This is a genomic window from Altericroceibacterium xinjiangense (assembly GCF_003958635.1).
GTDB classification, from domain to species: domain Bacteria; phylum Pseudomonadota; class Alphaproteobacteria; order Sphingomonadales; family Sphingomonadaceae; genus Altericroceibacterium_A; species Altericroceibacterium_A xinjiangense.
This window is the reverse complement of the sequence record NZ_RSEK01000008.1, coordinates 111,653-158,342: the sequence shown is the minus strand read 5'-3', so window position 1 is coordinate 158,342 and position 46,690 is coordinate 111,653. Positions and strand designations below refer to the sequence as shown.

General features: G+C 64.2%; 35 protein-coding genes, 1 tRNA gene and 1 pseudogene (1 of these 37 only partly in view). 25 read left to right on the top strand and 12 right to left on the bottom strand.

Translation table 11 applies throughout. From position 1 onward, the window contains the following. The first annotated feature begins 395 nt into the window (after positions 1 to 395). From ELY13_RS10985 to ELY13_RS10965, 5 genes are read left to right on the top strand one after another with little or no spacing between them, the layout of a single operon-like run. Positions 396 to 3,224 carry a Z1 domain-containing protein gene (locus tag ELY13_RS10985; protein ID WP_126173956.1) on the top strand — a complete coding sequence of 943 codons (2,829 nt, stop codon included), beginning with the start codon at positions 396 to 398 and terminating at the stop codon, positions 3,222 to 3,224. After that, positions 3,221 to 4,234 (top strand): PD-(D/E)XK motif protein, encoded by a 1,014-nt coding sequence (locus ELY13_RS10980; RefSeq protein ID WP_126173955.1) that lies wholly within the window; start codon positions 3,221 to 3,223, stop codon positions 4,232 to 4,234. The genes ELY13_RS10985 and ELY13_RS10980 overlap by 4 nt, the downstream gene beginning before the upstream one ends. Then, the gene (locus ELY13_RS10975; RefSeq protein ID WP_126173954.1) at positions 4,219 to 6,081 is read left to right on the top strand and encodes a hypothetical protein; all 1,863 of its coding nucleotides are present in this window, start codon (positions 4,219 to 4,221) and stop codon (positions 6,079 to 6,081) included. The genes ELY13_RS10980 and ELY13_RS10975 overlap by 16 nt, the downstream gene beginning before the upstream one ends. Next, positions 6,081 to 6,986: a hypothetical protein gene (locus tag ELY13_RS10970; protein WP_126173953.1), complete on the top strand. Its 906-nt coding sequence runs from the start codon at positions 6,081 to 6,083 to the stop codon at positions 6,984 to 6,986. Before ELY13_RS10975 ends, ELY13_RS10970 begins: the two co-directional genes overlap by 1 nt. A gap of 10 nt (positions 6,987 to 6,996) precedes the next feature. Continuing rightward, entirely contained in the window at positions 6,997 to 7,728 is a 732-nt protein-coding gene (locus ELY13_RS10965) for a DUF6339 family protein (RefSeq protein WP_126173952.1), read from the top strand. Between the two features lie 34 nt (positions 7,729 to 7,762). Here the strand turns inward: ELY13_RS10965 and ELY13_RS10960 are convergent, their stop codons facing one another. Then, positions 7,763 to 8,239, bottom strand: coding sequence for a very short patch repair endonuclease (locus ELY13_RS10960; RefSeq protein ID WP_126173951.1), 477 nt, complete (start codon positions 8,237 to 8,239; stop codon positions 7,763 to 7,765). A 71-nt stretch (positions 8,240 to 8,310) separates the two neighbouring features. Between ELY13_RS10960 and ELY13_RS10955 the strand changes: the two genes are divergently transcribed. After that, on the top strand, positions 8,311 to 9,822 hold the full coding sequence (locus ELY13_RS10955; RefSeq protein WP_126173950.1) for a DNA cytosine methyltransferase: 1,512 nt from the start codon (positions 8,311 to 8,313) through the stop codon (positions 9,820 to 9,822). Between the two features lie 166 nt (positions 9,823 to 9,988). Continuing rightward, positions 9,989 to 10,840, top strand: coding sequence for an HNH endonuclease (locus ELY13_RS10950; RefSeq protein WP_164549777.1), 852 nt, complete (start codon positions 9,989 to 9,991; stop codon positions 10,838 to 10,840). A gap of 3 nt (positions 10,841 to 10,843) precedes the next feature. On the opposite strand, the gene ELY13_RS15365 is transcribed toward ELY13_RS10950, so the two are convergent. Together ELY13_RS15365 and ELY13_RS15675 are read right to left on the bottom strand one after the other, a co-directional pair. Next, positions 10,844 to 11,155: a hypothetical protein gene (locus ELY13_RS15365; RefSeq protein WP_241233656.1), complete on the bottom strand. Its 312-nt coding sequence runs from the start codon at positions 11,153 to 11,155 to the stop codon at positions 10,844 to 10,846. Positions 11,156 to 11,334: 179 nt separating this feature from the next. Continuing rightward, positions 11,335 to 11,397, bottom strand: a pseudogene (locus ELY13_RS15675) (DUF2971 domain-containing protein); the annotation flags it as partial. A 674-nt stretch (positions 11,398 to 12,071) separates the two neighbouring features. Here ELY13_RS15675 and ELY13_RS10940 point away from each other — a divergent pair. Next, complete coding sequence (locus ELY13_RS10940) at positions 12,072 to 13,463, top strand: NYN domain-containing protein (RefSeq protein WP_126173947.1); 1,392 nt, start codon at positions 12,072 to 12,074, stop codon at positions 13,461 to 13,463. A gap of 280 nt (positions 13,464 to 13,743) precedes the next feature. Here the strand turns inward: ELY13_RS10940 and ELY13_RS10935 are convergent, their stop codons facing one another. The 3 genes from ELY13_RS10935 to ELY13_RS10925 all read right to left on the bottom strand — a co-directional run bounded on the left by ELY13_RS10935 (position 13,744) and on the right by ELY13_RS10925 (position 21,182). After that, positions 13,744 to 15,054 (bottom strand): site-specific DNA-methyltransferase, encoded by a 1,311-nt coding sequence (locus ELY13_RS10935; protein WP_126173946.1) that lies wholly within the window; start codon positions 15,052 to 15,054, stop codon positions 13,744 to 13,746. After that, positions 15,029 to 15,652 carry a hypothetical protein gene (locus tag ELY13_RS10930; RefSeq protein ID WP_126173945.1) on the bottom strand — a complete coding sequence of 208 codons (624 nt, stop codon included), beginning with the start codon at positions 15,650 to 15,652 and terminating at the stop codon, positions 15,029 to 15,031. The genes ELY13_RS10935 and ELY13_RS10930 overlap by 26 nt, the downstream gene beginning before the upstream one ends. Positions 15,653 to 16,736: 1,084 nt before the next feature. Then, the gene (locus ELY13_RS10925; RefSeq protein ID WP_164549776.1) at positions 16,737 to 21,182 is read right to left on the bottom strand and encodes an autotransporter domain-containing protein; all 4,446 of its coding nucleotides are present in this window, start codon (positions 21,180 to 21,182) and stop codon (positions 16,737 to 16,739) included. Between the two features lie 478 nt (positions 21,183 to 21,660). On the opposite strand from ELY13_RS10925, the gene ELY13_RS10920 reads away from it, so the two are divergent. The 7 genes from ELY13_RS10920 (at position 21,661) to ELY13_RS10890 (ending at position 27,927) form a co-directional block, all read left to right on the top strand. Then, on the top strand, positions 21,661 to 22,086 hold the full coding sequence (locus tag ELY13_RS10920) for a DUF2231 domain-containing protein (RefSeq protein WP_241233654.1): 426 nt from the start codon (positions 21,661 to 21,663) through the stop codon (positions 22,084 to 22,086). Continuing rightward, a complete protein-coding gene (locus ELY13_RS10915; protein ID WP_206436041.1) occupies positions 22,086 to 23,420 on the top strand; it encodes a PQQ-dependent sugar dehydrogenase in 1,335 nt (444 codons plus the stop codon). Before ELY13_RS10920 ends, ELY13_RS10915 begins: the two co-directional genes overlap by 1 nt. 342 nt (positions 23,421 to 23,762) lie before the next feature. Further along, complete coding sequence (locus tag ELY13_RS10910; RefSeq protein WP_126173941.1) at positions 23,763 to 24,248, top strand: sigma-70 family RNA polymerase sigma factor; 486 nt, start codon at positions 23,763 to 23,765, stop codon at positions 24,246 to 24,248. After that, a complete protein-coding gene (locus tag ELY13_RS10905; RefSeq protein WP_126173940.1) occupies positions 24,245 to 24,955 on the top strand; it encodes an anti-sigma factor family protein in 711 nt (236 codons plus the stop codon). The genes ELY13_RS10910 and ELY13_RS10905 overlap by 4 nt, the downstream gene beginning before the upstream one ends. Before the next feature lie 15 nt (positions 24,956 to 24,970). Continuing rightward, positions 24,971 to 26,305, top strand: a complete 1,335-nt coding sequence (locus tag ELY13_RS10900; protein WP_126173939.1) for a S8 family serine peptidase — start codon at positions 24,971 to 24,973, stop codon at positions 26,303 to 26,305. 78 nt (positions 26,306 to 26,383) lie between these two features. Continuing rightward, positions 26,384 to 27,073, top strand: coding sequence for a hypothetical protein (locus tag ELY13_RS10895; protein WP_126173938.1), 690 nt, complete (start codon positions 26,384 to 26,386; stop codon positions 27,071 to 27,073). A 62-nt stretch (positions 27,074 to 27,135) separates the two neighbouring features. Then, the gene (locus tag ELY13_RS10890; RefSeq protein WP_126173937.1) at positions 27,136 to 27,927 is read left to right on the top strand and encodes a transporter; all 792 of its coding nucleotides are present in this window, start codon (positions 27,136 to 27,138) and stop codon (positions 27,925 to 27,927) included. A gap of 548 nt (positions 27,928 to 28,475) precedes the next feature. Here the strand turns inward: ELY13_RS10890 and ELY13_RS10885 are convergent. Next, positions 28,476 to 29,846 carry an alginate export family protein gene (locus ELY13_RS10885; RefSeq protein ID WP_164549775.1) on the bottom strand — a complete coding sequence of 457 codons (1,371 nt, stop codon included), beginning with the start codon at positions 29,844 to 29,846 and terminating at the stop codon, positions 28,476 to 28,478. A 305-nt stretch (positions 29,847 to 30,151) separates the two neighbouring features. On the opposite strand from ELY13_RS10885, the gene ELY13_RS10880 reads away from it, so the two are divergent. Together ELY13_RS10880 and ELY13_RS10875 are read left to right on the top strand one after the other, a co-directional pair. After that, positions 30,152 to 31,987 carry a methyl-accepting chemotaxis protein gene (locus tag ELY13_RS10880; protein ID WP_241233653.1) on the top strand — a complete coding sequence of 612 codons (1,836 nt, stop codon included), beginning with the start codon at positions 30,152 to 30,154 and terminating at the stop codon, positions 31,985 to 31,987. A gap of 380 nt (positions 31,988 to 32,367) precedes the next feature. Further along, positions 32,368 to 33,909, top strand: coding sequence for a L,D-transpeptidase family protein (locus ELY13_RS10875; RefSeq protein ID WP_126173935.1), 1,542 nt, complete (start codon positions 32,368 to 32,370; stop codon positions 33,907 to 33,909). Here the strand turns inward: ELY13_RS10875 and ELY13_RS10870 are convergent, their stop codons facing one another. Beyond that, positions 33,910 to 34,638: an Nmad3 family putative nucleotide modification protein gene (locus tag ELY13_RS10870; RefSeq protein ID WP_126173934.1), complete on the bottom strand. Its 729-nt coding sequence runs from the start codon at positions 34,636 to 34,638 to the stop codon at positions 33,910 to 33,912. Positions 34,639 to 34,738: 100 nt separating this feature from the next. Between ELY13_RS10870 and ELY13_RS10865 the strand changes: the two genes are divergently transcribed. The 6 genes from ELY13_RS10865 to ELY13_RS10840 all read left to right on the top strand — a co-directional run bounded on the left by ELY13_RS10865 (position 34,739) and on the right by ELY13_RS10840 (position 41,685). Next, entirely contained in the window at positions 34,739 to 35,569 is an 831-nt protein-coding gene (locus tag ELY13_RS10865; RefSeq protein WP_126173933.1) for a CmcJ/NvfI family oxidoreductase, read from the top strand. Between the two features lie 81 nt (positions 35,570 to 35,650). Further along, entirely contained in the window at positions 35,651 to 38,764 is a 3,114-nt protein-coding gene (putA, locus tag ELY13_RS10860) for a bifunctional proline dehydrogenase/L-glutamate gamma-semialdehyde dehydrogenase PutA (RefSeq protein WP_126173970.1), read from the top strand. Between the two features lie 87 nt (positions 38,765 to 38,851). Continuing rightward, positions 38,852 to 39,406, top strand: coding sequence for a dCTP deaminase (gene dcd, locus ELY13_RS10855; RefSeq protein ID WP_126173932.1), 555 nt, complete (start codon positions 38,852 to 38,854; stop codon positions 39,404 to 39,406). A gap of 85 nt (positions 39,407 to 39,491) precedes the next feature. Next, positions 39,492 to 39,944: a DoxX family protein gene (locus ELY13_RS10850; RefSeq protein WP_126173931.1), complete on the top strand. Its 453-nt coding sequence runs from the start codon at positions 39,492 to 39,494 to the stop codon at positions 39,942 to 39,944. A 12-nt stretch (positions 39,945 to 39,956) separates the two neighbouring features. Beyond that, positions 39,957 to 40,580, top strand: coding sequence for a nuclear transport factor 2 family protein (locus ELY13_RS10845; RefSeq protein ID WP_126173930.1), 624 nt, complete (start codon positions 39,957 to 39,959; stop codon positions 40,578 to 40,580). Between the two features lie 88 nt (positions 40,581 to 40,668). Then, the gene (locus ELY13_RS10840; protein ID WP_126173929.1) at positions 40,669 to 41,685 is read left to right on the top strand and encodes an endonuclease/exonuclease/phosphatase family protein; all 1,017 of its coding nucleotides are present in this window, start codon (positions 40,669 to 40,671) and stop codon (positions 41,683 to 41,685) included. A gap of 67 nt (positions 41,686 to 41,752) precedes the next feature. Here ELY13_RS10840 and ELY13_RS10835 read toward each other — a convergent pair whose 3' ends face one another. The 3 genes from ELY13_RS10835 to ELY13_RS10825 form a co-directional block, all read right to left on the bottom strand. Further along, positions 41,753 to 43,903: a TonB-dependent receptor gene (locus tag ELY13_RS10835; RefSeq protein WP_126173928.1), complete on the bottom strand. Its 2,151-nt coding sequence runs from the start codon at positions 43,901 to 43,903 to the stop codon at positions 41,753 to 41,755. A gap of 167 nt (positions 43,904 to 44,070) precedes the next feature. Continuing rightward, entirely contained in the window at positions 44,071 to 44,415 is a 345-nt protein-coding gene (locus tag ELY13_RS10830; protein ID WP_126173927.1) for a hypothetical protein, read from the bottom strand. A 69-nt stretch (positions 44,416 to 44,484) separates the two neighbouring features. Next, positions 44,485 to 44,559, bottom strand: a tRNA-Gly gene (locus ELY13_RS10825). Between the two features lie 185 nt (positions 44,560 to 44,744). Between ELY13_RS10825 and ELY13_RS10820 the strand changes: the two genes are divergently transcribed. Both ELY13_RS10820 and ELY13_RS10815 read left to right on the top strand, forming a co-directional pair. Further along, positions 44,745 to 45,647, top strand: a complete 903-nt coding sequence (locus ELY13_RS10820) for a tetratricopeptide repeat protein (RefSeq protein ID WP_126173969.1) — start codon at positions 44,745 to 44,747, stop codon at positions 45,645 to 45,647. Next, positions 45,647 to 46,264 carry an LON peptidase substrate-binding domain-containing protein gene (locus tag ELY13_RS10815; protein WP_126173926.1) on the top strand — a complete coding sequence of 206 codons (618 nt, stop codon included), beginning with the start codon at positions 45,647 to 45,649 and terminating at the stop codon, positions 46,262 to 46,264. Before ELY13_RS10820 ends, ELY13_RS10815 begins: the two co-directional genes overlap by 1 nt. 29 nt (positions 46,265 to 46,293) lie before the next feature. Here the strand turns inward: ELY13_RS10815 and ELY13_RS10810 are convergent, their stop codons facing one another. After that, on the bottom strand, positions 46,294 to 46,690 hold the 3' portion of the coding sequence (locus ELY13_RS10810) for a MarC family protein (protein ID WP_126173925.1). 227 nt of this gene lie beyond the right edge of the window; only the last 397 of its 624 coding nucleotides appear in the window; its start codon lies beyond the right edge, outside the window; its stop codon occupies positions 46,294 to 46,296.

Sequence of the window (46,690 nt, the reverse complement as noted above, 5' to 3'; positions counted from 1 at the left end):
CCACCCTGTCCTTTGAGAGCTTCCTCAACCTCGCCGCCACGCGCCTATGGCTGAAGTCTTTTGTCAACACGGCCTAGAAGCGGTTGGTCCGCAATCGGCCCAAAAACGGACCTCTGGGTCGAGGACTGCGCACACCAGCAGAAGATATGGCGACCCTTCCTGAGAATGATGTCAAGGTAGGTCCAGACTGGATCAGATTGCTCCGCGTGCCGTATTGCCCGCAACTTGAGATGCGCCGCGGAGGCGACAGAAAACGTTTCAGCGAACACGATTGTACGTTTTGACAGACGATTGACATTCGTCTTCCAACGTGGAATGTGCATCTGCAACAGCGGACGGCGGCCCATCGCGAGCGATATAGGCAGCGGCCCAGCCAAGCAGGTCACGGAGAGAAAATGTCCCTTCCCACCCTTCTTAAGAAATTGCGCGCCGGAACGGGCGAATCGCTTCAGCAGGTCGCTGATAAAATCGGCGCATCGAAAGCCTATCTCTCGGAACTCGAGCGCGGGATCGCTTCCAATCCTGGCATCGACATCCTGAAGGCACTGGCCACGAACTACGGTGTTTCGGTAGCATCGCTCATCGGTGAAGCGGATGCGCCGCCTCTCCCGCCCCCCGCCGCCGGACAGGTCGAAGCTTGGGTGACAAACATCCGCAAGGAACAGGCTGCCGGCTTGGACCTCGAAACGGCTGCACACGAAGCGCGTGCCTCGTTCGAGCGCTTCCTCGGGCCGCTGGACGCACAGCATGAAGCGAACTGGAAGGCTGCCGTCGCGGAGCTCGAGGCCGCCTACGAGAAGAAGATCGAATTCCTCGGCAACTATTCGCTGCGCAAGCCGCGTCGTCCGCACTGGTACGACGGCCCGCGCGTGGGGGACCAGCACTGGCCCAAACTGGAGTCTTACCTCCTCACGAGGAAGAAGTGGCCGAAGGAGACCGTTGAAAGCATCGACGCCACGTCAACGGAGGTCGTCTCCCTGCTCGAGAACCCCGGGCAATCGGAGTTCCGTGGTCGCGGCCTGGTGGTAGGGTACGTGCAGAGCGGCAAGACAGCGAACATGGAGGCCGTGATCGCCAAGGCCGTGGACGCAGGCTATCGCTTTGTCATCGTCCTGACGGGCATGACCAACTCGCTGCGCAGGCAGACGCAGGACAGGCTCGAACTCGATCTGCTCGACCGAAACAAGTATGGCTGGCACCTCCACACGACGAGCGATACCGATTTTCACAAGCCGGCCAGCAAGTGGTTCTCGATCATGGATGCCGTGCAAATCGCCGCGGTAAAGAAGAACGTGGCGCCGCTCGATGCACTGCTAGCTACGATCGAGAAGACGCCCCCCACCCATCGCGCGCGCATGCCTGTACTGATCATCGACGACGAGTGCGACCAAGCCGGCGTCAACGCGACCGGCAGTCAGTACAACATGACCTCCATCAACGAACGGATTCGCAGGATCCTTGCCGCGCTGCCGAAGGCCCAGTATGTCGGCTACTCGGCGACGCCGTTTGCCAACGTGTTGATCAATCCGGAGAAGCCGACGGGCGGTCTGGACGACCTCTACCCTGAGGACTTCATCACCGACCTGCCGAAGCCCGACGGCTATTTCGGTCCGGAGAGCCTGTTCGGCAGGGACGCCATCGAGGCCGACGAGGAAACCCCCGAAGAGGCCGGACTGGACATGATCCGGGACGTGCCCGACGCAGACGTACCGTTGGTACGGCCGCCGTCGGCGAAGGATCGACTCACGTTCGAACCGGCTATCCCGGGCTCCCTAGCGGATTCCCTGTGCTACTTCCTGCTCGCGACAGCTTGCCGGTACGTGCGAGGTCAGTCCGCCGATCACAGCTCGATGCTCGTGCACACCACGGTCTACACGCACCCCCATCACGCGCTCGCCGACAAGATCAGCGACTGGAAAGCTGAAATCACGGCAAAACTAGCGAAGGACGACAAGACCGTCCTGAAACGGCTCGAGAAGCTCTGGCACGACGAAACAGCTAGGGTGGATGCGTCCCACTTCGGGCTGGCGCCTGTGTCCTTCGCAGCTGTCCGCGAGCAGCTCGGGCAGGTACTCGCTGACATCGAGATCGTCGTCGAGAACAGCGACAGTGAGACGCGCCTCGACTACACGAAAGGGCCGAAAAAATACATCGTGGTCGGCGGCTCGGTCTTGGCACGCGGCCTTACCATCGAGGGGCTGGTGGTCAGCTACTTCGTCCGGTCGTCTAACCAGTATGATACCCTTCTCCAGATGGGGCGCTGGTTCGGCTTTCGTCTCGGCTATGCGGACCTTCCCCGCATCTGGATGACAGATGACCTGCAGGTTGCCTTTCGCGACCTCGCCACTGTCGAAGCGGAAATCCGCGCCGATATCCAGCAGTACCGCAAGCGTGACATAACGCCGGCAGACTTCTCGATCCGCGTGCGGCGGATTCCGGGCATGGCGATCACTGCAGCGAAGAAGATGTACGCCGCGCAGGCATGCGATGTCAGCTTCTCCGGCGAGCATCTCCAGACCATCCGCTTTCCGCACCGGGATAAGGATACGCTCGACCACAACTGGAAGGCGGCCTCCAAGCTGATAAACGCGGCCGCCGGCCAGGGCATCACGACGGTACCGCGTGGGCGGCTCATTAAGGGAGTCACATACGAGGACGCCATGGCGTTCCTCGAGAACTACCGGAGCGATCAGCGCGATCTCGTTTCGGGCAAGCTGCTCGAGTACATCCGCCTCGAGGCCGGAAGGGCAGATCAGCCCTACAAAGCGTGGAATGTGGGCATCGTCGAGGCTGGCGGGAAGAACAAGTCCAACGTCCCGCTCGGCGCGTTCGGAAAGGTCGGTCTCGTCAATCGCGCCCGCCTCAAGGGTCTGACCCGGGATGGTCTTGCCGACATCAAGGGCCTCATGTCGCGCCAAGACCTGCTCATGGACGTGCACGGCAGCCCGGACGACCTCTCATGGGACTCAATCAAGGAGTTCCGGCAGGCGCAGGTGGGTGACCGTATCCCGCTTCTGCTGCTGTACGCGATCGACGCGAACTCGACGCCCAGGTCCGAGAAGCTCCGCGAACCGCTGGACGCGGTGAGTGACATCCTGGCAGTCGGGCTGGCGCTTCCTGATCGCGGGACGAAGACCAGCTACGTCCGCGTGCCGATCGACCACGACGATGGCGAGGAAGAGGATGTCGAGGCGGACGTCGGCGCTGACGGGCAAGCCGCATGACGGACACGCTCGCCGGTGTAGGGTGGAAGCGTCTGAGGGCGGAGACGGGTCGCAACAACGACCTAGGCGTCCCCTCCCTAGTCGTTGGCGTCGAAGACCGCGCTGGCCCGGTCAGGCTCGCGATCGGAACCGAGCGCGAAGCCCGGCTTCTCGTCCCGTTAATGCCGGGCGAGAGATTCCCCGCAATCGACGACACGAACGGCCTCGAACTTCGTGACAGCGTCCTCCTTCAGCGAGGCTTGCCGGTCCGCTTCATCGACCTCACCTGTCGCGGCGAACGACTGGAGGCAGTGTTTGAGAAGGTAGTTGCCGACATAATCCGGCGCCTCGGCGCCGGGTGCGAGCCTGCCCGCGGTATCGAGGAAGCGATCACCGACTTCCGCAGCCTGCTGGTTGGCGCCAACCGCGATCGGCCGACGCTGGAGGTCGCGCTCGGGCTGCTCGGTGAGCTCGTGATCCTGAACCGGCTGCTCGCCGTCCGGAACGACGCTTGGGAACTCTGGCTCGGGCCGACGGGAGCTCGCCATGACTTCCGGGGCGGGGGCAGGGCGATCGAGGTCAAGACATCGCTACGGGCGCAATCGAGGACGATAGAGGTATCGGCAATCGACCAGTTGATGGCACCGCAGGATGGCTCCCTTCATCTCGCGCACCTCGTCCTAGAATTTGATGCGGCTGGCGCGCTGTCGATCCCGGGTGAGGCCGAACGTGCACAGCGTATTGCGAGCGACCCGGGCGCGGTGGCCGATCGTCTGGCGATGGTCGGATATGCTCCGGAGCTTGCCAATGACTGGACCGGATTCAGATTCGGAATGCTTTCCACCGAATTCTATTCCGTGGCGGATGGTTTCCCGCGCCTCACGCCAGCCTCGTTTGCCGAGGACCCGCTCCCCGCGGGCGTCAGCCACTTCCGGTACCGCGTCGATCTGGACTTCGCCTCCGGGTTGCGCGTTCCGCCGGCTTCCGTCGACGGCCTGCTCGAGGAGATTGTCGCATGCCTGAACCCCTGACTCTTCACGCGGAATGCTTTAAGGCTGCCGGAGGCATGACGGCCGACGGAATGAAGAAGCTCCTCGGCACGCCGGCACTAAGCCTTCTGGAGACCGTGATCCGGGAGACTGTCCAGAATTCGTGGGATGCGAGACGGGAGGATTTCGGTGTCGGCTACCGGATTCACCTGCGCGAACTCCGGCAGAAGGAACTCGCCATCCTGGAAGAGGAAGTGTTCGCCGAACTGCCTCCTCACAAGTCCTCCGCCAAAGGTATCCGGGAGTTCCTCGATGCCGATCGCCAAGTGGTCATGGAGATTTCCGACTGGCAGACGGCGGGTCTCGGCGGACCGGTCCGGGCTGACCGGATTCCCGAACGGGGCGAAGCCAACGACTTCGTCAACTTCGTCCGGAACATGGGCGCGCGACGGGACCTCGCCGGAGGAGGCGGCACCTACGGATATGGCAAGAGCTCGCTATATCAGCTGAGCCGGTGCAGCACTGTGCTGATCGACACCCTCACGCTTTCTTCTAAGGAGAAGCCCATCAATCGCTTCATTGCCTGCCACCTCGGCGAGGCCCACGACATGAGGAAGCATGGTCGCCTGACTGGCCGGCACTGGTGGGGCACTGAAGTCGAAGACGAGGATGTGGTGGACCCGGTAACCGGGCAGCAGGCTGCTCGCCTTCGCCGGCTGCTGGGACTGCCCGACCGCGACGATGGCCTTACGGGAACCACGCTGGTCGTCTTGGATCCGGACTTCGACGACGATCTTTCGCTGGAGGACATTGGCGCGCAGATACAGGAGGCGCTGCTCTGGTACTTCTGGCCAAAGATGCTGCCCGGACCTGACGGTGAATTGCCGATAGAGTTCAAGGTCGAGATCGACGGCGAGGTTCTGCCGCTGCCGGCACCAGAGCAGTTTCCACCACTGGACCTGTTTGTTGAAGCCTATCGCTGCGTGAAGGATGGCGGCCCTAACCTGTACGACATCGATTCCGAGCGCCCCATACAGCACCTTGGGAAATGCTCGATCCGGCGCGGATTCCGGCAGCCCCGCCGGTATCTGGTCCCGGAGGACGAGAGCCTGCTGCCGTCGTCGAGTGCGCATATCGCCCTCATGCGGCCGGTCGAGCTTGTCGTAAAATATGTCGAGGGCACTCAGCTGCCGAGTGACACGGTCGAGTGGGCCGGGGTCTTCATCTGTAATGATGACCCCGAGGTCGAACAGGCCTTCGCGGATGCTGAACCGCCGGCGCATGACGACTGGATACCGGATCAGATGCCAAAGAGCTGGGCGAAGACGTATGTACGGGTCGCCCTGTCCCGACTGAAATACCTTGCGACGTCATATGCCTATCCTGGGCCCGGCGCGGCCTCCGGAGGTTCGGAGCAACCTCCGCTTGCCCGGGCCGCAGACCGACTGGGCAACTGCATGCCGATATTCGGCAACACGGGCGCGGGGGGCGGACGTCCCGGCGGCGGGGGCTCCGGCGGTGGCGGGTCGGGAGGCCGGGGAGCGGGTCGGCGTCAATGGCACATCGGCGAACCTCGGTTCCGGAGGATCGAGGAAGGGACTGACGGTATCGAGGCAGTATTCCAGATCGACGTCGCCAACAGCAGCGGTCATTCGCTGCGACTCGTCGCCACGCCTGCCGCAGTGATGGACGGCGCGCTCGCGGACGCCGAGGATGACGATCAGGATGTGTCCTTCATATGCTGGGAGGACGAAGCGGGAACCCCACTGACGACTTCGACAGGGATCGTAGCCGCGTCACACTCCGACACGACATTGTTCGCACGGATCGCCTTCCCCGATGATGGCGCGGCCGGAATCCGTGTAACCGCAACCGAGCAGGCTTCCTGATGGTCGAGATTGCATATCCGTACCTTCGCCCGGACGGCGATGCCGTCGTGGCGGGCCCTTGGCTCGCAACGCTCGACGGCGAGCCGTGCGTGATCGACAACCATCAGATCGAGCATTTCGACTATTCGGCGTCGCTCAGGATGGAGCGTCATGTGAGCGTGGACTTCGCCCGTGCTGCGGACGAGATTGGCATTGCTCCCGACAGCCTCCAGTTTCTCTGCATCGTCACGCAGGGCACCGGCAATCAACGTATTCCCCGCGGCCAACAGATTGTCGCGCGCCAAGTGCTGGACGCAGAACACCCTTCCGCCAGTCTCGAAATCGCGGTTCATGGTCACGACGTGTCACGATCGCTGAATCTGGCGACCGAGCTTGTTCTCTTTTCAGCCGGCTCGACAACCGGCCGCCTGTCACCGAAACATCGCGGGGCCCGGCTCTGGAAGGACAGCGTCCGCATCAGCGTCGATCCGGCGGGCATGCGCTTCCCGATGGAGACCGTGAGCTTTGCAGAGGCATTTTCGGAAGGTCACCGGGATGCCCAATGGTTCCTTGACTGGTCGCCGCAGCATCTCGACCAAGAGTTCATGAGCTCTGTCCGCCTCTATCTTAACGAGGACCGTCCGGAGTTCGTGGAGGCGGTCCAGAACGAGGAGGACATTGTCCTAAGGATGCTCATCTGCTCGGTTGCCGGGCAGATGATCCGCTCTGCGATCACGCTCGACCACTTCCCGCCCGACCACGCCATCAGCACGCCAGGTTCGACTGGTTCGGTGATCGAGGCATGGATAAACCAGGCTTTCCCGGGACAATCGGTGGGCTCAGTGCGCACGCTCGCCGAAAACGATCCGGCGCGTTTCCACCTGTCGATCGGCAGCCTTTTCCACGGAGAGCTCGATGCCGAATGATGTACGTCTCATGCCACGCCTCGACGAGATCGGAGTTCGCAGGCTGCTGGGCTCTCCGGACCTCCTGCGCGAGGGTACGATGGCCGAGCGACTGGCGGCCGCAGCGAGCTCGATCACCCATGCGGCCAGCGGCGGATCGCGGGCATCACAGGATGATCTCCAGACACTACTCGATGGCCTGACCGCGCTGGCGGTGCAGCATGGCTTTCCGAACAGGGGCGGGGCGACCGATCGGGCTGCCTTTGATGCAGCTTGCGGCGCTTGGCTGGGCGAAGGGGGCATTCTCCACGGAGCCGAGGCGATGCGGGACGACGTATGGGCCTGCGTCGCGTGCTGCATTGCGCCCGGTATTGTCCTCTGGCGCTTCGAGGATGGGCATCCGGACCGCTTTCGCGGTGGAGTGCGGAACACGTTCCAGAGGCTCTGGCTCAGGGCTCGTGCGGTAGACCGCGGTGAGGATCACGAGGACAGGTGGGGTCTGCTTCGTGCCCTGTCCGAAGATGCTTTCGTGCAGATTACCGAACGGCCCGGCATCGGCGCGGACTCGAATATTGCGCGCGCGCTGGCTGAAGCCTGGGTGGTGAGTTCGGCCCGTGTCGGCTCGAACCGCATGGAGCCGATCACGCGGCGCGCTGCGCGCATGATCCGGCGGGATAACGAGATCACCTGCCTCGGCGCGCTCGGCGAACAGGAGAGGCTGGCTCGAGTACAGGGGTTCTTCGAAAGGGCAGAGAAAGCCTGAAAGGTCCTGTCAGGGCACCAAGGCCGCGGGCCTGTCAGGAGAGCAGTGCCGGATCGGCTCCCGCGGGCGCCGTGGGGATTTCGAGCATCCCCTCGTCCGACTGCATCCACGTGAGGATCGCATCCGTCACGACGTCAATGTTGCTGGCCTTTAGCGCGCATTCCCAGACGATCGCAACCCTCCAGCCGGCATCGCGCAGCAGCATCACGTTCCGCTTGTCCCTTTCGACGTTCGCACGGAACTTCGCATCCCAGAAGTCGGGCCTGGTCGACGGCTTGGTTGCCCGGCGGCAATCCTGATGGCGATGCCAGAAGCAGCCTCGGACCTCGATGACGACGAGCCAGCGCGGAAGCACGATGTCAGGCCGGCCGGGTAGGGATTTGTCATGAAGCCTGAAGCGCAGGCCCCGGGCATGCAGCGCCCGGCGCAGTTTCAGCTCGGGTCTTGTGTTCGCCGCCCGGATGCCGGACATCATCCTCGAGCGCGTAGCGCTATCTACGACGTCGACCATGCTTTTTCCCTGGAGGAAGCCACCATACCTGGTAATGCCAGTCTCCATGGAGTCTGGTTGTGCAGGACGTGATGTTCAAGGTTGTTGATCTGTTTGCCGGACCCGGCGGGCTTGCGGAAGGGTTCGCCTCAGTGCGCGACGCGAACGGCAATCGGGTGTTCGACATCGCGCTGTCCGTGGAGAAGGAATCCTCGGCCTTTTCAACGCTCCGGATGCGTAGCTTCTTCCGCCAGTTCGAACGGGCGCCGCGCGAATATCACGAATACATCCGTGGCGAGCTTTCGCGGGAGCAGCTGGTTGGCGCCTTCCCCGATCAGTGGCGTTCGGCCTGCGAGGAAACCATGCAGCTGGAGCTGGGGACCCCGGAGGCCACGGCGCAAATCGATCCGCTGATCGACCAGATTGCCGCAGAAGCGCCCGACAGATGCATCCTTGTCGGTGGTCCGCCATGTCAGGCCTATTCGCTCGTGGGACGCGCACGGAATCGGGGTAATGCCGGTTACGTAGCAAGCGAGGACAATCGGCATTTCCTCTACCGCGAATACATCCGCATCCTCGCCCGCTTGAAGCCCGTCGCGTTCGTCATGGAGAACGTAAAGGGCTTCCTGTCCGCCAGCGTCGATGGCGAGAACATCTTCTCTAAGGTTGTCATCGATCTGATGGAGGCTGGCGGGTCCAAGGACCGCTACACCATCCTGCCACTCGTCATCGGCAATGCCCGGGGCGGCGCTGCCCATATTCTCCGGGCAGAGGAGCACGGGGTCCCGCAACGCCGTCACAGGGTTATCCTGTTCGGCATTCGGCATGACCTTGCTTGCCGCATGTCGGTCTTCCAGCTGCCCGAACAGCATCTGCGGCCGCGCGATGTTGCGCCCAGCGTAAGACAGGTTCTGGGCGGGATGCCCGTCCTACGCAGCCGGTTGAGCAAGGTAGAGGACTCGCCGTCTGCATGGCGCGAGATCGTTGTGGAAGCCTTCCGGCTGGCTGCCCGGGCGGCATTCGACGAGGAAGACGAGCAGCTCGATGCGGTCGCCTTAAGGCTGTTTGCCAACGCCGAAGCAGTGAGTGGCCGCAACGATGTCCTGCCGACGAGTTCAACGGAATCCGCGATTGTGGATGACAAGGAGCTGGCAGATTGGCTGATCGATCCCGAACTCGATCACCTGCCGAACCACGAGACGCGCGGACACATGGAAAGCGACCTCGCACGGTATGCCTTTGCTGCCACATTCGCGGAGATGTTCGACCGCTCCCCAAAGGCGTCGGAGTTTCCGACCGGCCTAGCGCCTGCCCACCAGAACTGGACCTCGGGCAAGTTCGCTGATCGCTTCCGCGTGCAGTGCTGGGACCAGCCTTCGACCACCGTCACAAGCCACATCGCCAAGGACGGACACTATTTCATCCATCCCGATCCTCTTCAGTGCCGAAGTCTGACTGTTCGCGAGGCCGCGCGCCTCCAGACCTTTCCTGACAACTATCTGTTCGAGGGAAATCGCACGCAGCAGTTCACGCAGGTGGGTAATGCGGTCCCCCCCTACTTAGCCTTCCAGATCGGGAAGGTCGTCCAGCGAGTACTTGAATAATGCTGGCGCGAAGGCTCTCATGACCGCGCGTCGGGCTTGGTCGTTTCTGACCATCGAAGGGGTCCGTCAGTATGGCGGAAACGCCGGGTATGATGACGATCCAGCCAGCGCCTATAGATATGATAGCAGCGTCCCGAACCACCTTCAGGTGCAGCCAGGTGATATAGTGATCATCCGCTCCCGGTCAGCCGCTATCGGATTGGCCGAGATCGAGACGGTCGAGAAGGAAAACGGAGAAAAGGAACGGCTGCACTGCCCGGTGTGCGGAGTGGGCAATATCAAGAAGCGCGTTACGATGTTCCCGCCGTGGATGTGCAAGAAAGGTCACGGATTTGAAGATCCGGTCGTCGAGCAGGTTCCGGTGATCAAGTATACGGCTCACTATGGGGGCACGTTTGTTCCCTGCCCGTCTCTCCCCGTTGCGCGCGTGCATGAAGCGGTTCTGCGCCCCAGCGATCAAATGTCGATCAAGGAGATTGACCTTGCAGCTCTGGAGCCTTTCTTGGACAGCGAGCTTCCAATCGACAGCCTGATCCGGCACTTCGCCGGCACGGTGCCGGTTCCCGAACTCGCCACCGAGAACGAGCCGAGTCCGGCTTCGGTCATCGAGACCCGACGGCGCATCTTGCGCGAGATTGCTCTCCGTCGCGGGCAGCGCCGTTTTCGCGATCGGCTTATCAAGCGATACGGACCGCAATGTCAGGTCAGCGGCTGCCACTTCCCCGGTCTGATCGAAGCTGCGCACATCCGGCCCTATTCCACTAGCGAGGACAACGGCGCCGGTAACGGCTTGCTGCTGCGTAGCGACCTCCACACGCTATTCGATCTTGGACTGCTGGGTATCGATCCCGGTACGCTGCAGATCGCGCTTCACCCTGCCTTGTTCGCGGCGGGCTACGCGGAATTTGGCGATCGGACCTTGCTCGTAAACGGCACAAGCGGACCCGGCCGAGCGGCATTGGAAGAGCGCTGGCAGTTCTTCAAGATGCAGCTGGAGGCTGCTGTCGCCGACGCATGACGATCAGGAACAGATGGATAGCCTGTAGACACCCTCTGCACGACTGGCAGTTCTCACGGGTGTATCTGGATAAAGTTCCCGCATTACTGCGATCAGGCGTGCCCGATAATCCTCCGGCATCCGCTCTCCTACGATGACTTCCCTGACCGCTGTGCGGTCGTAGGCTCGCAGCAAGGGACGTGTGTCGTCCATGTCGGTCTGGACCAGCAAGCGACGTTCCCGCTCGTATCTCCACTCGGCGGGCTTTGTCGCAAAGACGTGCTGCCAGATTTCGCGCATCGTGCCGAGCGCTTCCGCGCCCGACTCCTCGTACATCGCAACCTCATCCGGTCGCAGAATTCTGCCTGAGCCCGAGCAGCATGCTCCGCCTCCTCGATCGCTACATCACTGTACCAGTCCTGATCCCAAGCCACGCCATAGATGAAGCTGTCCACGCGGGGAGGCTTATCCAGATAGGCAACGTCGAGCACGTAGCCGTCCCTACTTTCCCCCTTGATGGCATCCTCATCGAATGCGATGCAGAACCCCCGCAGACCGTCGCCGTAATGCGACCACATCAGCAGATTGTCAGCCTCGGCACTGAAGCAGGAAATCCGCATCTGCTGCCGCATTTCCTCGAACGGAGGTGCGTACGACTGACACTCGTCAAAATAGTCGTCCACCGAATCCTGTATGAGCGGGTCACTTCTTGCCTCGGCGACCGTCCGACAATGAAAACCCCAAGCTCGCAGGGCAGCCAGATATCGCTCGGGTTCCCGATCGGGGTCAGGGATTCCGCTGGATATACTCGTCCAGAATTCAAAAGGGTCATTGTACGCAGCATAGTGCTGGCAGAACAGCAGTCCCTTCTCCAAGTTCTGGAGCGCATTGTCGCTGGGGCGGCTGAACTTGAGAAGCTGGCCTTCGACACGCATCCGCCATTACCTTCAATCGAATAACCGCTAGACGGTGTTGTCAGACCAAATGCACGGGCCCGGTCGGCGGCAAGATCCTCCAATTTCTTCGCCTGAGCCAGGCAAAAAGCTGCCAATCCCGCCAAACGGCAGAGCAGTGCGACTAGACTGACAGCACGACGTCGCTAGCAGGTGCATTTGGTCTGACAAGACCGACCAGACCCTTTTGGCTCGAGGCATTCGGATTCGAACCCGACTTCACATAAGACCACTGGCAACCGCGCGTCCCGAGGTGACGTGAGCGCGTCTCGGTCCTTGCGAAGTGACAAGTTGCTCGTATGCTTGATGGGCTTCGAGTCGGCTACAAATCCATAGCCTTTGCTACGGATTTACTTGGCGGACCGCAGCAGGAGATCTCGCGGATTGGCCGCGTGATACCTTTTAAATGGAGATTTTACATGGTGGCGAAGTGCGCCATTCTTGTCGATTTCGACAACGTTTTCATCAGGCTGTGGGAGCTCGACCGGGACGCCGCACGGGCGTTCGCGTCGGAGCCAGCTGACTGGCTGCAGGTCCTTGCCAACACCCACCTCTCCGGCGACCCGCGACGATGGCTCGTGGCGCGGTGTTATCTCAACCCGGCCGGGTACGCGCACGCGTCGGGCGAGCCCAATGACCGGCTTTATTTCGCTCGTTTTCGGCCGGGCCTCGTTCGCGCCGGCTTCGAAGTCATAGATTGCCCGGCGGTGGCCCGCGGAGGCAAGAACGCGGCCGATATCCGCATCGTGATCGACGCGCTCGACCTCCTCGATCACCGCACCCGTTTCGACGAGTTCGTGCTCGCCTCCGGCGACTCCGACTTCACGCCGCTGCTGCAGCGGTTGCGAGCCGAGGACCGGCGGATCACGATCGTTTCGCCCGGTTACCTGTCGTCGGCTTACACCGCGCTCGCAGACAGCATCGTCGGGTTCGATGCCATCGGCGCCCTCCTGCTAGCGGACGCGGACGCGCCGGGCGACGAGCCTACGTTTACCAGCCGGATGGCGGCCGCCGAGGCGGACCAGGCCGACGCCGACGAGCCGGCCTTCGCCGAGTTCGTGCGCCAGCGATACGAGGGGGCAAGCGGCCCGCTCAACCTCGCGGCGCTCGCGCTGGAAGCGGCCCGGGCATTTCCCGGCGCGAAGCAGTCCCACTGGTATGGCCACGGGAACTTCTCGGCGGCAATCGCCGCGCTCGGCCTCCCGCACGTCCGCTTCTCGCAACATCATCTCTGGGACGACGAGCGGCACCAGCCACCCGCTGCCGGTACCCGGGGTGAAACCTTGCAGCAGCCCGAGGCTGTCGAACAGCTCTCGCGCGTCCTCGACCTGCCGCGGGTCAAGCGCGACGACTGGCCGCGGCTGTTCGCGGTGCTGGCGAGCTACGCCTCATCCAACGCGTTCAACCTCACCGAGGCGACGCGCTGGTGCCGCGACGCGCTCGCTCTCGACGGTGTCCAAGTTGCCCGTACCGCGATCGGCTACGTCGTGCGCGGCTGCCAGTTCGGCGGGTCTCGCCTTGATTCGGAGGTGGCGCCCCCGGCAGCAGAGATCAGCGAGGCCTTTTACCGCTCGCTGCTCGACCGCGCGGGGACGATGGGCGTATCACTCGACCCCGGGGCTGAACGAGAGATCGCGGAGTGGCTCGGGGTGTCACTTTCGGAAGGCAACGGGCCGGAATCGGCTCGGTAAGGGAAGGAGAGGTCCAATGGGAATTTTTCATCGCTGTTCAGAGCCTTGGCCGGCGGTCGCGCGAGTCCTCGCATGCGCCTCTCGAAGATCGGCGCCGTCAACGCTTGGAAGATCGGCAAGAAGGCACGCGGCGACTGGCTCCCGCATGACGAGTGGCTCAGGCGCAAACGAGGCCGCTAGCCCTGGGTCATGCCGCGGCTAGCCGCTCAATCGCAGTGCCCGCGGCCTCCGTCGCCGAACTCGAACCGCTACTTTACATAACCCCAGACGCCTTTCGGGGTTACCCCAACCGCTTCGCCTCCAGCTCCTCGAAGGTCTGGCCGGTCTCGGCATGGATGGCCTGCCGGCCGGTGTATATCTGCCAGCGCCTGACGATCGTATCGCAGTAGCGGTTATCGTACTCGATCAGCCGGGCGCGCCGCCCGCACTTCTCAGCCGCAATGAGTGTCGATCCCGATCCACCGAAATTGTCGAGAACGATGGCGCCCCGAGCGGACACATCCTTGAGCGCGTCAACGATCATGGCGACGGGCTTCACGGTCGGATGCATCGCAAGCTCTTCACGTCCTGTCATCGAGATACCGGAGACACCGGCATAATCCCAGACGTTTGAGCGGTGCCTTCCCTCGCCGCCCAGACCGAACGTGTTGATGTGCGGGGCAGCCCCGCTCTTAAAGACAAAGATCATCTCGTGCTTGCTGCGATAGAAAGCTCCCATCCCGGCGTTGCGCTTGTTCCAGATGCAGACGTTCTTGAGTTCGTCGAACACCCGCAGACCCGCGGTCTGCAGTTCCACCATGTGCCTCCAGTCCATGCATACGAAGGCGATTCCGCCGTCCCGCATCCGGTCCGCAGCAGGCTGAAGCGCCTGCTCGAGGAACTCCGTGAAATTCCCGGGTGACATCTCACCAGATGCCATCGCGAAATCGCCGTGGCGCACCTTGCCGAGCCCCGAGACGTTGTTCTCGATTTTCACATTGTAAGGCGGGTCAGCAAACACGACGTCGATCGTCTCATCGCCGAGCAGGCGATCATAGCAAGCCTGATCCCTCGCGTCGCCGGACAGCAGCCGATGCTGCTCCATCAACCAGATATCACCATCCATCGTTACCGTCAGGTCGAAGGGATCGGGCAGTTCGTCATCCGGCGCATCGGAACCTTCGACCCTGCTGTTATCGAGGTCCTCGTAGAGGCTGTCGATCTCCGGAAGGCTGAACCCGAGCGCAGGCAGGTGAAAGTCCAGCGCCTCGAGCTCCCGGAGCTCCAGGGCGAGCAATTCCCGGTCCCAGCCGGACTCCAACGCCAACCGGTTGTCGGCCAGCAGATAGGCCCGACGTTCGTCAGCGGTGAGGTGATCCAGCCTGACCACCGGTACCGCTTCCAGTCCCGCCAGTCTGGCGGCCTCCACGCGGGCATGGCCGTAGACTAGCTCGTTGTCCGGCCCGATGCCGACCGGGGTGACCATCCCGAACTGCCGGATGCTGTCGGCGATGAGCGCCTTCTGCTTTTTCGAATGCGTTCTTGCGTTACGGGGCGAAGGCCTGAGTTCGTCAGGCGACAGATATTCAATCGATAGCTTCGGGCGCGACATAGCCGATCTCCTTCAGGCGGGTTACGGTTTCCTTCGCGAAGGCGAGCAGACTGTCCCTGCAGTAGATCTCCTCTTTCCAGTTCCACCCTCGCGGAACGCTCCGCATCAGCCAGCGCCTGTGCTTTTCGATCAGCCTGAGTTCCTCCTTTGCCAGGGAACAGCCGGTCCGCCGAAACTCGGTCCTCGCGATGTCATGGAGGCAGGCGGCAACACGGATTGCCGCCTTGATCATCTCCCACGCTTCCCTGCCGCGGTGGTCGGTGGGTCCGTTGAAGTGGACCTCGCCACCGCGGATCTCGACGTGATCCGGATGTGGAAGAATATCGGGAGCAGGCTGGCCGAGCTTCTGGGCAAGGTCGAACTCCTCGCCGAGCCGCGCCTTTCCCTCGATGAACAAGCAGTGGATCTCGTTTTTCTGGTGCTCGATGCGCCTGCTCACATCGTGGAGTTGGGACAGCAACCTTGCGCGGATGGTGCTGTCGCCATCCCTCAGGGCTGCAAGGAACTCTTCCTGCACCAGCCTCTTCCGGGCGTCGACGGGACCGTTGTTGTCATGACTGACGAACCGCCCTGCTTCCTCCCAGAACAGATCGTCCATTGAGGTTGGCGGGTCGATCTTCGGCTTCCCTGCGGCACCCCACGGATTCCGGACTTCGTTCGGCCGGATCTTTCCGTGCTCGGGAGGAACGTTGTTCCACCGACCATCCGAGCAGCGTAATTTTCGAGTTTTACGCAAAATGTCCTCCCACGGAATGAGGATTTAACAGTCAGTTTCCGTGGTGGATGTTCATGCTTTACCCCATCCCGACCCGACTCGCAAGCATCCCTTCGGCTTTCATCGCGTTGGGGAGAAATCCGGGCGCAACATGCTCGATTTCAGGGCGGTCCGCAGATTTACGGTGGTTTTCGCCTTTTTCCGACATTTTGTCGCGCACACAAGAATGAGGGAAAGCCTCTGCTCACCGCGACTTGCGGGATCGAACGGCAGATTTCCGTGGCGATAAAAGGGCGCCGGAATTGGGATTTAATGGGATTCTCGACAAGAGACTGGTTCGCTCAGGACTGCGTCGCGCACCATACAATCTTCTGACAACATGGATTTACGCCTTCGGGCGACCCTGCGGCCCGAGGCTGTGCCTCTGCGTCAGCAAAAAGCCCGCCTCAGCTCGCACGGGTTGAGCGGGACCTCGGCGGTCCAGAACTCTTCATCGACGACGGCCTCTTGCTGACCGGGATAGCCGGCCCCTCAAGGCGCGACCATCCCGCGGCAGACGGCTTCTAGAGCCGATGAAAGAGGCTGCCCCGGAGAAATGGACTGCCGCCACGTCGTCCGCCGCCACGTCGTCCGGCGCTGAACCGTGGTTTGGATCCTTTCCGCCTGCAGGTCGGCGAGAAGCCTGCCTGCTGAAGGCGTTTCGCTGCGCGAATGGATGCAGGGCCGCGTTTTGCACGTGAGGTCCGTCCGCCCGAGAGGGGCGACGTCTGCGCTGCAATGGACCGACATGACGAGGTGCCCGACAAAATTCGCGCGGTGCGAGACGATCTCTCGAAGTACATGCGCAACTATCAGTTTTCAGATGTTCGTATGGCCGAGAAGGGTCTGAAGTGCAGGCAAGCGGCCGGCCGCCTTACAGATGGGCAGGCAAGGCAGGGGGCGCGAAGCCTCTGCCTTGCCGACCATGTCAGAACGTAAAGCCTACCGTCACCTGCGCACCGTCGCTGTTCCACCGATCGGAGATCAGGCCGCGATAGGCCGCGCCGATACGGAAGCTTCCGCTGCGAAGGGTCAAGCCCATGTCGAGGTCCAACGCGTCCTTGGCAATGCGGGAACCGAGGATGTCGAAGCCTGTCGTGCCGCCGGAGAGGGTTGCGCGGGAGCGGCCTGCAAGATCGCCCCAGCCATGGCGCCACGCCGCCGAGACATGCGGCTCAAGCGTCACGCCCGGAGAAATCGCACCCCCAGCGGCGGCCCGCAGCCCGAGCGAGCCGAACTGCACCTTCCGCACGTCCTCATCGAGGGTGAGCGAGGCAACGCCGCCGCCGGTTTCTTCGAACCCGTCGGTCCTGACGCGAACATGCTCCAGACGGGCGAACGGTTCGAGCATCATCAAGCCGTATGCCACCCGGTAGCCCAGTTCACCGAAGAACTGGGTGGTGCTGGCGTCATAGCCCGCCTCCGTCGTTTCCGAGAAGGTCGGGAAGACAACTGAGCGATTCGCATTCACGTCATGCCAGGCATAAGCGCCGCCCACCTGGGCTGAAACGGGCCCGGCAGAATACCCGATGCGGGCACCCGCAATCGTCGTGTCGACTTCCGCGCGGCTCGCGCGCTGGCGAACGTCATAGTCGGTATTCGACGTGCCGAATGCCACGCCGGCGCTCAAGCCCTGCCGCCCGAAATCAATGCCGCCCAGGATCCCCTGATGCTCCGTATCCATCTCGGCAACGCCGGGAGCATCGTCGAAGCGTCCCCAGTCGCCCAGCGCCTGAGCCCAGACGCCGGTACCACCGCCGTTGCGACCCGCCTGCAGCAGCGCGTTGACCACGTGGCGGCTGTCCGCCACGAGGCCGCTCGAGATGCCGGCGTAGGCTTCACCCGACAAGGCATCGAAGGCCTGCCGTGCACCCGCCTGGCTCAACATCGCGATGTCGCCGTAAAGGTCGTTGCGCACGCCCAGACCCTCGAGCGCGGCCCCGGTGCTCGCCTGGTTCGCCGAGGCGGCAACAGCCGCGAAGTCGATGTCGTTGCGGACGAGCTGAAGGCTTACGGTGTTCGCACCGTATGTGAGCGTCGGATCGAGGAAAGCGAAGTTCGAGGTGACGTTGCCGAATGTGCCGCTTACGCCGCTATCGGCGCGGATGATCAGATATTCCGTGAAAGGCCGGTATGCGCCCGTGTCCGCGAGCACCGCGACTGTACCTCCCTGGAGGAGCGCGCTGCCCGTGGCGAGGATCTGATCGCTCTCGCCAGCGGCGTTGACTTCAACTTCATAGATGGAATTGGCGGCGAAGGTGATATCGCCTGCAACCCGGAGCGTACCGATCGAATTGCCCGGCGCGATCATGCCGTTGCTTCCGACGGTCGCCCCGCCGATCGTTCCATTGCCCTTCAGCGTGCCGCCTTCGTTCACCGTCACCACCGAAGTGATGGAGCCGTTCACGGCAAGCGCGCCGCCATCGACCACGGTCGGCCCGGTATAGGTGCTGTTGCCGGTGAGGTTCAGGGTGCCGCTGCCGGTTTTCACCAGCGACCCATCGCCGGTGATGCTGCCGGCAAAAGCGGTGCTCGTGCTCTGGTTGACCGTCAGCTGGCTGTTGTCGACGACGATCGTGGAGTCCTTGGTGCCGGCAAGCTGCCCGATCGTCTGCGGCGTTCCGCTGACGTCGAACATACCTTCCTGCAGATCGATTTCCGTCTCGGGATCGATCTGACCGGTGAACTGCACCTTGCCGCCATCGATCACGGTAGTTCCCGTGTAGCTGTAGAGGCCGGTGAACGTCAGCGTACCGGCGCCCATCTTCAGGAAAGATCCGGTCCCGGAGAAATCGCCGAGGAAGTCGTAGCTGTCCGAACGATTGAGAACGAAGTGACCGTCGTTGACGAGGTCGCCCTCGAACGTTCCGGTCGTTCCGCCGTCGCCCAGGATGAACGTGCCGTCGCCGGTGGTCCGTACGTCGCCCGCCAGTCGTCCGTCCCCGACCAGGGTGAGCGAACCGTTCGCGATCGTGCTGAGGCCAGTGTAGGTGAGGGTGTTCTGATCGACCAGGAAGTTCGCCTCGCCGGCGAGGGTGACGCCCCCGGTGCCCGAGATTGCGAGATGGTCGATGTCCGCGAGCGCATCGCTGTTGAAGTCGAGGATCAGGAGCCCGTTGGTGACAACGTCGTCGGTTACGATCGCGCTGGCAGGCGCGCCGCCGATGGCGGTCTCCCGCACGTGCAGGGTGGCGCCTTCGCCGATTACCACCCTGTCGAAAGCGCTGGCGGTGCCATTGCCGCTGGCGACCCAGTAGCCGGAACTTGCCAACAGCTCCTCGAACTGGGCGGAGGCCGCTACCGTTTGCAGGTTCGTGAACGTTCCGCTGGTGCCGGCGAGCTCGAACGTGTCACGGCCCTCACCGCCATGGAACACGCCTTCCACGTCGGATCCGCCGGCGAGTTGAACCAGATCGTCCCCCGTGCCCATTGACACGTTGCCGCGCACGACGCCGCTGTTGACGAAGGTATCGTCGCCGCTTGCGAGATCGACGGAGCCGATGATCGTACCGGCATTGGTGATCACGTCGATGGAGCCAAGGGTCTGGATTGCCCCCGCGACGCTGGTCTTGCCGAGCGCCAGCATTTCTTCGATCACGCTGTAGTCGCCACCGTCGAACATGGTGTCCGCGATAGCGGTACCCGTCGTGCCGGCGATGGTGCCCGCATTGTTCAGCGTGAACCGACCCGCGTCGGCAAACACCGCGATCGAAGCGGCTCCGGTCGCTTCGATGACTCCTGCCGCACCGTTGGTAAGGCTCGCTTCGGATTGCGGGGCCAGGCCGATGATACCTGCGCCGCCGCCGAAAGAGACCATGGTGTCCTTGCCCGGGATGCCCCAGTCGGTGATGTCCACCACCTCGCCGCCGTCATTGGCAACGATGGAGCCGTCATTCACCACCGAGATGGCAACCATGATCGACGGATCGTCGCTGACGGTGGGCTCCCCGCCGTCCCCGTCAGGCGCCAGGAGGCCTGCCGCAGACTGGACGATCAACCCGATACCGCCCGCGCCATTGCTGGCGATCGAGCCGCCTGCCGCGTTGGTGAAGGAGACGCTGTTGCTTGCCGTTGAGACGTTCTCGATGTCGAGCGCGGGCTCGCCGCTATCGTCTCCAGCCATGGCGACGATGCTGCCGCTGTTGGCGAAGGTGACGTTGGTGGCGAGCAGTTCAGCTTCGATGGAGCCTGAAATCTGGCCGCTGTTCTCAAAGCTGAAGCTCTCTGCGTTGCCGCTATGACTGTAGACGTTGAAGTCCAGTACGGAGTCGCCGGGAAGTCCGATGATCGTGCCGCTGTTGACGAAGGAGGCCGAGCGCGCTGCGAAATCGAGCGATATCTCACCTTCGATCAGGCCGTCGGCAGTGTTTTCGAAGTAGGCTGTCTCGGCATCAATCGTCGGCATCCCGGTTACCTGATCGTAACCGGTGGCGAGCGTCACCGCATGACCGCTTTCTTCTTCGGTGCTCGGGGCCCGGATGGTGCCGCTGTTGACGAAGGTCAGCGAAGTCCCTGCGGCTGCGGCAAACACGGCATCGCGGGCCTCGATCGTGCCGCTGTTCGACATCTCCAGCGTATCGAGCCCAAGCGCTTCCACCGCGTACACCTCGCTCGTCGCAGAGGTAACGGTGCCGCTGTTATCGATCTTAACGGTGTTGGCGAAGGCTGCGATAGCGCTGCCTCCCGCAGCCGCGACGATCGTGCCGCTGTTCGTAATAGCGGCGCTGTCGATCTCATAGCCGATGCTTACACCCCCCGTCAGCACGCCCTGGTTGATGACGCTGGCGGTCTTGGCGCTTGTTTCGTCGCCCTGGATACGGATCGCAGCCAGATCTCCCGTGATCGTACCGCTGTTGGTAACGTCACCGCCTCCCGACAGGATGATGCCGAAGCGCTGGCCGTTGATCTCGCCTCCCACGGTGTTGGTGACGGTGCCGATGCTGCTTTGGTCGGCCGTGTCCTGGCCCATGAAGGCATACATGGAGATGCCGTCAGCATACGTGCCGTTACGGCCGGCGATGAGTCCGCTGTTCGTAATCGCACCGCCGCCAATCAGGCGCACGCCGTCGTTGCTGTCGCCGATGATGGACCCGCTATTCTCAACCCTCGTGCCAATCGCCCGGCCTTCAAGGGCGCCAGTGCTGGCGTTGAGGTAGTAAGCGGTGGTTACGCCCGCGCCGGCCCCTGAAATGCTGCCGGTATTAACCACGCGCGAGCCTTCGCGAGCGATTGCTACGCCTGCACCCGGGGGAGCCTGCAAACTGTCGGAGGTTCCGTTGCCGCGAACCGTCCCCGCATTGGTGAGATCAAGTCCGCCCCCAGCGGCGAAGATGCCGATCTCGGCACCCTCTATTGTCGAACCTTCAGGGTTCACGACTACGAGAGTGTCAGCGTCCGTGTGGTGAATGCCATAGTCCTGAGCGAATGCGGGCTGGGCGAGGAGCCCCGCCGCAGCAAACAATGCCGAGGAATGAAGAAGAACGCCTCTCCGATGTCCAAGCCGATTCATGTATGCCCCCTTACCTACTCCAAGTATTCGATGCTTCCGCGTTAGCTTCACCCCTGCAGGGCAGCATCTCCCGGACGGGGTATGAAACGAAAAAAACGTGGCTGGGCCGCAGCTTGCGACGCCCGAACAGCTGCCGCAGCATTTCGGGCAGTCGGTTTGCGCACCGCTTTTCTCCTGTGTTGCGCAAGCACGCGGCAGCGCTGCTCGGCACATGCCGGAACTTCAGCGGATTTGCGGGATTGGCACTTCAGGCTACCTCAACAGCCCGGACGGATGCGCGCCAGTTCATCATTCGGGTAGGGGCGCCCGACCGACAAGCGCCAGCAGGATGAGGAGCTCCAGTTTGAGAGACGGCATCGATCGAGAGTATTGCCGGGCGATACACCCCGTGCATGCGGTACTCATCGCCTCGACCATTCCGCTCTTCCTGGGCGCTGTTCTAAGCAACTGGGCTTACGCTTCGACCTATCAGATCCAGTGGACCAACTTTGCGTCGTGGCTTGTGGCAGGGGGGCTGGTGTTCACCGGACTCGCGCTGGCCTGGGCCGTTATCGCACTGCTGCGCGGCAGGAGAAGCCGCCGCGGCTGGATCTACGCCGGACTGGTAGCCCTAACGTTCATAAGCGGCTTCATGACCTCGCTGGTCCTGGCGAAAGACGCCTGGGCGGCCATGCCGGCGGCCCTGATCCTCTCCATCGTCACCTTTGTCCTGGCCGTGGCGGCCAACTGGGCCGCGCACTCATCCCGGGTGCTTGGAGATGAGACATGATGCCCGTTCGCTTCGCCTCACTCGCTGCCGTCGCCATGCTGCTGGGCGCCTGCGGCAGCAACGACAGCAACCCTGTCGAATACGGCCCCGATCCCGAGCTTCCCGAGCCGAACCGCGGTTTGCTGCCCGCGATGAACATTGCCGACCCCGCCGAGTGGGGAGATACGCGCCCCGTGGTGCCGGCCGGGTATGCCGTTACGCCGATTGCGACCGACCTCAAGATTCCGCGCCAGACGCTGGTGCTGCCGAATGGCGACATCCTGGTGGCCGAAGGCAAAGGGGGCGGCGCGCCGGTCCTGACCCCGAAGGATCTGATCGCCGGATACATCAAGAGCCAGGGCACCAGCTCCGTCAAGGGCGGCGACCGGCTGACCTTGCTGCGGGACCGGGATGGCGACGGGGTCTACGAAGGCCGTGCCGTCTTCGCGGAAGGCCTCAACGCGCCTTATGGTCTCGCCCTCATCGACGGCCGCATTTTCGTCGCCAACCAGGATGCGATCGTCCGGTTCGATTACACTCCCGGCCAGCTCACCGCGAGCGGGCCGCCGGTTGAGGTCACCAGGCTGCCTTCCGAGATCAATCACCACTGGACCAAGGCCCTTACCGCCAGCCTGGACGGACAATACCTTTACGTCGGCATCGGTTCGAACAGCAACGTCGGCGAACGCGGCATGAGCGTGGAAGAAGACCGCGCGGTGATCTGGCAAGTCGATGCGGAAACGGGAATGCACCGCGTGTACGCGAGCGGCTTGCGCAACCCGACCGCGCTGGCGACCACTCCCGGTGCCGGGCAGCTGTGGGCCGTCGTCAACGAGCGGGACGAGCTTGGCGCAGAGCTTGTGCCGGATTACCTCACCTCGGTACGCCAGGGCGAGTTCTATGGCTGGCCATACGCCTACTGGGGGCAGCACAACGATCCCCGAGTTCGTCCGGAAAAGCCTGAAAAAGTCGCGTCAGCCATCCGCCCCGACTACAGCCTCGGTTCCCACACCGCGCCGCTCGGGCTCGCATTCTCCAACGGGGCAATGGGCGGGAACTTCGCCGAAGGCGCCTTCGTCGGAATGCACGGGAGCTGGAACCGTGAGACACCGTCCGGCTACAAGGTGGTGTTCGTTCCGTTCAGCGGCGGGCGTCCATCCGGCCAGCCGATCGACTTCGTCACCAACTTCATGGGCGAAGATGGAAAGACCCGGGGCCGCCCGGTGGGCGTGAGCGTGGACCCGCGAGGCGCGCTGATCGTCGCCGACGATCTCTCCAACACGATCTGGCGCGTGACGCCGGCAGGGCAGCGTCAGCTTCCCCAGACCGTGCGCGGCGCGGCTGTGGAGGGCTGACAAGCCGCGGGCGTTGCCCGCCTCCGCCGGGACAGCCACGGGTATGACGGGCAGGCTTGGACCTGCCTTGTCGATGCGAAAGCAGCCGCAAGTCGGCAGCGGTCCGGCTGCCGCGTTCTCCGTTCCGGTCTCAACGATCGTGCCGACGATGAAGCTGGCCAGGCCGCTGTCGCGCCAAGAACCGATCCGATTTGGTGAGGGTTGCCGGCCGGTACGACACCGCGTCGGCTATCATGAGCTGCCGTGGGGATCACGGGCGCGGCGAAGGGAAAACTTTTCTCCATTCCGGAATTAATCCGGCCAGCTGGATCGTATTATCCATGAAACGAACGGAGTGCCGAGTTGGAGCAGTTTGAGCGCGAGTTGCTGGGCCTGCTCCCGCGCCTGCGCCGCTTCGCCCGTTCCCTGACGCGGGATTTCGCCGATGCGGACGATCTTTGCCAAATCGTACTGGAAAGGGCGCTGAAGCGGCGAGTCCTGTGGCAGCAAGGCACTCGGCTGGATGTCTGGATATTCACGATCATGCGCAACTGCTGGATAGATGAGCTGCGCAGGAAACGCCGCCAGTCAGCTCACCTCGCACCCGCGGAGGCTGCCGATGACCCCTCGCTTGCCCGTGCCGTTACACCCGATCCGGTCGGCGACATGCATCTTTACCAAGCCATGAATGCTCTTCCCACCGAACAGCAGGAGGCCGCCGCATTGGTGTGGGTGGAGGGTCTCTCCTACCGGGAAGCTGCCGATCTGCTGCAGATCCCCATGGGAACACTGACTTCGCGGCTGGTGCGCGCGCGCAGAAGACTGATGCAGAGCCTGGAGGCCACATGATTACCGAAGAACAACTGATGGCCTACGTGGACGGCGAGCTTGCGCACGCGGAACGGGAACGGGTCGAACGCGCGATGGCCGAGGATGTGCGGGTGCGCGATGCCGTTGCCCGGGAAAAGCAGCTCCGGCAGGAACTCTCCGGGCTCTATGATCCCGCGCTGGAAGAGGAAGTGCCCGAGAGGCTGGCAGGGCTGCTTCGCGGAGCCGAACGCCGCGTCGTCCCGATCCGGAAGTCCGCCCCGGCCAGCCGCATCCCGCATCGGGGGCAGTTCGCGGCCCTTGCGGCTTCCCTGGTCCTTGGGCTGTTCCTGGGCATCGGGGTTGACGGACTGACCGGCGGGCGCAGCGTCACGACCGCCTTTCTGCCGCAGGACCAGCTCTCCCGCGCGCTCGATGTGCAGCTCGCATCGAACCAGGGACCGGATGCCCCCGTACAGGTTGGGATCAGCTTTGTTGGGCCAGGCGGGCAGCCGTGCCGGACTTTCGAATCTGCGGAGGTTTCCGGTCTCGCGTGCCGCTCACGCGGTGAGTGGCGCCTGGAACTGATTGCACCGGGTGAGCAGTCGCCGGGCCTCGAGTATCAGCAGGCGGGCAGCGCCTCTGCGCTGATCATGAGCAGTGCCCAGGAATTGCTGACGGGCGAGCCGATGAATGCGCGCGAAGAAAAGGCGGCCCGCGATGCCGGTTGGCCCCGCCTGAAACGATAAAGGTAGCTTTCTTCGATGAGACTTCCGGCCAGACTTGCCTTCGTTTCGACGCTCCTCGCGGCGGCTGCCGCGACAGCCGTCGCACAGCCGTCCGATCTTGCCCAGCAGAACGCGCAGCGCGCGATCGAGGCTGCCTCCCGCGTGCAGGAACGGGCCAGCCGGGCGCAAGAGACAAGCGCTGCCGCGCAGGAGCGTGCCGGAAGGGTCCTGGATCTTCCCGCTCGCGCCGCAGAGGCCGCTTCCGCGGGCCTCCGGATGGCATCCCGCGACAATGTCCCCGCGTTTGCTTCCGCCCAGTTCGCCCGGTTCAGGGATCTCGTTCGCTCCCATGAGCAGGTTCTGGAGCTGGTCGATCGCTTTCCAGCTGTCCGGGGTGAAATCGTGGCAATCGATCCTGCGCCCGGCGCTCTGGACACGGCGCGCAAGCACGGGCTTGCCATCGTGAACGATGAAACCGTCGAGGGTATAGATACGCGCTACGTGACGTTTCGCGTCCCTGCGGGGGAATCGCTGCAGAAGGCTGTCGCCGAATTGCAGCGGATTGCTCCGGAAACTCGGTTCACTGCAAACTACATCCACGTACAGAGCGGATCCTCTTCAAGTGCGCGCGCGAAGGCGCGGCTTGCGATTTCCAGCGAAGTTACCGCGCCCGCCATAGGGATCATCGATGGCGGTGTTGCCGAAAGCGTACTGCTTCCGAAGCTCAACCAGAGGGGCTTTGCCGCCGGTGCACCCCTGCCAAATGCGCACGGAACCGCAGTGGCGTCGCTGGCGGCGGGCACGGGCAGGATCAAGAGCGGTTCTCCCGGCGCTCCGCTCCTGATCGCGGATGTCTACGGCAACGACCCGAAGGGAGGCAATTCGCTGGCGCTCGCGCGGGCGCTTGGCTGGATGGCGGAGCGCAAAGTGCCGGTGGTCGTCGTCAGCCTCGTCGGTCCGGCCAATCCGATCGTGGCGAGCGCGATTGAAAAGGTCCAGGCGCAAGGCATGCTGGTAGTTGCCCCGGTCGGCAACGGAGGTCCTGCAGCGCCGCCGATGTATCCTGCGGCTTATCCGAACGTGGTTGGCGTTACGGGAGTGGACTCGCGCAACCGGGCGTTGGTCGAAGCCGGGCGGGGCGATCATGTGGACTTCGCCGCACCCGGGGCGAACATCCTGGCGGTCGGAAGGAATGGCGCGCTGGTCAGAGTGCGCGGCACCTCCTTTGCTGCGCCGCTCGTGGCGGGCAGAGCGTGGCGGGCGAGCGGAGCCGGACGAGTGGCGGCACTCGTCCGGGAATCGGAGGATCTGGGCCGGTCGGGACCGGATCCGGTGTTCGGCCGGGGGCTTGTCTGCGGCAGTTGCCGATAAAATTTGCAGCGGGGGTGAATTATTCGCCCGCCGGCGGTCGTTCTATACCTGTCCATAGTGTCACAAAGGAACTGACCGATGCGGAATCTGAACATCTTGGGAGCAGCTTTTCTGCTGGGCGCCAGCAGCATGGCATTCGCGCAGGATCAGGACGGTGGCGAGTTCGAAAGCGAAGTCGAGATCGGAACCGACGTTGAAGCCGACGTTGAAGCCGGCCGCGACGATAGTCTCGACGATAGTCTTGATGTCGACATGGATGATCTCGCGCCTGACGACGGAGCCGAAGCGCAGGGTGCGTTTGGTGCTCGTGTGAGTGCTTACGCGCAGGAAAACGCCCAGCAAGGCGGCATCGGCAATTGGGTTTCGGCGAATGCGCCGGGAGCGGCGATTGCAGCAGAGGCCCGCGCACGTGGCCGTACCGCGGCCGCACTTGCGGGCCAGAACGCCGCAATTGTGCAGGATAACGCTGCTGCTGCGCGCTCGAGCGCATCGACTGTCGTCGAAACCGCGATGGGTGCCCGGGGGAATGCCTCTGCTGTGGTCGACACGGCAATGGCTGCACGGGGGAATGCCTCTGCTGTGGTCGACACGGCAATGGCCGCACGCGGGAATGCCGCTGCTGTGGTCGATACGGCGATGGCTGCACGCGTGAACGCCTCTGCTGTGGTCGAGCAGGCCCAGGCTGCCCGGGCGAACGGGCAGGCGGCAGCCGAACAGGCGCGCGCGATCCGGGACGCAGTGACCGCGGTACCCGGCCGCGGCCGCTAGACAGCCATTACCAGCCTTGGGGAGCGGCGCGGCCGCTCCCTTTTTATCTAAGGAGTGTTAACGTGCGTCCCTTCTACCTCGCCTTCGGGATGGCTGCGCTTGCCTGCACGAGTGCCCCGGCCTTCGCACAGTCCACCGGAGGTTCCGACTTCTCGCTATCCGCGTCGACCGGTGTCGATTACTCGACCGGCGACTATGGATCGGAAGCCGGGGACACCGAAATTCTTGTCGTCCCTGTCGCGCTGCGTGCCACGACCGGCAATCTCGCGCTGACCGCTTCTGTCCCCTATATTCGTATCGACGGGCCTGGCGGGGTCGTCATCGGGCCGGGCGGCGAGCAGGTCCCCGGCGTTCCGACCGAAAGCGGCACGCGCGAGGGGGTTGGCGACCTGAGCCTTGGCGCTGCCTACACCTTCCGCGGCGAGCAGGTAGCCGGACCGCAGTTTACGCTCAGCGGCCGGATGAAACTGCCTACGTCGAAGGAGAGCGACCAGCTGACCACCGGCGAGACAGACTACACCGTGAAAGGCGAAGTCTCCTATCCGATGGGCGATATCATCCCGTTCGTCAGTGCCGGCTACAGGTTTCCCGGAGACCCGGAAGGGTTCGACCTCGAGAGCGGTCCGACCGCCTCCGCAGGCTTCAGCGCCATTCTCGGCCGCTCCGTGCTCATCGCTTCCTACGACTATGCCAGTGCCATCAGTTCTCTCGGCGAGGATTCCCACAGCCTCTTCGGCGGGCTCAGCGTCCCTGTGGGCTCGCGCCTGAACCTGACGGGGTACGGCGTCGCCGGGTTGAGCGCAGGCGCTCCGGACCTCGGCGTGGGGCTGCTCATGACGGCGCGAGTTTTCTGACCCGGTGAGGGCGGCCGCCCGGCCGTCCTCAATCCCCCGCAAGGCATGCCCGAACCGAAACGTACTACCGGCACTTCCTCTCTCCGGACACCCTTCGCCGGGTTTCCGGCTTCCCCAGCAGGTTCGGCCAGCTTCCCGAGAGCTGATCGCCCGGGCAGACGGCCGCAGAGCAGAGCGTCGAGCTTCAAGGTCGTTCTCCCTGCCCGCGCCGACCGGATGGGAACGCGTCAGTTCCTGCCCGATGTGAGCTGCTCAAGCACGGTCTTCACGTAGCTCGGCCCTACCTGAACGCTCGCTCCGTCCTTCAGTACGAGGTTGAGGCTGTCCTTCCCCGGCCGTTCCAGGCGCTCAACCTGGCTTGGCCGCACGAATGCAGACCGCGTCCGGATCTCGCAGAGCGTGCCTGCATTCGCGCTGTACCGGCAGGTTGCAAGTCGCAGCAGCCAGAGACCGTCACGGCAGACGTACGAGACCGCTGTACCGACCTTGAGCGACTTGCGCCGGTGCGGATGCCGGCCGAAGAGGAAACGGATCAGGGCTCCCGATGACTAGAAGCTGGTGGTCAGCGACAGGTAACCGTGGCGGGTGTTTCCCGTTGCGGGAGCGTTGGGAGCATCACGCAGGAAACGGCCCTTGTCGAGATACGCGCCGCTGGCTTCCAGCCGCAGGCGGCTGGGCACGACCCAGTAGCGCAGTCGCAGCTCGATCTGGTTGCCGGCCCAGGTGCCGGAATTGCCAGTCGCATCGCGCACTCCGGTCAGCGCGAACTTGTCGGTGGGCTCGTCCAGCCAAAGCGCCCGGTACATCGTCATCGCATCCAGCCGGTCGCTCAGTTTCGCTTCCAGGCGCACGCCGCCGGACACCAGATTTGACCGGGTAACCGGACCAAAAAGGCTGGTTGGCCCCAAGTCGCCACGACGGGCCCCGAAAAGGGGATCGAACCGACTGTATTCTGCCCCGGGACCATCCCCGCTGGCGAAGTCGAAATGAGCCGAGATGCGCGTTTTCCAGCCGTCTGCAAACGTGCGGCCGACATCCGCGTGGAAGAATGAGGCATCCACGTCGAGTTCGCGCAAGTCCGCGGACGCCGAGCTTGCGCGGACTTCGCCCCCTTGAAGAGCGTACTCGATGTCGTAGTCGAAAGCGTTGACCACCGGAGCCTGGTGGAACCGCACTCCGTAGGTGAGGAGATTCCGGTTGCGGGTCCGGTATCCGGGGGCGTCCTCCTCCGTCAGCCGATAGAGGTAAATCTCGCCCTGCGCCGTGTTGAGCAACGGCCGGGCGTAGTGGGCTCCGTAAAACTCGAGATCCGTCGTCGATCGGTCCAGTTCAACCTCGTTGTGCTGGAGATCTTCGATGTCCCCGGGAAGCCGGATGTTCGGCATCGTCCAGAACAGGCGAAGCCGGCTGCTGTCGCGGGCGGCAAGATCGATCTGCGCTCCGGTGAAGCTGTGGGGGTAATTGATGAAACCCGCACGCGCGACGAGGCGGGAGGCGCCCATGTGCATCGTGAACCGCCCCGCCTTGACGCTGCCGCCGAACGGGGCGTGGACAAGCTGCCCGAGATCCAACGCCGCGTAAGCCTGCAGCGGTTCCAGCGCGTTGACATTGGACGTGCTGATCGGAGTATCGAGATCCTGCCCATAGGCGCGGGCGTCCACCAGTTCGCCCACCACCTGCACGGGGCCGGTCGTATAGCTCGCGAGCAAGGACGTGCGCAGCAACAGGATCGCGTCGTCTTCGGCGCGTCCCGGGCGGAACTGCCCATCGATCGCCTCAGCGAACATCCGGAAGCTGCCGCCGATTTCCAGGCCGTCGGGCTCTGCATCCGGCCTGTTCGGCGCACCGGCCAGAACGGGAGCGGTGGAGCAGGCAAGAACGGCGGACAGCAGCAACCGGCGCAGGGATGCGCGAACCATGCATTGGCTCCATGACATTGGCGGGGTTCGCTAATTCTAGGCGAGAACCGAGGGTTCGGGCCCGGAATGGGCGGATTTGTTCTTCCGGCAGCGCGGTCATGGGCTGCGGAATGCGCGGTGCAGTGGCCCGGCAACGAGCCGCCGCAGCGAGGTGGAAAAGCACTTGGCGCCCCCCGGGCGGCTGTAAAATTGCCGTCCGCACGGCTGCGGCTTCGCAACTTGTTCTACAATAAGGGCAACGCTGTCCGATCGGCGGAGCATCGATCGGTCGGACACGCATCTGAGGCTTCATTCGGAGACTGGACTTGGGCGCCTTCAGCAGCTTGCGGATCTCGCACAAGATCATGCTTGGACTGGCGTTGCTCGCCGCGTTGTCGGTGTTCATCGCCGGCTTCGGAACCCTTGAACTGTCCAGGATGGCCGGGAATTCGCGCGCGCTCATCGACAAGCAGGCGGAGAGCATGAAACTCGCCGCCCAGGCCAACGAGAACAAGAGCCGCATGCACCAGATCTGGTATGCGACGGTGATCGAGAACGATCTTCCGGATTTCCGCAAGCATCTGGACGATATCGCGGCCGAGCGGGAAGAACTCACCTCCCGGCTGGATGCCTTGCGCCCGTTCATGGACGGCGAGGACACCCAGCGCTTTGCCCGTCTGGAACGGGGTCTTGCCGACTACTACAAGGCGACCGACACGGTGCCGGCGCTGTGGATGGCCGGCCAGAAGGAAGCCGCAGAAGACGTCATCCAGCATCCGGCACGCGAAGCCTACGAGATCATTGACGAAGTGCTCGGGGAGATTGTGCAGGCTCAGGACCAGGAACTGGAAACCGGTGCCGCTGCCATGGACGCACAGTCCGCCAGCGTCATCTGGACGCTCGCTCTCGTCTCCTTCATCGGCATTGCCGTCATCTGCGGCGTCCTGATCGTTGTCGTGCGCCGGCAAGTCACCGGCCCGATCGTGGCCATGACCGGACTGATGGACAGGCTCGCGAACGGCGACAACAGCATGGATGTTCCGTACCATGATCGGCGCGACGAAGTCGGCAACATGGCCCGGGCCGTGCTGGTGTTCCGGGACAATGCGCGCTCGCAGGCAGCGGCCCAGATCGAAAAGGCACGGGCAGACGCCGAACAGAAGCAGGTGGTCGACACCTTGTCCGACGGCCTCGGCCGCCTTGCAAAGGGCGACCTTACCTTTGAAATCGAGGCGCAGTTTTCCGGCGCCTATGAACAAGTGAAAGCGAACTTCAACGGCGCGGTCGAAAGCCTGCGGGACCTGATCAGTCGCGTCATTGTGAGCGCGCAGACGCTTCGCACCGGGTCGCAGGAGATTGCGCAGGCTGCTGAAGACCTTGCCCGCCGGACCGAAGGCAATGCCGCCAGCCTGGAAGAAACCTCAGCTTCGCTCACCGAGATCGACGGACGGATCAAGGCGACCGCAGCCGCCGCCGAACGCACGGTAGTGCGCGCCGATGAGGCGATCTCGTCCGTTTCCGGGGGGCGTTCCATTGCCGGGGAGGCCGTGCAGGCAATGGGCCGCGTACGCGAGAGCGCGAGAAGCATCGATGAAGTGATCGAAGGCGTCGACAAGATTGCGTTCCAGACCCGGGTGCTGGCCATGAATGCCGCTGTCGAGGCGGGCCGTGCGGGCGAAGCCGGACGCGGTTTTGCGGTGGTTGCCGATCTTGTCTCGGCGCTTGCAGTCCGCGCCGAGGAGGAAGCCAGGCGCGCCCGCGACCAGCTTACCGTCACGCAGACGGACATCGTAGCGGCAGTCGGCGCGGTGCAGCGGATCGACGATGCCCTGACCGACATCTCGGAAGGCGTCGGTGAAGTGCACGGGCTGCTTGGAAGCATGGCGACGGACAACCAGGCGCAGGCCTCGGCCATCACGCAGATCAGCGTTGCCGTGCACGCGATGGACCATTCGACGCAGCAGAACGCCGCAATGGTGGAGGAGACGTCCGCGGCGGCTCGCAATCTCTCAAGCGAGGTTCACGCTCTGGCGGAGCAGACGACGCGCTTCAGAATCGAGGGCCAGCCGCGCGGAAAACAGCCAAATCGCCTCCAGTCCGGCGATCGGGCTCTTCCTGGCCTTGCGGAAGAGCCGCTGCGAGCAGTCGCACTCTCCGCGTAATCGGCTGCGGTCAAGCCCGAGCCCCAGCCCGGGTCCGATCTCGCCGCGCTGCGAACAGTCGCAAATTGCGTCCACGACACGTCGGGCGAGGCTACCGAGTGCATCGTCCGCTCCCTTGTTTGCATGCTCCGATCGAGCCTGTGCCGGCGTAGTTCCATACGTTCGTGCGACCGCGCTTGGTCTCTTTCAGCCCGCGTGGCAGGGCTTCACGTCGATCCGCCCCGGCGCCGTGCCGGGAACCTTCAACTCCCCGAAAAGGTTCTATTATTCTGATGACAGAACACGGTGCGGCAAAAGCTGCGCCAGTCAGCAGGGGGAAAGGGGGGCGTGATAGGACGAGGGCGGGAGCATGGAGCTCTGGCCCATGCGGATAGGAACCAATGCGAACTTCTCTTCTTGCTTGCGCAGCTGCCGCCCTGGCGATCACTCCGGTGACATTCCCGGCGACAGCCCACGCGAAAGCTTCCTCTTCCATGGAGACGGTCAGCCGCGATCTGGCGCGCCAGATCAAGCGCGAGGCGAGCGGACGGATTGAGGATTTCTACGCCCAGCGCTCCTGGCAGCCGCTGTGGATCCAGAACGATACGCTTTCACCCGCCGCGTCGGAGTTTCTTGGCCTGATCGACACGGCGGACGCCGACGGGCTCGATGCCCGGGACTATGATCCGGACGATTTGCGGGAACTGATCGCCCGGGCGCGGAGCGGCGAGCCCAAGGCGCTTGCCCGCGCGGAAGTGCGGTTGTCGCGGGAATTCGCGCACTATGTACGCGATACGCGGCAGCCCAGGATGGGCATCCGCTACCTCGATCCGGAGCTTGAGCCCCGCTCTCTGAAAGAGGACGAAGTGCTTTCCCGGGCCGCACTGGCCGGATCGTTTCCCGACTATGTGACGCAGATGGGCTGGATGAGCCCGTTTTACGGCGCGGTGCGCCAGGAGATCCGGCGGTATCGGGCCGATTTGAGCGACGGCGCGCCGATCACCATTCCGGCCGGCCCCGTGCTGCGCCAGGGGATGAGCGGCGAACGCGTGCAATTGCTGCGCCAGCGGCTGGGCGTCGAGCCGGGTGACCAGTTCGATCTGGCGCTGTCGGCTGCGCTGGCGCGGTTTCAGCAGCAGCACGGGATCGCCGCGGATAGCGTGGTGGGCCCGCGAACGCTGGCCGTCCTGAACGGAGGGCGCAATTACCTGCCGGTGCTGCGCCTGAACCTGGAGCGCGCCCGCTTGCTGCCCGACAGCTGGACGCGCCACGTGGTGGTCAACACTGCCGGGGCGCAGCTGTTCTATTATGGCAACGGCCAGCAGGAAGGGGCCATGAAAGTGGTGGTCGGCAAAAGTGGCAGCCCCACGCCGCCGATGGCGGGGATGATCCGCTACGCCACGCTGAACCCTTACTGGAACGTGCCGGTCGAAATCGTGCAGCAAAGCCTCGCACCCAGGATCCTGAAGGGCGAATCGCTCGGATCCATGGGCTACGAAGCGCTGTCCGACTGGACGCGCGACGCCCATGTGATCGATCCCAAGACGGTGGACTGGAAGGCGGTCGCCGCCGGGAAAGTGGAGCTTCGCGTGCGGCAGCTGCCCGGTGGCAGCAACGCGATGGGCGACGTTAAATTCACTTTCCCCAACGATGACGGCATCTACCTCCACGACACGCCCAGCCGTCAATTGTTCGATGAGGACGCCCGCCAGTTCAGCCACGGCTGTATCCGGCTCGAAGATGCGCCGAGGCTGGGGGAATGGTTCTTCGGTCGTCCGCTGCAGCGCAAGTCGGGCGATCCGGAACAGTACCTGGCCCTGCCCGATCCGGTGCCGGTGTTCATCACCTACTTGACGGCGGTCCCGAACGGGGATTCGATTGCTTACCTCGACGATGTCTACAAGCAGGATTCGGTCCAGCTGGCGCAGTTCGCCGCACGGTAATTAGCGTTCGAGCGAATACAGCACCCGCTCCAGCCATTCGTGCGCCGGCGGGTGCTCCCCTAAGTCGCTGACGAATTCCTGTCCCCGGCCGACGCTTTTCAGCCGGTTTCCCGCAAGCCAGCGATCCGGCCGGTCATGGTAGGTCAGCCCGGTCTGCTGCAGCCAGGACGGCACTTGCCAGAGGCTGACCGGCCCGCCCGGCACGGTTAGCCGCAGGGCGGGATCGCAGTTCGCTGCGGTGCGTCCCCGCCCGCGGTAGATCGCGTCATTCCGGCCATAAGGCGTCAGTGCGTGGGGATGGCGGTACGCGGCAAGCGCGGCTTGTTCCCCCGGCGAGCAGGTGGCGAGGTGCGTAATGCTTTCGGTGCGCAGGAAGCCGAAGATTCGGTGGTGCGGATCGCCCCCTTCTTCGCGGAACAAGCCGAAGAACAGGAACACGTCGCCCACGCCGACACCGCGGTTGGCCAGGTGTGATTGCGCCGCGCCGCACTGGCCGAACAGGCATTCCCCGTCGTCCAGAAACATCGGATCGTGATGACACGCCGTCTGCGGCCCCAGCTTGCCGCGGCTCGCCCGGGTGACAGCTTCGCCCAGACCCAGCGCGCTGTAGGTTTCATGCGGGGCCCCGTTGGTCGGGATCGGCAGGCTGACGGGCCTTCCGTCGATGATCGGCGACGGGCCGCCGCCGCTGGCCGAATCGAACCCCTTGCGGCTGAAGACGATCTTCATAAACGCTGCCGTGCCGCGCTATCCATCTGGAAACAAGCGTAAATTATCGCCTTTCGCGGAAGCGGCAAAACCGCCATCATCCGGTAAAAAGGAGAGGATGATGGGACAGACGCTCGATAAGCCGCGCGTGGTGGAGGCGCAGGTCAATTACGCGCTCGACACCGGGCAGGTGGAAACCTTCCACGCCAACGACCAGAGCCTGGATACTGTCCACCGCGATCCGCACACGGTGGAGATCACCGACGCGCGCACGATGGCCGCGCCGCCCCGGCTCGACGTCAACGGATTCGAATTGTTCGAAATGCCGAGCGCGATAACCGATTGGCGTGAGGCGGCAGTGGTCAACACGGTGCATCCGCCGGAGATCGCGCGCTTTATCCAGCAGGTAACCGGTGCGGATGAAGTCGTCGTCACGGGTCCTGCGATCCTGCGCTGGGGCGAACGGTCGGGCGAAGCTGGTACGCGCGACAATTCCTACCCTGCGCGGCTGGTGCATTCGGATGTCTATTTTTCCGCCGCGGAGCAGCAGACGCGGGAGGTGAATCCCCATCCCGAACGGCGCGTGAAGCGCTGCGCCCATCACAATATCTGGCGCGCGTTCTCCGGTCCGCCGATCGACGTGCCGCTGGCAATCTGCGATGCACAAACCGTGCGGGACGAGGATGTGATCGAGGCATCGGCCGGGTTCGACCGGGACGGGCAGATCGTCTGGCGTCTTCCGTCGATGAACTTCCGCTTCTCCCCGCGCCATCGCTGGCACTACTATTCCGGCATGCGGCCCGAAGACGTGCTGGTGTTCAAGCGCTGGGACACGCAAGCCGACAAGGCGCGCTACGTCCCGCACACGGGCTTTTCCGATCCGACGGTGGGGGAGGATGCAGTCCCCCGCGCCAGCGTGGAAATGCGCTCCATCGCCTACTGGTATGACTAGAGTCTTGGAGAGTCTGGAACGAGGCGTGGCCGCAGGACTTGTTTGGGGGTGAAACCGAGCAGCCAGCAAGCGGCCATGACCATGGCCCCCATCGACCTTAGCGCCCCTCTTGACCGCAGCGCCCTTCGGGCTGCGTACCGCGAGGAGGAAGGCGCGTGCGCCGTCCAGCGGATGATGGAGGCTGCCCCGGCTTCCGCCCTCCATCCGCAGGCTTCGGCGCTGGCGAGCACCCTGATCGAGGGAGCGCGGCGGCACAAGGCGAGCGGGCTTGACGCCTTCCTGCACACCTACGGGCTGGGGACGGAAGAAGGCATCGCGCTGATGTGCCTGGCCGAAGCGCTGCTGCGCGTTCCCGACGCTGAAACGGCCGATGCGCTGATCCAGGACAAGATTGCCGGGATCGACTGGTCGGAACACCTGGGCGAAAGCAGTTCCACCTTCGTGACCGCCGCGACCTTTTCCCTGATGCTCACGGGCAACCTGTTGCGGTCCGAAGAGGCGAACCAGAACGCGCTGCGCCGCGCGATCGGCCGGCTGGGCGAACCGATGATCCGTCAGGCAACGCTGCAGGCGATGCGGATCCTTGGCGGGCAGTTCGTCTTCGGGCGTACGATCGAGGAAGCGCTGAAACGCGCCGAGCCGGAGCGCAAGCGCGGCCTGACCCATTCGTTCGACATGCTGGGCGAAGCGGCGATGACGTTCGAAGACGCGGAGCGGTACCGCCGCGCCTATGCCGAGGCGATCGAGCGGATCGCGCAGACGTCGACCGGGGACATGCAGCGCAATTCCGGTATTTCCGTCAAGCTTTCGGCGCTTTATCCCAAGTACAGCGTCTATCATGCCGAAGCGGCGAAGGCGGCGCTGGTCCCGATCGTGCGCGATCTGGCGCTGGCGGCGAGCCGCGCGGACATCCGCTTCACCATCGATGCCGAAGAGGCCGACCGGCTGGAGCTGTCGCTCGACATCATCGAGGCGCTGGTGGCCGAAGACGCCTTGTTCGAAAACGGCTGGCAGGGCTTTGGCCTGGCGCTGCAGGCGTATCAGAAACGCGCCGTGCCGCTGTGCGACTGGGTGGTTGAACTGGCCCGGCGCCACGGCCGCAAGCTGATGGTCCGCCTGGTCAAGGGCGCCTATTGGGACACCGAGGTCAAGCTGTCGCAAATCGGCGGCCACCGCGATTACCCGGTGTTCACCCGGAAGGTGGCAACCGATGTGTCCTACCTCGCCTGCGCCGATCGGCTGCTGGCGGCGGACGATGCGATCTACCCCGCCTTTGCCACCCACAACGCGTACACCATCGCCGCGATCAAGGCGCTGGCAGGCCGTAAGGAACTGGAGTTCCAGCGGCTCCACGGGATGGGGGAGGATATCTACGCCGCCCTGGCACAGCAGGAGGGCGAGAAGAACCGCACGCCGGTACGGATCTACGCCCCGGTGGGCGTGCACAAGGACCTGCTGGCCTATCTCGTGCGCCGCCTGCTGGAAAACGGGGCCAACAGTTCCTTCGTCAATCGAATGGCCGATGGCGAGGTGCCGGTGTCCGATCTGGTTCAGGATCCGGTGGCTGAGCTCGCCGCGACCGAGCCGAAGCGCAATCCCCTGATCCCGCTGCCGGCCGAGATATTCCCCGACCGCCTGAACAGCGCCGGGACCGACCTGACCAATCCGCTGGTGCGCGAACCATTGCAGCAGCGGCTGGCGGACATGGCGGCGCGCCAGTGGCAGGCCGCCCCCACGTTTGCCGCAGCATCGGGAAATGCCGAGACGCGCACGATCCATTCCCCCCACAATCCGTCCGATGCGGTCGGCACGGTGCAGGAAGCGACCGAGGCGGATGTCGACCTTGCGATTACCCGCGCCGTTGCCGTGCAGCCGAAGTGGGATGCGCTGGGCGGGCTTGCCCGTGCCGAACTGCTCGACCGTGCGGCGGCCGTGTTCGAGGCGAATACGGACGCGTTCCTTTCCCTGTGCCAGCGCGAGGCGGGCAAGACGACGATCGACGGGGTGCTGGAAGTCCGCGAAGCGGTCGATTTCCTGCGCTACTACGCGAATGAAGCAAGGCGGTTGTTTACAGCCCCCGTCCCGCTGCCCGGCCCGACCGGGGAGGAAAATCGCCTGCGCCTGCACGGGCGCGGGGTGTTCGCGACCATTTCCCCGTGGAACTTCCCCCTGGCGATCTTCGTCGGTCCGGCCGCCGCCGCACTCGCGGCCGGGAATACGGTGATCGCCAAACCGGCCGAGCAGACCCCGCTGATTGCCGCGCTCGCCGTGCGCCTGTGCCACGAAGCCGGCATTCCTGCGGACGTGTTCCAGCTGGTTCCCGGTGCCGGCGAGGTGGGCGCTGCAATCACATCCGACCCGCGCATTGCCGGGGTCGCCTTCACCGGGTCGACCGCGACCGCGCGGGCGATCAACCGCAGCCTTGCCGCACGCGACGCCCCGATCGCGACGCTCATCGCTGAAACCGGTGGGCAAAACGCACTGATCGTCGATTCCTCCGCCTTGCCCGAACAAGTCACCCGCGACGTGGTGGCAAGCGCGTTCCAGAGCGCGGGGCAGCGGTGTTCCGCCTTGCGGGTGCTCTACCTGCAGGAGGATGTCGCGGATTCGATGCTGGAGATGATCCGCGGCGCGTTCGAGACGCTGGTGATCGGCGATCCGGCAAATCTAGCGACCGACATCGGCCCTGTGATCGACGCCGAGGCCAAGGCGTCGCTGGATGGCCACATCGACACGATGCGGCAGCAGGGCTTTCCCGTCTGGCAGCGGGACCTTCCCGCCACTGCCACCGGCAGCTTCGTTGCCCCGGCGATTATCGAGATCGGATCGATCCAGGACCTGTCGAGCGAGAACTTCGGCCCGGTGCTGCATGTCGTTCGCTGGAAGGCAGGGGCGCTGCCGGACGTGATCGATGAGATCAACTCCACCGGCTATGGTCTGACGGTCGGTCTGCACAGCCGGATCGACGCGACCCGGCGGCTGCTCGAGGCACGGGCGAGGGCAGGAAACATCTACGTCAATCGCAACCAGATCGGCGCGGTGGTCGAATCCCAGCCGTTCGGCGGGGAAGGCTTGTCCGGCACCGGCCCCAAGGCAGGCGGGCCGAATTACGTGACCCGTTTTGCGACCGAGCGGGTAACCAGCGTCGACACCACCGCGGCTGGCGGCAACGCCAGCCTGCTTGCGGCGGGGTAGGCGTTCGGAAGACAAGCGTGGGGATAAGAGAACGCCCGGGCAGGCTTCGCGCTTGCCTTGGGCGTTCCGATCCGCAAATCCCGGACCATGGCGATTCTCAGCGACAAGTGGATCCGGGACAAGGCGCAAGGCGAAGGGATGATCGAGCCCTTCGTCGAAAGTCAGCGGCGCGACGGCTGCATTTCCTACGGCCTGTCTTCCTACGGCTACGATGCCCGGGTGGCGGACGAGTTCAAGATCTTCACCAACGTGGACAACGCGGTGGTGGACCCGAAGGACTTTGCCGCCAACAGCTTCGTCGATCGCAAGACCGACGTCTGCATCATCCCGCCCAACAGCTTCGCGCTTGCCCGAACGGTCGAATACTTCCGCGTGCCGGACGATGTGCTGGTGATCTGCCTCGGCAAATCGACCTACGCCCGCTGCGGGATCATCGTCAACGTGACCCCGCTGGAGCCCGGCTGGGAAGGGCACGTGACGCTGGAATTTTCCAACACCACGCCGCTGCCGGCGAAAATCTATGCCAATGAAGGCGCGTGCCAGTTCCTGTTCCTGCAAGGGAACGAACGGTGCGAGACGACTTACGCCGACCGGGCGGGCAAGTACATGGGCCAGCGCGGAGTGACGCTGCCCAAGCTGTGACGTTCGACGGCTTTCCGGACCCAAGGCCGATCTCGCGCATTCAGAGACAGACAAGGGGGCGTCTATCCGTTGGGAGAAACGCCATATGTCGATGCTCGCTGCGGTGATCGGCCGCATACTGATCGGGCTGTTGTTCGTTGTTACCGGAGCGGGGAAAATTGCCGCGCCCGTTTATGCCGCCGGAATGCTCGAAAAGGTCGGTTTGCCCGGATCGCTCGCGCTGCCGACCGGAATCTTCGAAGTCTGCGCCGGGCTGATGCTCGCTGCCGGACTGGCGACCCGGGCCGTCGCGATCGTGCTGGCGGTGTTCGTCGCCGTCACGGTGTTCCTGTTCCACAACCAGCTGACCGATCCGGTAGAAGGACTGGCTGCGCTGAAGAACATTGCGATCATCGGCGGCTTGCTGGTGGTGTTTGCCTACGGCCACATGCGGTGGGACTACGATTACATGCGGGCGGAACGCCGGGACGCCTGGCCTCCGCGCGAAGCGGAAGATGATCCGGACGACCGCGGCAAGCCGCCGTGGTGGCGGTATTAAGGGGGAAGCAGGATGGGACTGGAGGAGATCGAACTGCTGCGCGCGGAGCTGAGCGCGCTGCGCGTGCGGACCGAGCAGCTGGAGCAGCGGGCGCAATCGGCGGAAGACTACCGCGACCTCGTCAACCTGCAGGGCGCCTACGGCTATTATGTCGACAAGGGGCTGTGGGACCGCGCGGCGGACTTGTTCGCGGCCGACGGCACGCTGGAGATCGCCGGGCGCGGCATCTACGTGGGACGGGACCGCGTGCGGGCCTATCTCACGCGCCTGCCCGGCTACGGCTATGGCAAGCTGTTCAACCACATGCAGTTGCAGCCCGTGCTGCACATCGACAGCGGGGCGGGCACGGCGAAAGGCCGCTGGCGTTCCCTGATCATGTTCGGATCGCTTGGCGGGATCGCCCGCTGGGGGGAAGCGACGTATGAGAACGCGTATGTCCGCGAACAGGATACATGGCGGATCGCGAAGCTCCACGGAGTGATCAACTTCTACTGCGAATACGACGAAGGGTGGCACCGCGGCGGAATTCCGCTGCTGCGCTCCGTCGATGGGCTGGAACCCGACTTGCCGCCGAGCTTCGAGTACGAAGCCTATCCGGAGCCGGTGATCGCCCCGTTCCACTACGACGAACCCTGAAGCCGTTGCGGAACCGGCCCTCTGCCAGCGCGTCGTTCCTGTAGCGCGGGCGCAGGGAGCCCGGCGCAGACACAGGGGAGAACAGGCGATGAGGCTCGCCCGGGATGACGGCGATCGAAAAGCTCCGCAATGGCTGAGGGTGGTGCTCTGGGTTCTGGGCCTCGGCTCGATCGCGGTGGCGCTGATCCCGCTGGTTCGCGGGGATACCTGGTGGATCCGGATACTGGCCTTCCCGCAAGTGCAGGTCACGATCGTGCTGATGGTGGTTGCCATCCTGACGGCGCTGTTCCTCAATCTGCGAAGAACTCCGCCCAAGCTCCTGCTCGCCGCCGTGCTGGCCACGATCATCTATCAACTGACGTACCTGCTGCCCTACACGCCGGTCTGGGCAAAGGACGTGCGCACGGCCGAGGCTTGCGCGGCGGAAGACCGCGTCCGCGTGCTGGTGCTGAACGTGCTCCACAAGAACCAGCAGAGCGAGCCGGTGCTGGACCTCGTTTCGCGGGTGAACCCCGACATGTTCCTTGCGATGGAGACGGATTACTGGTGGGCCGATGCACTGGAGCCGGTGAAGCAGGCCTATCCCCATGTCGTTTCGGCGCCGCGGGACGATGCCTGGGGCATGATGCTGTTTTCCCGCCTGCCGCTCTCTTCCCCGCAGGTGCGCCATCCTGTCGAAGGGTACGTCCCGGCGATCGAATCGGGGGTAAACCTGCCTTCAGGCAAGAGCTTCCAGTTTTACGGGATGCATCCGAAGCCGCCCGCCGCCCACGATACGACGCGCGGAGACGCCTACCTGATGCAAGTCGCCCGTGAGATCGGGCAGAATAACCGGCCCGCAATGCTTGCCGGAGACCTGAACGACGTTCCGTGGGGCTGGACCAACCAGGATTTTCAGGAAGCCAGCGGAATGCAGGACCCGCGCGTGGGCCGGGCGTTCGACGCCACCTTCACCACATCCAACCCGCTGGCGCGCTGGCCGCTGGATCATGCCTATGTCACGCCGCACTTCGGCATCGTCGGGTTCGATCCGCTGGAGGATGTCGGATCCGATCACTTCCCGCTGCTGGCGGACGTCTGCCTGAACGGGCAGGCGGGGCGCTGACCGGTTTGACCTGGAGCGGATCTTGCCCGCTCCAGGTTGCTGCCATCTTTTCGCGCCGGGCTCGCTGCTAGAAGCTGGTCCGCACGCTCAGCTTCACGTTGCGCCCGGCCAGCGGGACGAAGTCCTTGGTGAAGCTGGCGTGGCGCCTCCCTTCGACATCGAAGATGTTGTCGGCCTGCAGCATCACGGTCAGGTTATTGGTCCCGCGCCAGGGCTTCCACGCGACCGAGGCGTTGACCCAGGTGAACCCGCTGGTCGGCGTTTCATATTCGGCGATGCGGTCTTGCTCATCGAACCACTGGACTTCGGCACGCGCTTCCCAGCGGGGGGATTGCAGCTCCAGCGCGCCCAGCAGGTTCAGCGGCGGGATGCGCGGCACCGGGCTGCCATCGGCCAGGGTCGCGCGGATGTAATCGCCGCGCGCGTCGGCCAGCAGCGTCCAGTCGCCCTTGCGCCACACCGGCACGGTCACTTCGCCTTCGATCCCGAAGTGATTGGCGTCCTGCTGCAGCTGGCGGTAGACCGGCAGTTCGTCTTCCTCCGCTCCGGTGGCCTGGAGGTAGACGAAGGCATCGAACCAGTTACGGTACACGCTGACGCTCACAGTGGCCGGGCCCGCGCGGCCGCGGACGTACCCTTCCAGACCCCAGGCGCTTTCCTTCGTCAGGTCGGGGTTGCCGACTTCGAATTGCTGGGTGGCGATGTGCGGCCCTTCGGCAAACAATTCCTCGGCCGTCGGTGCGCGCTCGACCCGGGACACGTTGATCCCGGCCCGCAAGCCGCTCGCGATATCGCTGGATATACCGGCCGCGCCGGAGACGGTGTTGAAGTCGCGGCTCAGCCCGGTGGTTGTCACGCCCGTCTCGGTGCGTTCAAGCCGGCCGCCCAGCTGCAGTTCCCACGGTCCGGCATCGAGCTGCTGCAAGGTGAACAGTCCGTACTGGTCGGTGGTGTTCGGCGGCACGAAAGCTTCCGCTCCGATCGCGGAGAAGTCGCGGTGCAGAAATTGCCCGCCAATGGCGCCGCTCCAGCCGCCGCGCCGGGTCTGGACCAGTTCGACCCGGCCTTCGACGCCCTCCACCTGGAAGACGGTGCCGACTTCGTCGCCTTCGAATTCGGTGTGCGTGTAATCGGAATAGCCCCACCGCGTGCGCGCTTCGGAGAAGAAGCCGCCCAGATTGACCGCACCGCGCAGGTTTGCGCGGAACTGCTCCAGCCCGATCGAGACGTCTTCTTCGCCGTGCCCGTGCTCTTCCTCAGCGTGCTCTTCCTCGCCCTCGGCGTGTTCCTCTTCCTCGTGGTGGTGTTCGGTTCCCGGACGCATGGGAACGCCGTACTGCGTGTCGTACCAACCGGCCGACACGCCAAGGTTGGCGTTGTCTCCGAACCACGCGATCCCGCTGCCTACCGACCATGTCTCGGTTGCGCTGTTCGGCAGGACACCCCGCTGGTTCGCCATTTCACGGAACTCTGCGGCTTCTTCCGGCTCTTCGGCCGCGTGCTCCTCGGCTTCGGCCAGCAAATCGGCGCGGGCCGCGTCGGACAGGACGTAGCCGGGAATCTCGACATCGTTCGTGGTGCGGTAGGACCCATCGACGTGGAACGCGATCCGGTTTGTCAGCGACACGTCGGCCGACGCTCCGCCTTCCCGCAAGTCATAGGCGGTATCGACCCCCGCCAGCGCATCGATGTGCACCGGTTCGTCCGGTACGGCGAGCGGGATGCGCTTGTCGATCACGTTCACCGCCCCGCCAATGGCCGAGCTGCCGTAAAGCAGCACGGCGGGCCCGCGCAGCACCTCGATCCGGTCGGCGGTGAGCGGATCGATCGGCACCGCGTGATCGGCCGAGGTATTCGATGCGTCGATCGAACCGATGCCGTCCACCAGTACCCGGACCCTGTCGCCCTGAAATCCGCGCAGCACCGGGCGGGACGCGCCGGGAGAGAAGCTGGTGGCCGAAACGCCCGGCAGCTTTGCTAGTATCTCGCCGATCTGGCCCGCCATGTTGCGCTGCAGTTCAAGCCCCGAAAGCACGGACGTCCCGGCCAGCAGGTTCAGCTGCTCAAGCCCCGGGGCGGTGACGATGATCGAACCGTGGAAATCGTCATCCGATTCGGTTTGAACAGGGGCAGGAGCAGGAGCGGTTTCCTGCGCGGCGGCGACACTGGGCAGCAGGATTGCGGCGGTTCCCGCAAGAAGAACGGTCAGGCGAAGCATATGTGTTTACCCGTTGAATGCGGCTGTCATCGGACAGCCGGTCCGCGCTTGAGCGGAAAATAAGCAGGATCGTCGATCGACTGGGATCGCTGAGGGGTGTGGAGAAGGGTGGCGGCCTTCGGCCTCACCGGACGCCCGGCGGGCCAGGGGCACGGCACCCGGCCGGTTCAGGCGACCGGCGGCTCCAGCAGCGGGCGGATTGCCCGTCCTGTCAGTTCATCGGGATCGGCCGCGTGGCGATTGGCCGTGTCGGTCCCTTGCGGCGTAACCACGATGGGTTGCTCCGGCAGCAGGAACGGTGCCAGCTGCATCGCCGCAGCGCGCGCAAGTGCGCTTTTCTGCGTGGCGGCGGCGTTTTCCTCGTCGATTGCCTCGGCGGCGATCTGCTCGTCGGCACTCTGCAGCGCGAGCACGTGGGCATGGACGCTGGAGTGATGGCACACGGCCGCAGCAACGGCTGGGCCGTTCAGCGCTAGCGCAAGCATGATCAGAAGAGACAGCAGCCGAGCCATGGATCGTCCGCTAGCATCGTCCCTGCGGCACGACAAGCTGCGCCGACCCCGGACGGAGGCTGTAAAAATTGGAGCGGGCGAAGGGATTCGAACCCTCGACCCCAACCTTGGCAAGGTTGTGCTCTACCCCTGAGCTACGCCCGCTCTGGCGTACCGGATTGTCCCGGTGAGGAGCGGGCGGTTAGCATCGCCTCCGTGATGCCGCAAGCGGAAAATCCGCCTTTCGTCTCCCCGGTTTGCCGGGCTTCACAAATCCTGCCAAGAACCCACATAGGAACGCGCCACATTGAACCACGAGCGCGGACAACAGGAGCATTCCCTTGGCGAGCATGGGCCTCAACCTTGATGAGCAGAAGGCGATCGACCGATTCCGCAAGGACGTGGTCGAGCCGTCGATGACCAAGCTGGTGATCCTCGATTTCTGGGCCGAATGGTGCGGACCGTGCAAGGCGCTGACGCCGGTGCTGGAGAAGGTCGCGGCCGAATACGCCGACAAGGGCGTCGTGCTGGCCAAGCTCAACGTCGATGAAGAACCGTTCATCGCCTCCCAGTTCCAGGTCCGCTCGATCCCGACGGTCTATGCGATCCACCAAGGGCAGCCGATCGCCGATCTCACGAGCGCGCGCAGCGAATCGCAGCTGAAGCAAGTGCTCGACCAAGTGCTGGAGCGGCTGTCGCTCAGCGCGGAAGAGCAGGATCCGCAGGCTGATATCGGCCAGTTGGTGGCGATGGGTGAGCAAGTGCTGGCCGAAGGCGACGCCGAGCGGGCCGCGGCGGTCTTTGCCCAGATCACCGACATGGCGCCGGATAATCCCGGGGCGCAATCCGGGCTGATTCGCGCGCTGCTGGCCGCCGGGCACCGCGCCGAAGCGCAGGCCGTGTTTGATTCGCTGCCCGACGCGCTCAAGGCCGATCCGGTGGTGGCGCAGGCCGGCAGTGCGCTGGAACTGGCGGGCACGGGCGTCGAGGAAGGCGAGCTGCAGGCCCTGCGCGCTGCCGCGGCGGAACGCCCGGCCGACCAGCAGGCGCAGTTCGATTTCGCCGCCGCAGCCTTTGCCGCGGGCCAGCGAGATGAAGCCGCCGATACCCTGCTGCGGATGATCGAGACCGATCCCGAGTGGGAGGAGGGCGCGGCCAAGGCCAAGCTGCTGAAGATCTTCGAGGCAGTCGGGCTGGAAGATCCGTGGGTGGCGCAGCAGCGCCGCCGCCTGTCGCTGCTGCTGTTCGGCTGATGGCGCCTTCATCGCGCCTTTCGATCTTCCCGCTCGCCGGCGCGATCCTGTTTCCCGGATTGCAGCTGCCGCTCCATATCTTCGAGCCTCGCTATCGCGCGCTGGTCGGCGACGCGCTGGCCCGTGATCGGCGGATCGCGATGATCCAGCCGCAGACGGCGGGTGAAGGCGCCCCGCTGTTCTCGGTCGGATGCATCGGGCGGATCGAGGATGTCGAAGCACTGGAGGACGGGCGCTACAACATCGTGCTGGAAGGGGAGGCCCGCTTCCGCCTGCTGCGCGAGCTTTCCGTCTCCACTCCGTTCCGGCAAGTGGAAGGGGAAGTCCTGTTCGATCCGGAGCACGAGGTTCTCAGCGCGATCGAGCGCGCCAGCCTGGAACAGGAGGCCAGGACATTCGCCGACCGGCAGGGCTATAGCGTGGACTGGGAATCCGTCGAACGGCTGGACGATCTTTCGCTGGTCAACGGCGTCAGCCAGATTGCGCCGTTCGATACGGCAGCCAAGCAGGCCTTGCTGGAAGCGCCGGATCTTGTCACGCGCTGCGAACTGCTGATCCAGCTGATGCAGTTTTTCGGGCGCGGAAGCCCCGAAGACGGGCGCGTTACGCTGCAGTAGCAAAGTCCCTCCCGGTTGCGGGAAGGGCCTCACAGACCGAAGCTTCCCCGCAAGCCGTTGATCACGAATTGGGCCGCCAGCGCAGCCAGCAGCACGCCCAGCAGCCGCGTTACCACCGCTTCCACCCGCTGGCCGAACAAGCGCATCAGCGGTGCGGCGGCGAGCAGGGCGATGAGCGTCAGGATCATCACCGCTGCCAGCGCGGCGATCACCACCAGGCTTTCCTCGATCCCCCGTGTGCGCGCGACCAGCAGCATCACGGACGCGATCGCGCCGGGCCCGGCAAGCATCGGCATCGCCATCGGGAAGACGGAAACGTCCTCCACTTCCGGGGTGCCGAGGATCTTTTCGGCTCGTTCTTCCCGCCGCTGGGTGCGCCGTTCGAACACCATGTCGAACGCGATGAGGAACAGCATGATTCCTCCG

Coding starts and splice junctions, on each gene's coding strand:
- ELY13_RS10985 (WP_126173956.1), top strand. CDS start 396: ATGTCCCTTCCCACCCTTCTTAAGAAATTGCGCGCCGGAACGGGCGAA.
- ELY13_RS10980 (WP_126173955.1), top strand. CDS start 3,221: ATGACGGACACGCTCGCCGGTGTAGGGTGGAAGCGTCTGAGGGCGGAG.
- ELY13_RS10975 (WP_126173954.1), top strand. CDS start 4,219: ATGCCTGAACCCCTGACTCTTCACGCGGAATGCTTTAAGGCTGCCGGA.
- ELY13_RS10970 (WP_126173953.1), top strand. CDS start 6,081: ATGGTCGAGATTGCATATCCGTACCTTCGCCCGGACGGCGATGCCGTC.
- ELY13_RS10965 (WP_126173952.1), top strand. CDS start 6,997: ATGCCACGCCTCGACGAGATCGGAGTTCGCAGGCTGCTGGGCTCTCCG.
- ELY13_RS10960 (WP_126173951.1), bottom strand. CDS start 8,239: ATGGTCGACGTCGTAGATAGCGCTACGCGCTCGAGGATGATGTCCGGC.
- ELY13_RS10955 (WP_126173950.1), top strand. CDS start 8,311: ATGTTCAAGGTTGTTGATCTGTTTGCCGGACCCGGCGGGCTTGCGGAA.
- ELY13_RS15365 (WP_241233656.1), bottom strand. CDS start 11,155: ATGTACGAGGAGTCGGGCGCGGAAGCGCTCGGCACGATGCGCGAAATC.
- ELY13_RS10940 (WP_126173947.1), top strand. CDS start 12,072: ATGCTTGATGGGCTTCGAGTCGGCTACAAATCCATAGCCTTTGCTACG.
- ELY13_RS10935 (WP_126173946.1), bottom strand. CDS start 15,054: ATGTCGCGCCCGAAGCTATCGATTGAATATCTGTCGCCTGACGAACTC.
- ELY13_RS10930 (WP_126173945.1), bottom strand. CDS start 15,652: ATGGACGATCTGTTCTGGGAGGAAGCAGGGCGGTTCGTCAGTCATGAC.
- ELY13_RS10915 (WP_206436041.1), top strand. CDS start 22,086: ATGCCCGTTCGCTTCGCCTCACTCGCTGCCGTCGCCATGCTGCTGGGC.
- ELY13_RS10905 (WP_126173940.1), top strand. CDS start 24,245: ATGATTACCGAAGAACAACTGATGGCCTACGTGGACGGCGAGCTTGCG.
- ELY13_RS10900 (WP_126173939.1), top strand. CDS start 24,971: ATGAGACTTCCGGCCAGACTTGCCTTCGTTTCGACGCTCCTCGCGGCG.
- ELY13_RS10895 (WP_126173938.1), top strand. CDS start 26,384: ATGCGGAATCTGAACATCTTGGGAGCAGCTTTTCTGCTGGGCGCCAGC.
- ELY13_RS10885 (WP_164549775.1), bottom strand. CDS start 29,846: ATGGTTCGCGCATCCCTGCGCCGGTTGCTGCTGTCCGCCGTTCTTGCC.
- ELY13_RS10875 (WP_126173935.1), top strand. CDS start 32,368: ATGCGAACTTCTCTTCTTGCTTGCGCAGCTGCCGCCCTGGCGATCACT.
- ELY13_RS10870 (WP_126173934.1), bottom strand. CDS start 34,638: ATGAAGATCGTCTTCAGCCGCAAGGGGTTCGATTCGGCCAGCGGCGGC.
- ELY13_RS10865 (WP_126173933.1), top strand. CDS start 34,739: ATGGGACAGACGCTCGATAAGCCGCGCGTGGTGGAGGCGCAGGTCAAT.
- putA (WP_126173970.1), top strand. CDS start 35,651: ATGGCCCCCATCGACCTTAGCGCCCCTCTTGACCGCAGCGCCCTTCGG.
- dcd (WP_126173932.1), top strand. CDS start 38,852: ATGGCGATTCTCAGCGACAAGTGGATCCGGGACAAGGCGCAAGGCGAA.
- ELY13_RS10850 (WP_126173931.1), top strand. CDS start 39,492: ATGTCGATGCTCGCTGCGGTGATCGGCCGCATACTGATCGGGCTGTTG.
- ELY13_RS10845 (WP_126173930.1), top strand. CDS start 39,957: ATGGGACTGGAGGAGATCGAACTGCTGCGCGCGGAGCTGAGCGCGCTG.
- ELY13_RS10840 (WP_126173929.1), top strand. CDS start 40,669: ATGAGGCTCGCCCGGGATGACGGCGATCGAAAAGCTCCGCAATGGCTG.
- ELY13_RS10835 (WP_126173928.1), bottom strand. CDS start 43,903: ATGCTTCGCCTGACCGTTCTTCTTGCGGGAACCGCCGCAATCCTGCTG.
- ELY13_RS10830 (WP_126173927.1), bottom strand. CDS start 44,415: ATGGCTCGGCTGCTGTCTCTTCTGATCATGCTTGCGCTAGCGCTGAAC.
- ELY13_RS10820 (WP_126173969.1), top strand. CDS start 44,745: ATGGGCCTCAACCTTGATGAGCAGAAGGCGATCGACCGATTCCGCAAG.
- ELY13_RS10815 (WP_126173926.1), top strand. CDS start 45,647: ATGGCGCCTTCATCGCGCCTTTCGATCTTCCCGCTCGCCGGCGCGATC.